This window comes from Perlucidibaca aquatica (assembly GCF_001676655.1).
GTDB classification, from domain to species: domain Bacteria; phylum Pseudomonadota; class Gammaproteobacteria; order Pseudomonadales; family Moraxellaceae; genus Perlucidibaca; species Perlucidibaca aquatica.
On the sequence record NZ_LZDB01000002.1, the window covers coordinates 516,391 to 571,975 of the forward strand.

General features: G+C 55.5%; 58 protein-coding genes and 1 tRNA gene (2 of these 59 running past the window's edge). 28 read left to right on the top strand and 31 right to left on the bottom strand.

From position 1 onward, the window contains the following. Together A8710_RS06020 and A8710_RS12210 are read right to left on the bottom strand one after the other, a co-directional pair. Positions 1-3,770: the beginning of a glycoside hydrolase family 94 protein gene (locus A8710_RS06020; protein ID WP_082968692.1), read on the bottom strand. The gene continues 4,933 nt to the left of window position 1, outside the view; the window shows 3,770 of its 8,703 coding nt (coding positions 1-3,770); the start codon lies at positions 3,768-3,770; the stop codon falls past the left edge of the window. Between the two features lie 7 nt (positions 3,771-3,777). Next, the gene (locus A8710_RS12210) at positions 3,778-3,927 is read right to left on the bottom strand and encodes a lmo0937 family membrane protein (RefSeq protein WP_157686317.1); all 150 of its coding nucleotides are present in this window, start codon (positions 3,925-3,927) and stop codon (positions 3,778-3,780) included. A gap of 229 nt (positions 3,928-4,156) precedes the next feature. On the opposite strand from A8710_RS12210, the gene A8710_RS06025 reads away from it, so the two are divergent. From A8710_RS06025 to A8710_RS06035, 3 genes are all read left to right on the top strand, one after another. Then, positions 4,157-4,864, top strand: a complete 708-nt coding sequence (locus tag A8710_RS06025) for a Crp/Fnr family transcriptional regulator (RefSeq protein WP_227512997.1) — start codon at positions 4,157-4,159, stop codon at positions 4,862-4,864. 206 nt (positions 4,865-5,070) lie between these two features. Then, complete coding sequence (locus A8710_RS06030; protein ID WP_068858668.1) at positions 5,071-5,805, top strand: Crp/Fnr family transcriptional regulator; 735 nt, start codon at positions 5,071-5,073, stop codon at positions 5,803-5,805. Between the two features lie 103 nt (positions 5,806-5,908). Next, positions 5,909-6,625, top strand: coding sequence for a Crp/Fnr family transcriptional regulator (locus tag A8710_RS06035; RefSeq protein ID WP_068860631.1), 717 nt, complete (start codon positions 5,909-5,911; stop codon positions 6,623-6,625). On the opposite strand, the gene A8710_RS12215 is transcribed toward A8710_RS06035, so the two are convergent. The 8 genes from A8710_RS12215 to A8710_RS06070 form a co-directional block, all read right to left on the bottom strand. After that, positions 6,605-6,769 (bottom strand): hypothetical protein, encoded by a 165-nt coding sequence (locus A8710_RS12215; RefSeq protein ID WP_157686318.1) that lies wholly within the window; start codon positions 6,767-6,769, stop codon positions 6,605-6,607. The genes A8710_RS06035 and A8710_RS12215 overlap by 21 nt on opposite strands. Before the next feature lie 25 nt (positions 6,770-6,794). Next, positions 6,795-7,340: a ferritin-like domain-containing protein gene (locus A8710_RS06040; protein ID WP_068860633.1), complete on the bottom strand. Its 546-nt coding sequence runs from the start codon at positions 7,338-7,340 to the stop codon at positions 6,795-6,797. A 315-nt stretch (positions 7,341-7,655) separates the two neighbouring features. After that, a complete protein-coding gene (locus tag A8710_RS06045; RefSeq protein WP_068858670.1) occupies positions 7,656-7,973 on the bottom strand; it encodes a BON domain-containing protein in 318 nt (105 codons plus the stop codon). A gap of 89 nt (positions 7,974-8,062) precedes the next feature. After that, on the bottom strand, positions 8,063-9,469 hold the full coding sequence (locus A8710_RS06050) for a phospholipase D-like domain-containing protein (RefSeq protein WP_082968693.1): 1,407 nt from the start codon (positions 9,467-9,469) through the stop codon (positions 8,063-8,065). 28 nt (positions 9,470-9,497) lie between these two features. Beyond that, the gene (locus tag A8710_RS06055; RefSeq protein ID WP_068858672.1) at positions 9,498-10,388 is read right to left on the bottom strand and encodes an OmpA family protein; all 891 of its coding nucleotides are present in this window, start codon (positions 10,386-10,388) and stop codon (positions 9,498-9,500) included. Further along, the gene (locus A8710_RS06060; protein WP_082968694.1) at positions 10,385-10,801 is read right to left on the bottom strand and encodes a DUF4398 domain-containing protein; all 417 of its coding nucleotides are present in this window, start codon (positions 10,799-10,801) and stop codon (positions 10,385-10,387) included. The genes A8710_RS06055 and A8710_RS06060 overlap by 4 nt, the downstream gene beginning before the upstream one ends. Positions 10,802-10,935: 134 nt before the next feature. Next, the gene (locus A8710_RS06065) at positions 10,936-11,769 is read right to left on the bottom strand and encodes a BON domain-containing protein (RefSeq protein ID WP_068858674.1); all 834 of its coding nucleotides are present in this window, start codon (positions 11,767-11,769) and stop codon (positions 10,936-10,938) included. A 134-nt stretch (positions 11,770-11,903) separates the two neighbouring features. Beyond that, positions 11,904-12,116 carry a CsbD family protein gene (locus A8710_RS06070; RefSeq protein WP_068858676.1) on the bottom strand — a complete coding sequence of 71 codons (213 nt, stop codon included), beginning with the start codon at positions 12,114-12,116 and terminating at the stop codon, positions 11,904-11,906. A gap of 394 nt (positions 12,117-12,510) precedes the next feature. On the opposite strand from A8710_RS06070, the gene A8710_RS06080 reads away from it, so the two are divergent. Beyond that, on the top strand, positions 12,511-12,762 hold the full coding sequence (locus A8710_RS06080; RefSeq protein WP_068858680.1) for a DUF2789 family protein: 252 nt from the start codon (positions 12,511-12,513) through the stop codon (positions 12,760-12,762). A 48-nt stretch (positions 12,763-12,810) separates the two neighbouring features. Further along, positions 12,811-13,899 carry a YheT family hydrolase gene (locus tag A8710_RS06085; protein ID WP_068858682.1) on the top strand — a complete coding sequence of 363 codons (1,089 nt, stop codon included), beginning with the start codon at positions 12,811-12,813 and terminating at the stop codon, positions 13,897-13,899. 63 nt (positions 13,900-13,962) lie between these two features. Here A8710_RS06085 and A8710_RS06090 read toward each other — a convergent pair whose 3' ends face one another. From A8710_RS06090 to A8710_RS06135, 10 genes are all read right to left on the bottom strand, one after another. Then, positions 13,963-15,267, bottom strand: a complete 1,305-nt coding sequence (locus A8710_RS06090) for a GDSL-type esterase/lipase family protein (protein WP_068858684.1) — start codon at positions 15,265-15,267, stop codon at positions 13,963-13,965. A 92-nt stretch (positions 15,268-15,359) separates the two neighbouring features. After that, entirely contained in the window at positions 15,360-16,646 is a 1,287-nt protein-coding gene (gene nhaD, locus A8710_RS06095; protein ID WP_068858686.1) for a sodium:proton antiporter NhaD, read from the bottom strand. Between the two features lie 119 nt (positions 16,647-16,765). Continuing rightward, complete coding sequence (locus tag A8710_RS06100) at positions 16,766-17,617, bottom strand: PPK2 family polyphosphate kinase (protein ID WP_068858688.1); 852 nt, start codon at positions 17,615-17,617, stop codon at positions 16,766-16,768. Further along, positions 17,614-18,465, bottom strand: coding sequence for a class I SAM-dependent methyltransferase (locus A8710_RS06105; protein ID WP_068858690.1), 852 nt, complete (start codon positions 18,463-18,465; stop codon positions 17,614-17,616). Before A8710_RS06105 ends, A8710_RS06100 begins: the two co-directional genes overlap by 4 nt. Before the next feature lie 35 nt (positions 18,466-18,500). Continuing rightward, positions 18,501-19,967: a glycosyltransferase family 2 protein gene (locus A8710_RS06110; RefSeq protein WP_068858691.1), complete on the bottom strand. Its 1,467-nt coding sequence runs from the start codon at positions 19,965-19,967 to the stop codon at positions 18,501-18,503. Next, positions 19,960-20,985: a HEAT repeat domain-containing protein gene (locus A8710_RS06115; protein ID WP_157686320.1), complete on the bottom strand. Its 1,026-nt coding sequence runs from the start codon at positions 20,983-20,985 to the stop codon at positions 19,960-19,962. Before A8710_RS06115 ends, A8710_RS06110 begins: the two co-directional genes overlap by 8 nt. A 79-nt stretch (positions 20,986-21,064) precedes the next feature. Beyond that, a complete protein-coding gene (locus A8710_RS06120; protein ID WP_068858693.1) occupies positions 21,065-21,799 on the bottom strand; it encodes a YaiO family outer membrane beta-barrel protein in 735 nt (244 codons plus the stop codon). Beyond that, positions 21,796-22,176 carry a response regulator transcription factor gene (locus A8710_RS06125; RefSeq protein ID WP_068858694.1) on the bottom strand — a complete coding sequence of 127 codons (381 nt, stop codon included), beginning with the start codon at positions 22,174-22,176 and terminating at the stop codon, positions 21,796-21,798. The genes A8710_RS06120 and A8710_RS06125 overlap by 4 nt, the downstream gene beginning before the upstream one ends. Positions 22,177-22,267: 91 nt before the next feature. Continuing rightward, on the bottom strand, positions 22,268-22,873 hold the full coding sequence (locus tag A8710_RS06130; RefSeq protein ID WP_068858695.1) for a trimeric intracellular cation channel family protein: 606 nt from the start codon (positions 22,871-22,873) through the stop codon (positions 22,268-22,270). 68 nt (positions 22,874-22,941) lie between these two features. After that, positions 22,942-23,586 carry a TetR/AcrR family transcriptional regulator gene (locus A8710_RS06135; RefSeq protein WP_068858696.1) on the bottom strand — a complete coding sequence of 215 codons (645 nt, stop codon included), beginning with the start codon at positions 23,584-23,586 and terminating at the stop codon, positions 22,942-22,944. Positions 23,587-23,686: 100 nt separating this feature from the next. On the opposite strand from A8710_RS06135, the gene A8710_RS06140 reads away from it, so the two are divergent. Further along, entirely contained in the window at positions 23,687-24,583 is an 897-nt protein-coding gene (locus A8710_RS06140) for a metal-dependent hydrolase (protein WP_068858698.1), read from the top strand. Here the strand turns inward: A8710_RS06140 and A8710_RS06145 are convergent. From A8710_RS06145 to A8710_RS06185, 10 genes are all read right to left on the bottom strand, one after another. Next, positions 24,569-25,654, bottom strand: coding sequence for a calcium/sodium antiporter (locus tag A8710_RS06145; RefSeq protein ID WP_068858700.1), 1,086 nt, complete (start codon positions 25,652-25,654; stop codon positions 24,569-24,571). The genes A8710_RS06140 and A8710_RS06145 overlap by 15 nt on opposite strands. Before the next feature lie 163 nt (positions 25,655-25,817). Beyond that, complete coding sequence (locus A8710_RS06150; RefSeq protein ID WP_082968695.1) at positions 25,818-27,017, bottom strand: alkane 1-monooxygenase; 1,200 nt, start codon at positions 27,015-27,017, stop codon at positions 25,818-25,820. Positions 27,018-27,268: 251 nt separating this feature from the next. Next, a complete protein-coding gene (locus A8710_RS06155; RefSeq protein WP_068858702.1) occupies positions 27,269-27,571 on the bottom strand; it encodes a type II toxin-antitoxin system RelE/ParE family toxin in 303 nt (100 codons plus the stop codon). Then, the gene (locus A8710_RS06160) at positions 27,559-27,816 is read right to left on the bottom strand and encodes a type II toxin-antitoxin system Phd/YefM family antitoxin (RefSeq protein WP_068858704.1); all 258 of its coding nucleotides are present in this window, start codon (positions 27,814-27,816) and stop codon (positions 27,559-27,561) included. The genes A8710_RS06155 and A8710_RS06160 overlap by 13 nt, the downstream gene beginning before the upstream one ends. A gap of 133 nt (positions 27,817-27,949) precedes the next feature. Further along, a complete protein-coding gene (locus A8710_RS06165; protein WP_068858706.1) occupies positions 27,950-28,168 on the bottom strand; it encodes a DUF4287 domain-containing protein in 219 nt (72 codons plus the stop codon). 480 nt (positions 28,169-28,648) lie between these two features. Further along, on the bottom strand, positions 28,649-29,338 hold the full coding sequence (locus tag A8710_RS12325; RefSeq protein WP_068861106.1) for a hypothetical protein: 690 nt from the start codon (positions 29,336-29,338) through the stop codon (positions 28,649-28,651). 136 nt (positions 29,339-29,474) lie between these two features. Next, positions 29,475-29,834, bottom strand: coding sequence for a hypothetical protein (locus tag A8710_RS06175; protein ID WP_068858708.1), 360 nt, complete (start codon positions 29,832-29,834; stop codon positions 29,475-29,477). Between the two features lie 102 nt (positions 29,835-29,936). Beyond that, entirely contained in the window at positions 29,937-30,353 is a 417-nt protein-coding gene (locus A8710_RS06180; protein ID WP_068858710.1) for a hypothetical protein, read from the bottom strand. 72 nt (positions 30,354-30,425) lie between these two features. Then, a complete protein-coding gene (locus A8710_RS12220) occupies positions 30,426-30,803 on the bottom strand; it encodes a hypothetical protein (protein ID WP_157686322.1) in 378 nt (125 codons plus the stop codon). Between the two features lie 213 nt (positions 30,804-31,016). Then, a complete protein-coding gene (locus A8710_RS06185) occupies positions 31,017-31,934 on the bottom strand; it encodes a LysR family transcriptional regulator (protein ID WP_068858712.1) in 918 nt (305 codons plus the stop codon). A 117-nt stretch (positions 31,935-32,051) separates the two neighbouring features. Between A8710_RS06185 and A8710_RS06190 the strand changes: the two genes are divergently transcribed. The 21 genes from A8710_RS06190 (at position 32,052) to A8710_RS06290 (ending at position 52,843) form a co-directional block, all read left to right on the top strand. After that, on the top strand, positions 32,052-33,026 hold the full coding sequence (locus A8710_RS06190; RefSeq protein ID WP_068858714.1) for an HPP family protein: 975 nt from the start codon (positions 32,052-32,054) through the stop codon (positions 33,024-33,026). Between the two features lie 126 nt (positions 33,027-33,152). After that, positions 33,153-34,571: a 3-isopropylmalate dehydratase large subunit gene (gene leuC, locus A8710_RS06195; protein WP_068858716.1), complete on the top strand. Its 1,419-nt coding sequence runs from the start codon at positions 33,153-33,155 to the stop codon at positions 34,569-34,571. A 29-nt stretch (positions 34,572-34,600) separates the two neighbouring features. Next, entirely contained in the window at positions 34,601-35,254 is a 654-nt protein-coding gene (leuD, locus tag A8710_RS06200) for a 3-isopropylmalate dehydratase small subunit (protein ID WP_068858719.1), read from the top strand. 27 nt (positions 35,255-35,281) lie between these two features. Next, entirely contained in the window at positions 35,282-36,355 is a 1,074-nt protein-coding gene (gene leuB / locus A8710_RS06205; RefSeq protein WP_068858721.1) for a 3-isopropylmalate dehydrogenase, read from the top strand. Between the two features lie 56 nt (positions 36,356-36,411). Next, on the top strand, positions 36,412-37,530 hold the full coding sequence (asd, locus tag A8710_RS06210) for an aspartate-semialdehyde dehydrogenase (RefSeq protein ID WP_068858723.1): 1,119 nt from the start codon (positions 36,412-36,414) through the stop codon (positions 37,528-37,530). Continuing rightward, on the top strand, positions 37,530-38,504 hold the full coding sequence (locus A8710_RS06215; RefSeq protein ID WP_068858725.1) for an Asd/ArgC dimerization domain-containing protein: 975 nt from the start codon (positions 37,530-37,532) through the stop codon (positions 38,502-38,504). Before asd ends, A8710_RS06215 begins: the two co-directional genes overlap by 1 nt. Positions 38,505-38,553: 49 nt before the next feature. After that, positions 38,554-40,161, top strand: a complete 1,608-nt coding sequence (locus tag A8710_RS06220) for a FimV/HubP family polar landmark protein (protein ID WP_068858727.1) — start codon at positions 38,554-38,556, stop codon at positions 40,159-40,161. 11 nt (positions 40,162-40,172) lie between these two features. Then, positions 40,173-40,988 (top strand): tRNA pseudouridine(38-40) synthase TruA, encoded by an 816-nt coding sequence (truA, locus tag A8710_RS06225; protein ID WP_068860639.1) that lies wholly within the window; start codon positions 40,173-40,175, stop codon positions 40,986-40,988. A gap of 111 nt (positions 40,989-41,099) precedes the next feature. Beyond that, positions 41,100-42,098: a FimV/HubP-related protein gene (locus A8710_RS06230; protein WP_157686323.1), complete on the top strand. Its 999-nt coding sequence runs from the start codon at positions 41,100-41,102 to the stop codon at positions 42,096-42,098. 133 nt (positions 42,099-42,231) lie between these two features. Next, entirely contained in the window at positions 42,232-42,867 is a 636-nt protein-coding gene (locus tag A8710_RS06235) for a phosphoribosylanthranilate isomerase (RefSeq protein ID WP_068858732.1), read from the top strand. Beyond that, entirely contained in the window at positions 42,864-44,087 is a 1,224-nt protein-coding gene (gene trpB, locus A8710_RS06240) for a tryptophan synthase subunit beta (protein ID WP_068858735.1), read from the top strand. Before A8710_RS06235 ends, trpB begins: the two co-directional genes overlap by 4 nt. Further along, positions 44,084-44,890, top strand: coding sequence for a tryptophan synthase subunit alpha (trpA, locus tag A8710_RS06245; RefSeq protein WP_068858737.1), 807 nt, complete (start codon positions 44,084-44,086; stop codon positions 44,888-44,890). Before trpB ends, trpA begins: the two co-directional genes overlap by 4 nt. Before the next feature lie 44 nt (positions 44,891-44,934). Then, positions 44,935-45,801: an acetyl-CoA carboxylase, carboxyltransferase subunit beta gene (gene accD, locus A8710_RS06250; RefSeq protein ID WP_068858739.1), complete on the top strand. Its 867-nt coding sequence runs from the start codon at positions 44,935-44,937 to the stop codon at positions 45,799-45,801. After that, the gene (gene folC, locus A8710_RS06255; protein ID WP_068858741.1) at positions 45,798-47,063 is read left to right on the top strand and encodes a bifunctional tetrahydrofolate synthase/dihydrofolate synthase; all 1,266 of its coding nucleotides are present in this window, start codon (positions 45,798-45,800) and stop codon (positions 47,061-47,063) included. Before accD ends, folC begins: the two co-directional genes overlap by 4 nt. A 3-nt stretch (positions 47,064-47,066) precedes the next feature. Further along, positions 47,067-47,951, top strand: coding sequence for an SPOR domain-containing protein (locus tag A8710_RS06260; RefSeq protein ID WP_068858743.1), 885 nt, complete (start codon positions 47,067-47,069; stop codon positions 47,949-47,951). Positions 47,952-48,019: 68 nt separating this feature from the next. Then, positions 48,020-48,538, top strand: coding sequence for a CvpA family protein (locus tag A8710_RS06265; protein WP_068858745.1), 519 nt, complete (start codon positions 48,020-48,022; stop codon positions 48,536-48,538). 9 nt (positions 48,539-48,547) lie between these two features. Beyond that, positions 48,548-50,053 (top strand): amidophosphoribosyltransferase, encoded by a 1,506-nt coding sequence (gene purF, locus A8710_RS06270; RefSeq protein ID WP_068858747.1) that lies wholly within the window; start codon positions 48,548-48,550, stop codon positions 50,051-50,053. 24 nt (positions 50,054-50,077) lie between these two features. Beyond that, complete coding sequence (locus tag A8710_RS06275) at positions 50,078-51,289, top strand: O-succinylhomoserine sulfhydrylase (RefSeq protein ID WP_068858749.1); 1,212 nt, start codon at positions 50,078-50,080, stop codon at positions 51,287-51,289. Continuing rightward, entirely contained in the window at positions 51,286-52,227 is a 942-nt protein-coding gene (locus A8710_RS06280; protein ID WP_068858751.1) for a lysophospholipid acyltransferase family protein, read from the top strand. Before A8710_RS06275 ends, A8710_RS06280 begins: the two co-directional genes overlap by 4 nt. A gap of 126 nt (positions 52,228-52,353) precedes the next feature. Beyond that, a tRNA-Val gene (locus A8710_RS06285) sits at positions 52,354-52,430 on the top strand. 53 nt (positions 52,431-52,483) lie between these two features. Continuing rightward, positions 52,484-52,843: a VanZ family protein gene (locus A8710_RS06290; protein WP_157686324.1), complete on the top strand. Its 360-nt coding sequence runs from the start codon at positions 52,484-52,486 to the stop codon at positions 52,841-52,843. A gap of 55 nt (positions 52,844-52,898) precedes the next feature. Here A8710_RS06290 and A8710_RS06295 read toward each other — a convergent pair whose 3' ends face one another. Then, a complete protein-coding gene (locus A8710_RS06295) occupies positions 52,899-53,399 on the bottom strand; it encodes a glycine zipper domain-containing protein (protein ID WP_068858753.1) in 501 nt (166 codons plus the stop codon). Between the two features lie 159 nt (positions 53,400-53,558). On the opposite strand from A8710_RS06295, the gene A8710_RS06300 reads away from it, so the two are divergent. After that, a protein-coding gene (locus tag A8710_RS06300) for a parallel beta-helix domain-containing protein (protein ID WP_068858755.1) crosses the window boundary here: on the top strand, positions 53,559-55,585 show its 5' portion. Its footprint extends 973 nt past the window's final position; only the first 2,027 of its 3,000 coding nucleotides appear in the window; the start codon lies at positions 53,559-53,561; its stop codon lies off the right edge, out of view.

Consider the following 55,585-nt stretch of genomic DNA (forward strand, 5'->3'; position numbering starts at 1 on the left):
CTAGGTATCTCGGCCACATCCGCGAAGCTGTCGAGCCCTGCAGGAGGGGCAGGCAGATGCAACCAGGGCGTCAGGTGGTGCAGTTCTGCCAGTGCTGCCTGGCACTGCTGTTGAAAGGCATTGGCCCAAATGTGCACCTGATCTGCTTGGCTATCGTCGAGCTCAGCGAGCAGCTGGGTGGCATCGCAAGTCAGTGCCTCTAGGCATTGCATCAGCGTGGGCAGCGTCGTGGGCGGAAGTCCGCCGCTGGCCTCCAATCGTGCTTGAATGTGCGTCGTCAGTGCCGCTTTCGTGTCGTTGGCGGCATCAACATGGATGCTCAGCGTATCGGTGAGTCCCTCGAAAAGACGAGTGCCCAGAAGACGTTCATCGGGCAGCGCGATCAGCCCGGCACGCAGGGTCAGCAAATGGCCGGCGAGGTTGCCGCTATCGACCGATGAAATATAGCGAGGCGGCAAGGGTTGCAGCGATTGCGTGTCATACCAGTTGTAGAAATGCCCTTGATGCCGTTCCAGTTTCGCCAGGGTACGAAAGCTGCTTGCGGTTCGTTCAACCAGCAGGCCGGCAGTAATGAAACCAAAATCGTAGGCGGCCAGATTGGCGAGTACCGCCAAGCCCATGTTGGTCGGAGAGGTGCGGTGCGCGGTTGTCGGGCCCGGGCTTTCCTGGAAATTGTCGGGCGGCAGCCAATTATCGTCGGCGTTGACAAAGTGCTCGAAGAATGACCAGGTTTTACGCGCGATCTTGCGCAAGAAAATGCGTTGCTCTGCGGCCAGCCTGGCCTCACGCCGCTGCTGAGGCTGGCTGAGCCACCAGACGATATTCGGTGCGGCAAGCCAGAGGCAAAGTATGGGACTGGCGGCCAGCAGCGCCTCAGGTCTTGACCAATTCAAGGCAACTGCCGCGACCACGGCAACAGGCGTGATCCACAACGTTCGGTATGAGGCTGCCAGACCGGTGCCGGATAAGCGGCTTGAGTCATCGGATACCTGCCACTCCAACAAGTGCCGATGGCTGATCAGCATGCGCCAGCTAGCACGCAAGATGGCACTGAGGCTGAGTAGGGCCTCATGAGGCAGACAGGCTATTCTCAGCCCAGACAAGGCGAGGTTGTGTATGACTGCGTGCAGCACATAATTGAGATGCTGACCCAGGGGCGCATCCTCTGCTTTGCGGAGCGTGTCTGCGCAGGCACTGAGCAAGGGGGTGACCAAGACGATCCCGAACACGGCTAAGGTCCAGAACCACGCGTAGGATGTTGCAGACCAGCCCAAGATCAGCAACAGCACAAGCGCGACGGGCACGGTGCTGCGACGCAAGTTATCGAAAATCTTCCAGCGTGAAAGTGCTGACAGCGGGTTGGCCAGACGGCCCTCTGGCCCCGGAACGCTTGGCAGCAACCATTGCGCGATTTGCCAGTCGCCGCGAATCCAGCGCTCTTGGCGACACATATCAGCGTCGTAGCGGCTCGGATACTCGTCATATAAGTACAGATCGCTGATCAGTCCGGAGCGCGCATAGCAGCCTTCGAGCAGGTCATGGCTGAGAATTCGGTTATCGGGAAATCGCTGTTGAAGCGTGTGCTCAAAGGCATCGACATCGTAGATGCCTTTGCCGATGAAGGAGCCCTCGCCAAACAAATCCTGATAGACATCAGAAACCGAGCGCGTATAGGGATCGATGCCGGGCTCGCTGCCACAGAGTTGCGCATAGCGGGATCGACTCACTCCGGACAGGCTCGCGGCCATACGTGGCTGCAAAATGCCGTAGCCACCAGAGACACGCTGTGTGTTTTCGTCATAGCGCGGATGATTCAGCGGATGTGCCATGGCCGCGATGAACTGTCTTGCGGAATCTCTGGGCAGCTGCGTGTCGGTATCTAGCGTGATGACATATTTAACGCTCGTCAGGGCAGCAATGTTGCCGACTAGCACTGAAAAGCGATTCTGCCCTCGGCCGCGCAGCAGCGCGTTTAAGTCTGCAATTTTCCCGCGTTTGCGTTCATGGCCCATCCAGACGCGCTGGGAGGCATCCCAGGTTCTTGGGCGATGAAACAGAAAAAAGCGATCGAGAGCCGAAACTCTGTATTTTTCGTTCAACTTTTCGATACCCTGGCGAGCGACCTGCAACAGAGCAGCATCCTCAGGCAGCGTTTCTTGATCAGCGTCAGGGAGGTCTGTCAGCAGGCCGAAGTGCAGATGCTCGTCTTGGTTACCCAGAAAGCGAACCTCCAGTGCCTCGATGAGATCATCGACCTGTCGGGCATTGCCGAGCAGCGTCGGTATGACCACCAGCGTTCGCAGTGCTGGCGGCAGGCCATCCTCAAAACTCATGCGAGGCAACAATTGCGGTGTGGCCCACTGGGTCGCCAGCCAATGCGTCAGCGAGGAGGCGAGTTGGCTAGCAGAAAGTACGCACAACAGCCCGAAAAATAACAGGCGCCAGCCCTGCATCCCATCTTCATAAGCCAAGGACACTGCACTGGCAGCGAAGACGGTGGTCATTGCCAGAATGGCACCAAGGTAGAGCGAAAGCGGGTGTTGACTCAGCCAGAATTGCAGTTGCTTTAGCTCGGATTTTTCGGCCGCGATGGCTCGTTCCAGCTCGAGTAAGCCCTGATCAATCAGGTAATAGCCCACATGGCGGGTCTGCGCGTTGCTGTTGTTGATCGTCTGCTGGCGAGCCAGCTCTATGGCATGGCGAGCCACTTGGATTTCGGATAGATGACTGTGTTTGGCCAGATTGGCAACAGCATGTCGATAGCGATCTCGGGTCGAGAAGTCCATGTCACCATAAACTCCATCAACGTCCTCACGCAGGGTGTGTTCCACAATGCTCATGCTTTCTACGAAGACGCGCCAGTCAATGGCACTTAGTGCGCGTAGGCTGCCAATCGTATTGCTGATGGAGACTTGGTCAGCTGCCTGTTGCTGATTTTCGGAAATCACCATCTGTTCGATGGTCATGCTCGATTCGGCCAGTCGTTGCTCAATCCATGTCAGGGGCAATGCTAGCGCAGGGCCATGGCCCTGTAGGCGTCGGGCTAGCTCGGCAATAAACGGACTGACCATCGGCGGGTTCGAACGCGCCATGTCAGCGATGATTAAAATCAGACTCTTGGGGTCACTTTCCGCGGTATCCATCATGAGAGTTGCCCAGTCTTGGGCCTGATTAACATGAATTCTGGCCGCCGTGATGCGTGCGCCAACGCGACGCAAGTTCTCGATAAGCGCCAGGCGTAGCATGATCGGTATAGCCCAGAGCTCGCCGAGCGTGAGTGGCGTTACGGTCTGATAAGCCAGAATAAAGCGTTCGAGTGTTTCCGGATCAACGCGTCCATCACCATGCGAAACGGCCTCCAGCGCAAGGTCATAGACACGAGGTAAATCGCAGGATGGCCCTTCTGCCAGTCGTGGTAGTTCGCGGCTGTAGCCTTTGGGCAGATGCTTTCGTGCCGTACGAATTTGATCATCGATTAAGTAGAAGTTGTCGAGTAACCACTCCCCGGCTGGCGTGATGCGCAGCTTCGTCTTTACGGCTGTTGTCAGCAGGCCGCAAGCACGAATCAGCACCTGTTCGTTTTCATCCAGTCGCGTTAGCAGTCGATCCTGCAGGGAGGCTGTACTTAAGCTATGTCTTCCTGCCAACGCTTTGCCATGTTGCTCCATTTGATCGGCGCTGAATAGTTCCGCACGAAGCGGAAGCTGCTCGTCGTTGTCATTCAATACGACCGGTTTGCAGCTTCTGTTGTTCATTGCGTGTCCTTTCATCGACGGCTCATATGACCCGCCTGCCTTGGATAACGCGAATCAGCAGCACGATGATCGCCACAACCAACAGGAGATGAATGAAGCCACCCATGGTGTAGGCCGAAACCAGACCCAACGCCCACAAGACAATAAGCACCAGCGCGATAGTCGAGAGCATGTTTGTATCTCCAGTCACTAGTTCAATGCGATATGCACATCTGCAGACTAGGCCGGGAGTCTTCATGGAATCGGTGCGCCAGCACACACAAGGCGGTCGCTGCATCGGTTCCTTGTGTGTCCTGGCGAACAGACCCTGAACAGAGCATCACTCAGGCTGCGCTACATCAAGAGGCAAGGCACTACTCCCGTGTCATTTACAGACGAGCGCTTTGCGAAAGGATGATCCTGTGACAAACACGAATGTGGCACGCGTAGTAAATCGATTGATCGAAGGCTTGCCGCGCAAGGAGCGGGGCAGAATGCTGGAGAGCTGTGACGTGGTGAATTTGGATTTCGGTTCAATTCTCTGTGAACCTGATCAGCCCTTCAAACATGTTTACTTTCCATTGACGGGCTTCATCTCCTTGGTCGTTGCGGTGAAGGGGCATCAGCCGCTGGAAATGGGCCTAATCGGTAATGAAGGCATGTTGGGTGTGACGCTGGCGCTCGCGGTGTACAACGTACCCCTGCGCGGCGTCGTGCAGGGTTCTGGCACAGCCTTGCGCATGTCAGCCGTGCAACTGCGCAGTGCCTTGCGCGACAGTCCTATCTTGGTTCGCCGCCTGCATCGCTATTTGTACGTATTGATGGCACAGCTATCGCAAGGGGCCGCCTGCATCCATTTCCATGAGGTCGATGCCAGGTTGGCGCGTTGGCTACTGATGACACACGATCGCGCACATGCCGATCACTTTCACCTGACACACCAATTTCTGGCTGACATGCTCGGCGTTCAGCGCAGTGCAATTACCATCGCGGCAGGCGCATTGCAGAGAAGTAAGCTAATTGAATACACCCGGGGTGAGATTCGAATTCTTGATCGCAGCGGTCTGGAGGCTGCCTCGTGTGAGTGCTACCGGGCGCTGGTGGCGGACTATGCTGAGCAACTTGATTAATACAGGCGCATGACTGGCTTGGTACGAACCTCCGTGTAAGCATGACAATCAGTCCTGCTGTTAGAGAGCGCACACAAAAATCGGCTATCTCAGGGCTATGTGCGGTACCGTACATACCTATCTGTTGTTTCCGGCTAATGTCGATACCATTGGGATGATATTTCCCCTTGTCTATTTTGTAGCATCTTTGTCTTACTGGTATTGATATGTCCCCAACCCCTGAGCCGGAAGAAAACCATCTTCTGGCTGCCTTGCCACCTGAAGTACAAGCGCGCATTTTCCCGCATCTATCCCTCGTGCCATTGCCGTTGGGCAAAGTGCTCTATGAATCGGGTGATGAGCTGCGTTATGTCTATTTCCCCACAGACGCCATCGTTTCCCTGCTTTATGTCATGGAGAGTGGCGCGTCTGCCGAGATCTCAGTGGTTGGCAATGAGGGTCTGATTGGTATTGCCTTATTCATGGGTGGCGAGAGCACACCGAGCCGAGCCATTGTGCAGAGTGCCGGCCATGCCTATCGACTCAAGGGGCAATTGCTCAAAGATGAGTTCGGTCTCCATGGTGATCTGTTGTTGCTGATGTTGCGCTACACCCAGTCATTGATCACCCAGATGGCGCAGACAGCAGTGTGCAATCGCCATCATTCGGTAGATCAGCAGCTGTGTCGCTGGTTGCTATTGTCGCTGGATCGTCTGCCAAGCAATCACTTGACCATGACCCAAGAGCTGATTGCTAACATGCTGGGTGCCCGTCGCGAGGGTGTTACGGATGCTGCCGGTAAGCTGCAGAAGCTGAATGTGATCGAGTACAGCCGAGGTCATATCACCGTGTTAGACCGCGCGCGTCTCGAAGAATTGAGCTGTGAGTGCTACGCCGTCGTCAAAAAAGAAACAGATCGCCTCCTACCATACGTTCCTCAGCGCTCGCTGTCTGTACTGTAGCGAACAGAGCAGAGATCAAAAGCTCGTCATACTGACGGGTGGGACTGAGTTCAGCACCTTTTCCGCGTCACGCTCGACTTTTGCTGTGCTGCAGGAAAAGCTCGTGCCACCAGAGAATGCTGGGCAAGTTACCAATGATTTGATCGATGCATTGCCAAACCGGGAGCGCCTCAGCCTATTGGCACTGAGTGAGCCGGTTGATTTGTTGTTCGGAGAGGTATTGTGCGAGGTCGATGAGGCCTTTCATCATGCCTACTTTCCGCTAAGTGGCTTCATTTCCTTGGTTGCGCAGACTATTGGCCACAGACCACTGGAAATGGGACTCATCGGCAGTGAAGGCATGTTGGGCGCTACCTTGGTGCTTGGCATAGCAGAAGCGCCATTGAGAGCAGTGGTGCAGGGCAGTGGTACTGCCTTTCGTATCGAAACGGGTCAGCTAACGCGTGCGCTGCAAAACAGTTCTGCCTTGCAGCGTGTATTGCTTCGCTATGTTTCCGTGACCATGGCCCAGCTCGCGCAAACAGCCGTCTGTAATTGCTTTCATGAAGTGGATGCGAGGCTCGCCCGCTGGCTGTTGATGACGCATGATCGAGCACATGCCGATCATTTTCAGCTTACCCAGCAATTTCTGGCAGGCATGTTGGGCGTGCAGCGAGGTGCGGTTAGCGTTGCCGCCGCCACGCTGCAACAGAAGGGTCTGATTCACTACACCCGGGGTGATATCACCTTACTTGATCGGATTGGTTTAGAAGCAGAGTCCTGCCTCTGTTATCGCATCATGTTAAACAATCATTTGCGCTTATTCAGCGGTAGTCCCTGAACGTGGGATGCCAATCAGCAGAATAAGCAGCAGCATGACCAGCACAATGAAAACAATGCCCAGCGGCTTTTGTCTAAAGTTTCGCTTGATCATCAAATTACCCAGCAGTTCATGATCAACCTGAGTTTGTGAGGTGACTTTCATCGCGGGTCTCCTTGGGTTGAAGCGGTTATCGTGCGGTCGGTAAATCTTCCAGCATGCTGGCCAACTCATCCGCGTGCTTTTCTTCCACAGCCAAAATAGCCTTAAGCATCTGGCTGGTTGTTGAGTCTTGCTCAGCCAGGTAATCAATCACTTCGCGATAGCTGTCGATGGCAATGCGTTCCGCAATCAGGTCTTCTTTGATCATGTCTGCCAAGGAGTGCCCGGTTACATATTCCGCATGACTGCGCTGGCTCAAGGTGTCTGGGCAGAAGTCAGGCTCGCCGCCCAATTGCACAATCCGTTCGGCAATTTGATCGGCATGACCCTGCTCTTCATTCGCGTGTATTAAAAACTCTTCGGCAATGCTTTTGGCATGCATCCCGCGCGCCATAAAATGATGGCGACGGTAACGCAATACGCAGACCGTCTCCGTCGCCAAGGCATCGTTCAGCAGCTTGATGATCATGACCCGATCAGCGGCATAGCCGTGTGTGATGGCGCCTTCCTGAATATGCTGCCGTGCTTGCTGGCGCAGCGTTTCAACGTTGCTCAATACCGTTTTTTCGGTCATGAGATCCCCCAGGCTGAGTACTACACCAGTCTCTGATGTCTGAATGAAAGCTTCGCGATTTCGCTTGATCAGATCGGGCGCACGCCATGACAGGCCTGGAGCACCAGTCGCAGGAATCCTCTTGTGCGCCAGCGTTGCTTTGACGCGACTTAGTACCAGAAGCCCAATGATGATGACAGCGGCTACTGCGTTCCATTCCTGATTTACATTCAGCACTTCAGCGCCATAAATGAGGCCGCTCATTAACAGAACGATCCCCACCAGATGCATCAGAGACATGGTGTGTACTCCGTTAGGCTCCCGAAGGAGCAAGAATCAAATAGCCTTATGAGTCAGGTCATTTTTCACTGAAGTAACGCCATGAACGGCGCGTGTAACTTGCATGGCCTTGTCAATTTGCCACTGTGAGTCAACAAAGCCCGAGAGCTGAACATTGCCCTTAAAGGTATTGACCTTGATGTCCATTGAGTTGATGTCTTTTTCGGCCAGCAATGCCGTCTTGACTTTGGTGGTGATGGCCGAATCAGACATGACGGCACCGGCGCTGCGCTCGTGGCCGTGGTGGCTACAGCCGGTGATGACCAGACCACTGGTGGCTAGCATGATGGAGGCAAATAGGGTCGTGATTTTCATGAGAGTGTCCTGGTGCAGAAAGTCATGCAGGCTTGCATATCACCGAGACTGACCTGGCAAGGCGGTGTCGTCTGTGCGGCACCGTACGTTCAAAGCCAGTAGCTGCCGAGTCGTGCCAGTTGCTCTTGCAGACGCAGCAGCCATGAGCGTCGCTGCCATTGTTTCAGCAGGATTTCATCGGATGCCGCGAGATCTTCGGCGAACATGACATTCATCTGTTGGGCGAAGTCGCGGCTCAGGATGACCGCATTGATTTCGTCGTTATGCAGAAAGCTGCGCCAATCGAGATTGGTGGAGCCGACCGTTGACCAGACATCATCAATACACGCTGTCTTGGCATGCATGATGGCACCACGACGCTCATAAAGCCTGACGCCAACCCGCAGCAAGGCCGTGTAGTGGGAGCGGCCGAGCTGGTGTATGGCCCAGGAGTCTGTATGACTGGGTAGGATCAGTTGAACCGTGACACCCCGTTTGGCCGCTGCGCCAAGGGCTTCAAGCAACTGCGAATCGGGTGCGAAGTAAGCGATGGTCAGGGATATGTTTTTCTCCGCATGGCGGATAGCTGACATTAAGGTCAAGTAGATGGGGTTAAGGGCATCATCCGGCGTGCTGCCGATGACTCGAACAATCTCATTGCCTCGTGGTTTGAGTTCGGGGAAGTAGTTTTTCGAACGCAGTGCCGGGCCACGTTGCCGTTCCCAGGAGGCCATAAACAATTTTTGAAATTCGGCCACCACGGGCCCTTCGATCCGGATATGCGTATCTCGCCAGCTGGTTGTATGGTTAGCGGTGCGTTGCTTAGCCTTCGGCATATGCCCAGAGGGTGCACTGGAATAGCTTTCGCTGATATTGACGCCCCCGGTAAAGGCGACAGCACCATCGATGATCAGTTGGCGACGATGGTCGCGATTGTTGAGCCGCCATTCACGCTGATTGCTGGTGAGCGGATTCAGTGGATTGAAGGCCAACACGTTGATGCCGCCCTCACGTAAACGATCAAAGAATGCGGCGGGTGTCATCACGGTGCCAAAGCTGTCATGGATGATATTGACTTGTACGCCTGCCGCTTGCCGTTCCAGCAGTAATGCCGAGAACTGACGACCGATGTCATCGTCATCGAAGATGTAGGTTTCGAGATTGATATGATGCTTCGCTGATCGTATGGCCTTGAACATGGCACGATAGGTGTTTGGGCCATTTTGTAGCAGGCTTAGTCGGTTGCCCAACACCAGCGGGTTATCGATATTGACAGCCTGTTCGTACGCCAAGTGGCGAGCCAGAATATCGGAGTCACTGTTTTTACCTTTTAGCTTGCGCAGTGCGGTCTTGGCGTCAGCCACGGACACCTGACCCTGAGCAGTGCTAAAAATGACCTCTGAGTTGGTGCGCCTGTTCTGTGCCGACTCCACATCCGGTAGCGAAGCACACCCTGTAATCACAAAGGTCGCTGTGGCTAAAAAGGTGGCTAGGCTGTTTGGTCCGAAGAAGGTCATGGTGGTCGGTCATGACCTAGTTCTGGGGTTACTGTGCTATGGTCATCGCGTTGTTCGAAATGATGACCTCGACGCGGCGATTCTGCTGCCGACCTGTGGCCGTATCATTACCTGCTACTGGCGAGCTTTCACCCAACCCGGTAGCCGTGAGGCGACCACCATCGATACCCTTGCGTGCCAAGTAGGCTTGCACAGCATTGGCACGGCGCTGCGACAGTCCCTGATTAGCGGCATCGCTGCCGACGCTATCCGTATGACCCTCGATGATGACGGTACGATCCTTGTACGTATTAAGAAAAATGGCGAGCTTGCTGAGATTAGTAGTACTGCCGCCCTTTAGACTTGATTTGCCCGTTTGAAAAAGAACGTCACCCAGCGTAACCACCAAGCCGCGTTCGGTTGCCTTGGCATTGAGTGCGTCAATTTCCTGCTGCAAGACCGCTGACTCTGAGCGCGCTGCAGCACTATCTCGACGGGAAAGCTCAGCGTGGGCTCGAGCGTTTTGTGCATCCAGACGAGCAGCGTTGCTGTCACTGCGTGCCACGTTGGCTTCTTGTGTGCGGGCGTCAAGACGCGCTGTCTCACCTTGTGACTTCAGTTGTCCGCGTTGGTCTTCAGCCAAGCGAGCCTGCGCCAAGGCGATGGCGGTGCTGACCTTGCGCTCAGCCAGTATGACTAAATGCTGTGAAAGCTCCTTGTCTTTGCGGGGTTGCTCGGCGGCGACCACGGCAGCTTCGGCTTCCTCAATCGCCACCGGTGCACGGCTGGCCAGTTGCGAATCGGACTGCAGGCGGCTCAAGTCAGCACGAACATTGGCGGCTCCTTCCGGTGCTGCCCTATTCATGGCACAGCCACTCATCAAGAGAATTGCCAGGGAAACAGCTAGGGGTTTTGCGACGGTATAAAGAGGCATGTTCATGGGGTGACTCCCGAGTTATTGCGCTGCATTTCCTGTTTCAGGATGGTGTTGCTTTTGCGCATATCGTCATTGACGACAATGGCTTTGGCCGCTGCTGCTTTGGCGGTGGCCAGTTCGGCATCGGCCTTGGCTTGCTCAGCCAGTCGCAGCGCTAGCACCATTTTTTCGTCCTTACTGGCGGCATTGGCGGCAGCCAAGTTTTGGCGTGCCGAGTTCAGCTCAGGCGACGCGTAGTCAGCCACGCGCGCATTTTCTGCATTGGTAATCGCTTGTTCGGCAGCTTGCAGGGCGCTGGTTGGAGGCGGAGCAGATGCGCAGGCTGCCAACAGAAGCATGCCGGCCGTAAGCGTGACAAAACGCCACGGTGAGCTTAGACGTTGTGACGATGCCGATGATGCTGAATTCTGGCTCATGATCTTTCTCTTGAGAGTCTGCCAGCATGCCTGATGGCATCTGGTCTGCTATGGAGTGTCACGACCTGTGTGAACGAGTTCGGTGCGCTGGCGCACACAGGCGCGATCTTGTGAAAACCAAAAGGCATTAGGTGTTACAGCGTGAGTCCTTTCGATTGAACACGTTTAACGCCACGGACGTTGCTGGCTAGCTCGACGGCCAGGGCATGCTCGACAGCGCTGCCGACCTTGCCACTCAACAGGACGACACCTTTACTGGTCGTTACCGAAATTCGGTTGCTATCAATATTGCTGGAGTAGAGCAGTGTTGATTTCACCTTGGTGGTGATCCAGCTATCCGCTACTTGAAGCGCTGCCTTGTCTGCTTTGCGCTTCGCGGTCTCAGCCGCTGTTGGCTTGTCAGGATTAATCGTCAAAGTGTTGTTGATGCTGGTAACACCGCGTGTATTGAGAGCTAGGCGGCCCGCCAGATCCTTAGCCACGCGGCTTTCAGCCGTACCGCTCAGCGTCACTTTGCCGCGCTGTGTATCTACATTTATCGCCACGCTGCTGGTGTGATTGCTCCACAGCAGCTTGGATTTGACCGCTGAAGTGATCGTGGCGTCCTCAATGACTTCACCGTAAGTGCGTGTGGAAGAAGGCACGGTGGGTGCGTAGTCCGCTTGCACTACGATCTGGTTGTCTACGGACTTGATGCCGCTAACGCCCTTAGCGATCTCGGTGGCAAGGTCTTTGTTCACATCCTCGGCAACTTTGCCGGTTAAAGTGGCTTTGCCATTTTCTACGGTGACGGCGAGGTCATTGGCCCGCAAAAAAGGGCTCAAGGCGTAGGTCGTCCAGATCTGAGATTCCTGACGTGCATTGATAACGTCCTGTGAAGGCTTGGCGGCTGCAAATGCACCCGATGATAAAGACGTAGCGATAGCAATACTGGAAGCCAGTAATAGTTTGCGAAAGGGTGTTGGCATGATAATTCTCCGGCATATGGAATGCGGTTATGACAGGGAAAACATAGGCCCGGCACATCCATGACCTTGTGCATGAAGGCAGTCTCTGGTGTGCCGGGTGGTTACGCGTGCTGGCTGAATGCTTGAGTCAACAATCAAGTCTTGTGTTTGTCGAAGAACGCTTTGACTTGCTTGTCTGCTTCTTCGTGAGCGATGGTGTAGCGCTCCTGAACAAGTCCAGCTAATTTCTGCGCGTGGCCTTCGATCTTGAGCAGCTCGTCATCCGTTAGCCTGCCCCAGACGACTTTTGCAGCACCCACTTGTTGCTTCCATTGGGCTTTGAGACTCTCCACACTGGGCGTATTCATGGGGTCACCTTCTGTTCGAATTCATCATCTTCGGGCGACGCTGGCTGCGTCGGCTTTTTACCCTTCACGGGAAGAATCAAAGGCTTTTGATTGGCGTTATCGTCGGCCTGAGATGTCTTTTTCTGTCGTCCCGATTGGGTCAATTTACTATTTGAACTCTGATCATTTGATACGTACATGGTGTACCTCGTGGGAATTCCACTCATCGACAAATGCCGGGGAGCTGGCAACAAACACTAGGGAGATCGGAATCGATGGTCTGTGCGGCAGCGTACCGAGAGGTCGTCCGCACTGGACTAGGGTGTTTTGAGAGCGCTCTTCGGCGCTTACAAACTCGGGAGGTCATCATGAAGCTATCCCATCATTGGGCTTCACGTGAAAGGAGGAGGTTGATATGAACCACGCACACCATCCCATGAGTGAACTCTTCAAACAGCTCGGGCTCCCCTTTAAGCATGGGCAGATTCAGACGTTTCTCGCCGAGCACAGTCCATTGCCCCCGGGAAGATTGTTGGCAGATGCCTGCTTCTGGAGCGCGTCGCAAGCCAGCTTTTTGCGCGAGGCAGTGGAGCAGGATTCAGATTGGGCTGTCATTGTGGATCAGTTGAGTCAAGCCTTAAGAGGGGCTGTGTCATCCGTTGATTGATGCCGCCGTGTGTCAGGTTACATCCCCCATTCGCAGAGCAGGACACCCATGAATACAGTTGTCGCTAAGTCTTCTTTTACCGCAGCGTTGAAACGCAAGCCTCGCGTTATGTATGTCGATAACGAGAGTAATCGCCGCATCGTGGCATCGTTGCAACAATTACATGAAAACTTCACGCCCACGCCGTGGCTATCCAACCCGCATACGCAATTGCTTTTTCATAGCCTGCGCAAGAACTTCGGTCGCCAGAGGCGGCAGAGTGACATGCTCTATGATCACCAAGATGTTTTAACCATGCGAGATAGCGGCCGCACGGCGTTGCTCTGGTCTGGCCATGCACTGCCGGTGATCACGCCAACTATTGTCGTGCTCCATACCATCACTGGAAGCCCGGCGAGCATGGCGGAGCTTGTGCAGGATCTCCGCGTTGCCACCGGATGGCGAGTGGTGCTTTGTCTGCGTCGGGGGCACGCCGATTTGCCCTTGCTCACGCCGCGTCTGAACATTCTGGGCTGCACCGACGATCTGCGCGAGCAGCTCGAGGTTATCCGCACGCGTTATCCCGAATCACCGTTGTATGGGGTAGGCTCGTCTGCAGGCTCGGGTCTGCTGGTACGTTATCTGGGCGAAGAGGGCACTGCATCGCCATTTCGCGCCGCATTCGCCTACTGCCCTGGTTACGATACCGATATCGGTTTTGATCAAGTGCGACCGTTCTACAGTCGTGTCATGGCAAAGCGGCTGGTCCGACAGTTCATCACGCCGAATTTGCCCAGCATCGGACACCTGCCCACGGCTGCCCGTCTGAGAGGTGCCAAGGATTTGGCCGCTTTTCATCGAGAGATCTACGAATTGGCCGGGCATAACAGCTATGCCGCTTACGATCAGGCCAGCAACCCGATGCATGTTTTCAGGAATGTGACCACGCCGTTAATGTTGCTCAATTCGGAAGACGATCCGGTATGCCGTATCAGCAATCTCGCCCCTTGGATTGAGGGCTTAGGTCAAATGCCGAATGTCATTTTGGTCACCACGGCTAAGGGCAGTCATTGTGCACATTACGAAGGTTGGTCGGCACGCTCTTGGTCAGCGCGACTCATGAGCGAATATTTTGGCGTCATGCAGAGACTGACCTAGCGATTGGGACTCAAATATGGGGAGCCGTTGAGAACTTAGGCAGTACTCAAGACCGAGCGAAATCTATAAATTGCACTTGCTGCGAAGCGCCTCAAGATCAATGGCGTCGGCCATTAACTTAAATCCAGCGGCGTTTGGGTGAAGTAAGTCCGGTGTGAAGAGCACTGGGTTGGGCACGCTAGGCAAGCCTGGCATGGCGAGCACGTTGGCAAAATCGATGACGCCATCGACCTTTGCTTCTTGTCGTATCCACTCATTGATTTTCACGCGCTCGGGCTCTTTGACGGTTGGGCCATCTGGAAACCAGCCAAAGGCAACATCCATTCGCGGTGCAATAGTGGCCATAAAGACACACAGGCCAGCATTTTTGGCACGGCGAGCCATGTCTTCAAGGCCAGCAATGACGGGCTCTGCCTTAATGCCGCCACCCAAGTCATTGGTGCCTTCGAAAATGATTACGCCGCGAACACCGGATCGTTGCAGTACATCACGCTCAAAGCGAAGCACGGCCGGACTGCCACGGTTAGGGTCATCCTTGGGCATTTCTGTCACCGTATTGCTGTTTAGGCCTTGATTAAGAATGCCGATGTGCTGACCTGAGTCATTCAGCCGCTTTGCGAGCCAATCTGGCCAACGCTGATTCAATACTTGATAAGCGCCGTCGGTGATGGAGTCGCCAATCGCAACAAGGGCTCCTGGAGATGCTGTGTTAACGACATCGAGACCCGTTAGGAAGAACCAGCCAATCGACAGATCAAGAAAGGAAAGTCCGGTTTTGTCTTGGGTCACATCGCCACTGCCAGGGGCACTGATGTATTGCGGGGCGAAGCTTACGGCATGCCATGTCATAGGCCCTGATTCGCCTGGAATGTAAAAGCTAACCGCCAGATCTTCTTGCGCATTCAGTGTGAACACAACGGGGTCGCTGATGACCTCTTCGCCGGGCTGGGCAACGACAAAGGGTTTTCCAGCAAAGCTCAGAGGTACGCTAGCGCCATTGAGGATCGGTGTCTGTGGCAGTACGCGGGCAAGACTGACGGACTCAAATCGAATAGGGCGGTCGCCTTTCAAATTTGAAAGGCGAATGCGAGCTTGTGTGCCACTAATAGTGGGGTTGATGATCATGCGAAAGCTTTGATCGCGTGCTTGATTATTCTCAAAGCGTGCCGTGGTGATGGAGCCCGGTGTTTCGCCCACAGGGGTATCACGTGCCAACGGTCCAAAAGGATATGGGCCGTAGGGTGCAGTAGACCAAGCGCCAACCAGATTATGGTGTGTCTTGGCGGCGGGTTGAGTCGGATCACTCTGTGAAGAACCACAACTGACTAAAAAGAGCGCAATTAAGAGGGCAAAAAATGGACGCAACATGGATCGTCTCAACAGTAGCGAATCATTATTATTTTTTTATCGCTTTAACGCTGGCGAGTGACACGAGTTCGCTAGCCAGCCGTCAATTAGTCTTAATGCAGCAAGTTAAACTGAAGTACGTAAACCAGAGCGCCCGCCATGTAGCCGGCCAATGCCAACAGGCTGATGTTTTTCATATACCAAACAAATTCGATTTTCTCTAAGCCCATCGCAGCTACCCCCGCGGCTGAACCAATAATCAAAATCGAACCGCCAGTGCCCGCGCAGTAAGCCAGAAACTCCCACAGGAAGCTGTCGGTGGGGAATTGTTCCAGGCTGTACATGCCCATGGCAGCAGCCACGAGGGGAACGTTATCGACAATCGCGCTGGCAATGCCAATCAAAAACACAATGATGTCTAAGCGGCCTACGGTGGTGTCTAGCCAGCCCGCTAAATCAGTGAGGACGTGCGAGTGCTCTAGGGTCGCTACCGCCAAAAGAATACCAATAAAGAACACGATGGATGCCATGTCGATACGGGTTAAGGCATGCACTAGCGTCAGGTGGTGCTTGTCCTCTTCGGCCTTGTTGCGATGCAGAAGGTCGGCGACTAACCAAAGAATACCTAAGCCGAAAAATACGCCCATAAAGGGGGGTAAATGCGTGACGGTTTTGAAGATGGGCACGGCGATGAGTGCGCCGAGCCCCAAGAAGAACACCAAATTACGCTCTAAGGCGGTCGTAGAGATTTCCTTGGCCGAATTAACCGGCTGTGCGGGCGGCACAACGGGCTTTCCGCGCAGCATGAAACTAATGATCACGAGCGGGACCGCGAGACTCACGATCGAGGGCAAAAACACGCCTTGAATAATATTGACTGGGGTGATCTGGCCGCCGATCCACAGCATGGTGGTGGTGACATCGCCGATGGGCGACCACGCACCACCCGAGTTCGCGGCAATCACGACCATTCCCGCAAAGAGCAGGCGATCACTGTGCTTATCAATGAGCTTCTTCAGCAGCGAAATCATGACAATGGTAGTGGTGAGGTTGTCGAGAATGGCGCTTAGAAAAAACGTCACGATACCCACCAAAATCATCAGGGAGGAGAGTTTGGTGGTTTTGATGTTGCGAGTAATCACTTCAAAGCCGTTATGCGCATCAATCACTTCAACAATGGTCATGGCGCCAATCAGGAAGAAGACAATCTGTGCGGTGCTGATGAGCGTTTCTGACAGCTCATGGCTGACAACTTCAGTGTTGTTAGTGGCGATGGCGTAAATCGTCCACAGCAAGCCTGCGCCTACCAGCGCTGAGGCGGATTTATTGACTTTAAGGGGATGCTCAAGCGCGATGGCTAGGTAGGCTAAAACAAAGATCAGAATCAGTGCAGTGATCATGGTGTTCCCGAATTGAGTGCTTTTAATCAGACTGAGAAGGCACATTCTAAGCTTGGCACTGGGCTAAAGCAGGCCAGAAGGCCTACCGTTCGTCTTGGCGATCACTAGCAGAGCCGCGTTCAGCTTTCGGTCTGTGTCGTTGCTGCAAGGCCCGCCTCAAGCAGGGCACGATAACGTGCGTCGAGCGCCGGGTCGCTGTCGGGATATTCCGGTGCGAGTTGGCTTAAGTGCTCCCGTAAAATGCCCGCAACGGCCGCTCGTGCCTGCGCTTTACTGTTTGCAGGAATTAGGTGCCAAGGTGCATCAGGCGAACTGGTCGCCTCCACCATATCGGCCATGGCGCTGAGGTAGGGCTCGCGCTGAGCAAAGGTGTCGAGATCGGAGGGGTCGAATTTCCAGCGTTTTCTCGGTTCATCTAAGCGTTTCAGCAGGCGTTGCTTTTGCTCGGCTTCCGACTGATGAAGCCAGACTTTAATGACTTGTGTGCCGTGGTCCAGCCAGTGTTTTTCGAGGGCATTGATGGTGCGGTAGCGCGCCTGCCAAAAGCGTTTGCTGGTTTCAGCACCCGGCAGCAAGCGTTCGGCCAGCACGGCTTCGTAATGACTACGGTTAAACGCCACCACCTGCCCAAACGCGGGTAGCTTAGGGATGACGCGCCACAGGAAGTCATGTTTCAGCTCTTCCGGGCTAGGGCGACCGAAGGCGTAGACGCGAAAGCCAGCCGGATCCAGCCCCTGTGCCAGGGTACGCAGAAGGCTGTCTTTGCCGCTGGCATCCAAACCTTGCAGAATCAGTAAAACGGCGTGCTGTCCATTCGCGTGTAATTTACGCTGGGCTTCAGATAAACCGTCTAGGCACTCAGACAGTTCGGGTAGCGCCGCTAAATCAGCTTTGGACATGGCCGTGGCGAGTTTGTCTGGGTTTGGCCGCCCCTCACTCCAGGCCCAGCGTGTTAGTAGCGAGCTAGTCATGTGCTAACCGTTCTGGCGCAAACCACGCGAACCACATCTACGCCTGATGTGCGGCAATCTGGAAGTTGCTCACGAAACTCGCTGGGCTTGAGCAATACGCCTTGGCAAAAACCGGCATGAGCCAGGGCAGCTTCTGCCGTGCCCGTATCTTTGAAGTGAAGGTGTACGCGGCCACCAACAAAGGTCGATAACAAACTCATGAAGGTGCGTGTGGCGGGCCCGCGATTATTGGCCTTGATGTGTAGATCTGATAAATACAGCCCGTGTTGAAAGCCACTGAGCACACCGGCAAAACGCGCCCACATGCGCTCTACGGTCGGCGTGTCGAAATAGTTCACCAAGCCTTCGGTAATAATGGCTAAGCCTTTGTTCGGATCGAGTTTGGCGGCAATTTCAGCCAAGCTGTCGGCGCCGGTATCCGCGAGTGCATTGATGATGCGGACATGATGCTGGTCTGAGTTCAAGCCACCTGCTTGCAGCAGGCTGTGCTTGTATTTAGCCATATCAACGAGATCGGCTTCGATATAGGTAATTCGGTTGCGATGGCGCGATGCAAAGCGCCAGCCCCGAGGGGATAAGCCGGCCGCAATTTCGATGACTTGAGAAATTTCACCCGACTCAATGGCGCGTTCAAGTTGCAAATCGATCAGGCGATGGCGAGCGAGTAAAAACGCTTCTAGCGTGGGGCCGCCCAACAGTTTAGCCGCGGCCATAGGGGCTTTAAGCGCGTAGTAAAATGCCTGCCCCTGAAGGGTCGCAAATGCGGGGTGTGATAAGCCATGTTGTAACCAGACCGTTCCTGTGTAGTGCGCGGTGGGGCTAATCAGTTCCGGGTTATCGCGGGGCATAGTGATACGGCTCTATGAGTGAATAAGCCCCGAGATTACTTGGAGGGTGTGCTCTCTGTCATCCACGATGTATTACGAACCATCACACCCCATTTCGATTCCGATTTTCGCAACCATTGCCAAGTGCCCTGCAAACGCCACCACGAATTCATTTGGCGATAACCAAAGTTCTCCAGTACGGCCCAGAGGAACAGCGTGGCGGTATCTCTATAGCTGGGGTAGACGTGAAAGCTACGCTCCTCCAGCACCAAGGCCAGTGAGGATAAGAGCAAGCCTAAACCGACCACGGCAGCTAAGAACAGTAAGCTGGCGCCGACATTTAAATAGCCGAAATATGCCAGCAAAATGGTGAAAATCATGCCCAGCACTTCGATGATAGGGCTCATGGCTTCCACAATGACCATGAACGGGAAGGCTAGCCAGCCCACTTTTCCAGAGCCTTTTTGAAAGCACAGTTTGCGATGGGCATACAAGGTTTCTAAAAGCCCGCGTTGCCAGCGTATGCGTTGCTTGCGTAGGGTCGGTCGATCTTCCGGTGCATCTGTCCAGCACACGGGGTCAGGAACGAAATTAATGGTATAGGGGCGCTTTTTATCGAGCGCGTAGCGGTGCAGACGCACCACCAACTCCATGTCTTCGCCTAGGCTAGTAGACAGGTAGCCGCCCACTTCAATGACATTTTCACGTTTAAAGACGCCAAACGCGCCGCTGATGATGAGCAAGGCTTGCAGCCGCGACCAGCCTAGCCGACCGAAGAGAAACGCCCGTAAGTATTCCAGTACCTGAATTCGCGATAACCACGAGTGCGGTAGCCCAGTTTTGATGAGACGGCCATCGTGAACCTGGCAGCCATTAACAATTCGCACACTGCCGCCAGCCGCGATGGTGTTGGGCTTTTCTAAGAAGGTTCGCACCACGCGCAGTAGGCTGTCGCGATCCAAAATGGAGTCGGCGTCCATGCCGCAATACAGCGGCATACGCGCTACGTTAATGCCGGCATTGTTGGCATCCGCTTTACCGCCGCCATTGGCCTTATCCACCATGATTAAGTTGGGGTGGTTGTGGGAGCGGTAGATCTGTTTAATGGGTTTGCACGACACCGCGTATTCAAACGCATAGGGGCAGGGGTACATATTAAATTCGCGTTGCATCACGCCGAGAGTGTCGTCACTGCCGCCATCATGAATCACAATCAATTCAAACAGCGGGTAGTCCAGTTGCAGCAGGGAGCGAACCGAGGTGGCAATGAGCTGCTCTTCGTTATAGGCGGTGAGCAATATGCTGACGCCGGGCAGGCTGCTTTCATAGACGCGCGGCAAATGCAGGTCCTTGCCCCCGCGAGTGCTTTTTTTCACCACATACAGTGCAACAATATTCAGCGAGATATAACTCGTGCCCACAATGATTTGATAAATCAAAAAGAACCAGAACAGTCCATTAATTAATTGCCCTTGCCAACCAAAGCCAATAGCGGCGGGAGCGACCCAATACCATTCAACCATGATAGGCCACCTGAGTTAGTGGGCTGGTCTCGCTACAAACCCACACCGATTCAGTAGCCGGCAAGAGCCACCCCTTCTGAAACAGTAACTCCGACCAATGAAGGCGTGCTGACTCGGTGGTTAACACGGGCATGATGGCTTGCGCGGCGGCTGCCTCATTAACAATGGTCATGAGACTGTTAGCGGCTGCTTGTTGATTGATCCAGATGTCGCCATTGAGTGCTTGAATCAATTGGGCCATGTCGTCTTGGTCCCCCATGCGCCCCAGCGCGGTGAGGCTTTCATGACGCAAGGGAGGATGGCTGTTTCTGCAACTGGCTCTGACTAAGGGCAAAAATTGTGGGTCTGTGGTGTGTTTAATAATGACCAGTAGCAGTGGCGCGCTGTCGGGGTGCCGTCTTAAGGCGAGCTTTGCCGCGTCACTCGCTTCTGAAGGCGCGAGGGCGTAGATCAGCTCAAAGAGCTTAGGCAGCTGTTCTTCGCTCAGTGTTTCTGCTGCCAAGGTGACGTAGTGTGTCTGCAAGGTACGCGGCGCGGCACTAATCAATTGGCGCACTCGACCAATGGGCCAGCCTGGTGTGTCTATTCGTTTTAAAAGCTCGGGCAAGCCTTGTTCCGGCTCAATTTCCATAAATGCTTTCATGGCCGCGAGCGAGATGAGTGGGTAAGGGTCATCGATGCGCTCACGGATAACTTCCAATGCTCGGCGTTCTTTCAGTAAGCCGAGTGCCATGATGGCGAGGAGCTTTTCATCAATGGTGTTTGATTTGAGCCAAGGCAGCAGTCGGTTCTCAAAGTCCAGCCATTGCCCGAGCCGAATAAGGCCTTTGGCGGCATCTGCGCCACGAATGCGGTCAAAGGTTTGCAACCACATTTCAACTAAGTCGTAGAGGTCACGCTGATCCATCGGGGGCAGCTTTTCAGGCTCTTGGACCATGAGCGCTTGAAAGCAAAACTCTCGCCATTGTTGCTCGACTTGAGCGGAGCGAATCTCCTTGCGCTGGCGTTTTATCCGCATAAAAAAACAAAATAACAGGCTGACTGCACTTGCGAAAAAGAAGCTGAGGGTGAAGTAAAGAACACTACTGAGCGTAGCGTCAGAACTGGTGGCGAATTCCAAGACGTGCTCCCTGCTGCCGGAAAATGTCGCCTTGATCGGTATGCTGCAGTTGCCAGAGCAGTTGCCAAGTTGGGCTCAAGCTGTGGGCACCTGCCACAAAATAGTTGCGCACGGGGGTTTGAATGACCTGTCCATTCGGTAATACCTCTTGGTCGTCACCAAACGCAAAGCCGGCACTCAACTTGTCTTGGTCACGATAAAACCAATCCGCTTGCAGGCGATGATTGAAGGCGGTGTCGCCAGCCAGTGATACTTGCCCTGCGCCATAAACAAAACGGTAGGCACCGACGTATTTTTCGAAAACCACGCTGGCCTTTTCAACTGAAACAGTCTCGTAGCTGGTCCATTGATAGCCGGGCTCAACAGTCCATCCGCCGGGCAAAGACTGATACCAGCCCAAGTAGGCTTGATGTTTGGGCTTAATCAGTGGATTGGCAGTCCATGTACCTTCTACGTGCAGGCTGCCGGTGGCTGTGACCGATTGATAGGCCCCAACCTGAATGGGAGCATCATGCGCCTCACCGCGCTGGTAGTCGCTAACCTCGCCATACAGGGTGCGCGTAGCTTGTTTCAAAGAGCCCGCCACGCTGAACGTCTGTGCAGAGCTCAGGCCTTTGCTGTAGTGCTGATAATCGCCACTGAGCTCGACCCAGCCCGTATCTGCCAGCGCGGTTAAAGGCAGGCAGCATATGCAGCAAATAAGGGTTTTCATGGCGCGACTCGCACGATGCGCTTAAGTCTGGCCGCCAGTTCGGCGGGCTGAAAGGGTTTGGCAATAAAGTCATTGGCGCCAGCATCGAGGGCTTTAACAATATCTTCTTCACGTGTCTTACCCGTCAGGACGAGCACAGGCACATGTGACCAACGGGGTGATTGGCGAATGGCCTCAAGCACCACCATGCCATCCACAAAGGGGAGTAACCAATCGAGAATGATCGCAGCCGGTGGTTCCTGGCTGCTCAGCATGTCCAGCGCTTTTTGACCATCAGCGACATGCGTAAACTCAAAGCCTTGGCGCTGCACAATGAAACGCACCAATTCAGCAGACATTTCATCATCTTCGACAAGAACAACCCGAGGGGAGGGCATGACGAGCTCCTTGACTGCAAATTTTGTATATTAAGTTACATTATGCAATAGAGCTGCTGACAGGCATGTAATTGCGCTGTCGCCCAAGTGTTTAATCTTTGTAGATAAACTTGGGTATTTCCCAGCCTTTGTAAATGGCAACCATACGCAAACTAAAGCCGCCCATCAAACAGGCAAAAATACTGAAATTGGGCGCTACAGCGCACTCCAACAGTAACCAATAAGCGCCAGCAGTCAGTAAAGAGACCACCGCATAGAGCTCCTTTTGAAACACTAACGGAATTTCATTACACAACACATCCCGCAATACACCACCAAACACGCCGGTCATCATGCCGCTAATCATGCAGATCAGTGGGGAGAGCTGCATGTCACGGGCAATGGCGCAACCAATGAGGCTGAAGGCAACTAGACCGAGCGCATCTAGTACTAAGAAGGCGCGCTTGAAATGATGCATGACCGGGGCAAGCAGCACGGTGACTAACGCGGCAATAACCGTAATTAAGAGGTACTTGGGGTTAGCCACCCAACCAACGGGATAGTGCCCCAGCACGACATCCCGTAAGGTGCCGCCGCCTAGGGCCGTAACGCAGGCAATAATGATGACGCCAAACAGATCCATGTGGCGACGACCGGCCGAAAGTGCGCCGGTCATGGCTTCGGCCGTAATGGCGACCAAATAAATTATCGACAACATGAGGATCTCGTTGGGAAATTTAGCCGAGTAATGCGTGGATTATCGTGTAACTCGTGCGAGCCACAATGCTACGGCCGAGAGAGTTTGATTTCGGCAGCCGGCGTTGCTGTGAGTTGCAGCTCCATGGCCACATAGTGGCTGAGCATTTCCGACAGCCCCTCGATCAGCTCTTCGGTGCTGATCAGGGAGGATGGTTCGGTGAGGTGGCGCAGGATCACGAAGATGCTGCCATTGACGAAGATATAGCTCATCGTGGCCATGCGCCGCATCCGCATCAGTTCCGGATGGTGCATCACATAGTGCACGATCATCTCCTGCAAGATACGTATCACCGGGTCCAGCCCGACCCTCACTTCCAGACTCATGGCACTTTGCGCGTAATGCAGATAGCGCGAATCGTTCTCACGGAGTAAGGCCTGCAAACGCCCGATGATGGTGGTGACAGCGCCTTGGATGTCCTGCTTCACGATCACGGCGGATAGCTGCTGCAGAATGGCCACCACGTCGGCCACAAAACGCTCGTGCATGGCCGCGTAAACCGCTTCTTTATTTTCAAAATACTCATAGAGCGAACCCACGCCAATGCCTGCAATGTCGGCGATATGCCGAGTCGTTGTTGCGGCTAGACCTTGGCGGGCGAGGCTGATGAAGCCAGCCTCAAGTATGGCATCGACGGTGGCGATGGCGCGTTGCTGGCGTGGTGCGCGAGGCATGAGCAGTATCCGAGTTGAATCCGAACAAGAGTTCGGAATAATTTCTCATGGTCGGTTGTGCCAGTCAACAATGTCAATATAAACCGATCGGAGAAACATCATGTCTGTCACTTTCCAAGCCACTACCCGTAGGCTCAGCGGTGCCCAAGTGGGTATTCCACCGCGTCACGTGAACTTCAGTTTCCCCGTTGAGGCCGATCGTTACTTTTTCTTTAATCAGAACCCACTCGCTAGCCTAATTTTTGTGGTGTTCTCTGGCGTATTTCCGCCTGGAGAGCGATTTTTTGTGGAGTCTGTTCGGCGTTTTCGGGATCAAGTCAGTGACCCGGTACTTCAGGCGCAGATTGCCGGCTTCATCGGCCAGGAAGCCTTGCACGGCCGTGAGCATGACCGTCTGAACGCCTTTTTTTCAGCGCGTAATCTAGATGTTAAAACGCCCGACCGTGGCGTGAAGTGGGGCTTGCGGCAGCTCGAGCGATTCTCGCCACGCTTGCAGCTGGCCTGCACCACCATGATGGAGCACTTCACCGCCCATCTCGCTGAGCAATGGCTTACGCATGAGGCGTTTCGAAACGGCTCCGATGGCGAAATGCTAAAACTGTGGTACTGGCATGCACTCGAGGAACTCGAGCACAAGTCGGTGGCCTACGATGTGTTCGAGCAGGTTGGAGGCACGGTGGCCGAGCGTCGGATCGCGCTTGGGCTTGTGCTGGCGCTCTTGGCGCCGCCGATCATAGCCAGTTGGGGCGTATTGCTGGTGAAGGAGGGGCAGGTATTGAATGTGCAGGAGAATGTGCGTGGTTTGCGCGCCCTGTTTGGCAAAAACGGGTTTATCTCCGGAATGCTTAAGTACATGCCTGCTTATGTGAAGCCCGGTTTCCACCCGTCACAGCAACAAACGCAGGCGCTAGAGAATGAATGGCGCGAGCGTTTGTTTGGCCGTTACGGCGAGCTGCTGGACGAGTATAAAAACCCTGAAGCCTTAGCTTCCGCTTGAAGTGCTGGCGTGCTTCCTCAGGCTTTGCGTGGCAATGATCAGCAACGTAATGGCCGTTAAGGGCAGCGCGAAGTACAGCAAGCCATCGCGCAGCAGGGAGAGCTGCGCATGTTGATTGGCGGCCATAATCAGATACAGCGTATAGGCCACGTAATAGCCCAGAAACAATGCGCCTTCACCGCGGCTAATGATGCCGCCGGTAAAGAAGATGGGTAAGCAAGCCACGGCCACGGCAATCATGATGGGAATGTCGAATGCGATAGCGGAGGCCGACACAGGCAACCCGGCGGGCGCCACCATGCTGGCTAAGCCCAAGACACCCATCAGGTTAAACAGGTTACTGCCCACCACATTGCCCACCGCAATGTCGCGCTCACCGCGAAGGGCTGCAATGACGGAGGTAACCACTTCTGGCAGCGAGGTGCCTGCAGCCACAATGGTCAGGCCAATCACCAGCTCGCTCACACCCATGTGCTGAGCAAAGGTCACGGCGCTTTCCACCAGCCAGCGCGAGCCCAGCACTAACATCGCTAAACCGCCCAGTACTAAGGCGAGGTTGCTCAGCCAGTTCACAGGCTCGTTTGGCGCTGCAAACGCTTCATCGTATTCCGCTTTAATGGCGGCCGTTTCTTTGCGGCTCTGGCGAATGAGCAGCGTGATATAGGCGCTGAGGCCAAAAAATAAGAGGGCGCCGTCTAGGAAGCTCAGCGTGCCATCTTGCGCGAGCACCCAAAGCAGTACGGATGCACCAATCATGATGGGCACATCGAGCTTAATCAGCTGTTGAGCCACAATGAGTGGCACAATGATGGCGGATAAACCCAGAATAAACAGCACGTTAAAGATGTTGCTGCCTACCACATTGCCAATGGCGATGTCGGCTTGGCCGGCAAAGGCCGACTTCACGCTCACGGCTAATTCCGGTGAACTGGTGCCGAACGCGACAACGGTTAAGCCCACAACTAACGGCGAAATGCCCAAGGCTGCGGCCATGCGGGAGGCCCCGCGCACTAAGGCTTCCGCGCCAAGAACGAGTAAGCCTAAGCCAACAATAAACAACACGATCGTCATGACACGTTCCCCGAAAATATCTTGGTTGATGAACTTGCCGAACTTTAGCCGATCAGTTGCGCTTTAGGGGAAGCCTGCCGCTGCAGAGGCATAAAAAAACCGGCATGAGTTGAAGCCCATGCCGGTCACTGTTCAGCGAGTAATCAAATCGTTGCCGGTGGAGTTAGCTCGCGTACTTCGCCAATATTTCTTCACGACGCTCAGGGTCCATGTTGATCTTGCTGAGATCGCCTTGGTAGTGATCCACCACGCGCTGATCCATCATGCCGAACCACCACGATGGGAAGTAGGCGGGTAGCAACATCGAGGCGTATCCGCCGGGCAGCTGCGGCGCATTTTCGAAATGGCGCAGGGCTTGGAAGCTGCGCGTGGGGTGAGCATGGTGATCGCTATGGCGCTGCAACTGGTACAAGAACAAGTTGCTCACCACTTCATTGCTGTTCCAGCTGTGCTCCGGCAGCGTGCGTTCGTACTTGCCGTTTTCATTCTGAGCGCGCTTCAGGCCGTAATGTTCGATGTAGTTAATCACTTCCAGCAGCGAAGCACCGTAGGCGGCCTGACCCACTAAGAAGGGGATGGCACGCGGGCCACCAACGAGGGTCGCCGCACCGAAGAAGCCGGCGCTCATGGCCCAGCCTTGCAGCAACTCGTTCTCTAAGCACCAGAAGCTCTTGCCCTTGCGCTCCAGACGGCGCTTTTCGATCTCATAAGCGGACTTGAAGCCACCGATGACAGTACGCGGCAGGAACTTCCAGAAGCTCTCGCCCATCCGGCTGCTGGCGGGATCTTCCGGTGTGGCTACGCGCTTGTGATGGCCGAACGGGTGCTCAACCGCGAAGTGCGTGTAGCCCGTGGGGGCCAAGGCCAGCATGGAGAAGAAGCGATCGAGCTTGTCATGCTTGTGCGACAACTCGTGACCGGTATTGATGGCAATACCATTGACAGCGCCCACGGTCAGGGTCAGGCCGAGATAGTCGGTGAGCGGCATGTCTTTACGACGACCCACCAGCCAAGTCGCTAAAAAGGTGGTGGCGTATTGCGCGGGAATAAACGCCTTCACAATGGCTTGGTAGTACTTGTCGTTTTCCAGCTTCTCAATCATGTCTTCCGGCGGATTGCTGGTATCGGTACCGATGAGGCGATCCAGTGCCGGAATGATGCCATGCACCAAGGCCGGACCCGCCCACGACAAACCGCGCAGCGTCTTCGGCGCAACGGCATAGGCGGAAACGGCCGCCAAGCCAATCACCGGCAGCGCCGGGCTGAGCAGCCAGAGATAACGCTTAGGGTCTTTCCAATCGGGCTTGGCAGATTCGTTCTGCGCCGTTTGCGCGTTCAGGTGTTCGGTTACGGTGGCGTTCATGGGCTTATCCAGCGGTCAGTTGACTGTGGGGTCATTATCAACAGATCGTGTGGAGGCAATAACTGCAAAAAGCCGCTTTTATCTCTTAAAACGCCGGTATGCCATGATGTTGTGTGACATCGAGCGATGTCACGATTGGCGATTGAGGCTGCGTGGTCTAGCCCTTGAGTTCTCTGCATTGATCTTCGTAGCGAAAGGGTGAAGTGCTGGCTGATGAATTGCCCAAGCAGGCCATGTCGGACCTCTGTTTTTTAAGAGCGATCCAGACTTTCAGATAGCAGCAGGCGACCGGCTCGCATCACATGAACGATATAGACGATCTCGCCGTGCAAGCGGTAGAAAATTCGGCACGGTGGCTCGACAATTTGACGATAACGCCAGACTTCTGGCTCCGGGGGCTTTGCGCCCATTTCCGGATGCGTTTCCAGGTTATCGATGTGCTGAAAAACGCGCCTCACCAGTGCCTGCGCTGCGCTCGGGTTGTCCAGCGCGATGTAATCTGCGATGGCATCCAGGTCGTGCAGTGCTGGCTCTGACCAGATTATTTGAGCCATCGTTTCATGCGTTCCTTCGCATCGGCGTGTGAAACGACGCGCCCGTCATCAATGGCGCGTTCCCCGCGAGCAATGCCCTCCAGCAGCTTCATGCGCTGCTGCAGTTGCTCGAATGTCTCCACATCCACGAGGTAAGCACTTGGCAGCCCATGCTGAGTGATGAGAATGGGCTCCTTGTCTCTTCCCAGATCAGACAGGAGTTCCGTGGCTTGGCGCTTGAGTGTGGTGACGAGTTCGGTTCGCATGAAGTGACACTAAAGTGTCACTTCATGCGGGGCAAGCGGTTTGTATTGTGCGGTTATGACTTGGGAGCGCCAACGCGAGGTGTAAGCCTGCAAGGCAAAGTTAGGTTGGTGTGAGATGCGTATGAGGTGCATGTCACAGCTTCTCTTTGGTAGTGAGCACATGCGCAACGATTGCGTTCGCGTGGCCATGACCCAATCCATGCTCGCTTTTCAGCCAAGCGACAGTTTCCATGTGCTTCATGTCCCTGAGCTTTCCAGCAAGCTCAAGCCAGTAGCCAATGGGGTGGCCGAACTTCTTCTCGATGGATGGGAAGTAAGAGGCTGGACCTTTCAGCTTTTCATCAGTGCTCATAACTGATTCTCGTTTGTGGGAGCCTTACGCCCGCATTTGCGGCTGGATTGGAGCGAAGCGGAAAACTAGTCCGACAACATGCGCTTGTTACATGCCTTACTCACGATTTTGCTGCTTTTATTAACTTTCCTATTTGTTCCATACCATCAAATGTTGATGGTAGGTTTCCATCATCCGTGACTATCCCGGAGAATATAATGCTTTCGAATCTATCTAAGGAGCTCGCATCATTCTTCTTTATATTTCTAGAATACTCCGAGTAATTCTGGATAAATCTACACAATGTTTTTCTAAGATCTATCTGTAAAATCTGTGACTTTACAGACTTATAGTTAAATAGAAGAACTCTAAAGTAGTAAACGGAAATTGCAACAAACGAAACTGTAGGGAAAATTGAAACCAAAATACCGTCTCTAACTGCGGCAATGTTATCTAGATGCAAATATACAACAATTAGTCCTGAAATTATAGGTAATACGATTAAAACCGACAAATCCGAAGCCAAAATAGTATTCCATCTCGCTCATTTTTCTTCTCTGTCGACAGTTCATCAAACCCTTGGTACAGGCCAACAAAGTTGAAAGCATTTTCATATTTAGATAAAGACTCTTTAAGTGAGTCGACTTTGGCTTCTCTTTTAGCCAGGTCTGTATTCCAGTCATCTTTTAGCTTTTCTGCTTTAGCAGATACTGCATTAAAGTTTTTTAAACTTTCTATAGCGTTACTATTAGCTATAGCCTTAAAGATGTTGATCGGCATTTCACGAATAGCATATTCGATTTGCACTTTAGCATTGTGTTCAAATGAATCAACGTTGTAAAAAACAAAACGTCTTGCAGCTTCAAAATCCATTGCCAAATCATTTTTCATAGAAAGATAAAGCTCGAACAGGAAGCGGAAGCACATGGAACAAATATTATCCAATTTTTCCTTTGTTAGTTCTTTCTCCTCATGAGCCAGTCGACTAATAAATTGGTCGCCAATCCATTGAATATTTATTTCACAAAGCTCATCCCATTGATCAGGCTTGTTTTCCATGGAGCCAACAACTAATCGGATAAGGTTATTCCGTTGCTTTTCGAAATCGTCAGCAGGAACCAAACCATCAATTTTGTGTTTAAACTTTGTGAGAACAGTTTTGCTCTGGTTCGTACTAAAAAATTCTGCCATGTGGCTACCTATTAATGATGCATGTAACGTTTGAATTGAGCGGCCCGCGAAGGCAGGACGGCTTTTGCCCAGAATGAAATGAGGAGCAAAACCGGCCTGCCGGAGTACGTCCGCTCGAACGAAGTGTTAGGCGTAATTAGTATAATGACGGACACTTGTATAACTCAATTCCAGACTTCTTTACATCTCCACCCATATTTTCTATTGTGTACAGATAAGGCATTTTATCATCGCCAATCGCAATCAAACCTTTGCATGAATACGAACAAGATATGTAGCGGGTTGGTTTGAAGCATATGTCCTGGCCGCGCTTTGTCTTGTATAAGTCCATAGGCCATTTGAGGCAGTCGTAATTACCACCTATCGGACAGGTAATTTGTTCATATTCGCCCGCATAGGCGACCACTTTTCCCTGAAGATCCGGCAATTCGTCGAAAATCCCCGCATAGGCGCTAGCGCTTGCATATGCGAGAAGAACGAAAACAAGGTTGCGCATTATTCCTCCAATTTGTTGGTTTTACGTACCCGGGGAGAGTATAACGCCTAACGCTAGGTTAGCGCGCGGCCGGATTTACCGGCCGTCGCGTTGAACCACTAGTTAGCCACCAGTTACTCCGCGAACCGCGATTGTTTTTACGAACTCGCTAGTAAAAATGAAGAACCCCATTGCAAGCGCCAGATAAACGACGCCAGGAATTGTGAGAAGTGCGCGTAAAGGTTGATGCACAGCAGAACGCCACGTGAGTGGTGGCTCCGAATTTGGAAGCTGCCCCTTCATTGCGTTTTCGAGCGGTAGAGCAATGTATTTGGCGACGTAAAACAGAAGTAGCGCCGATAGGATGATGAACACGAAAAAGCATAGAAGCCCAAAGAATACCGAGCCTGACTTCAGGGTGGAGAGGCTTACCTGGAAAACAGCCGCGGTAACCAGAACCCAGGCCCAACTCTTAAAAATTGACTCAAGTGTTTCTTGCTTTGTCAGATGCTCAAAGAACTGATCACGTTTGCGTTTCATTTGTCCTCCTAGTGGCTAACGATGCGAGTCACCGGCCACAGGTGCAAGTAAAATTAAAATTTACAACGATAGCTAGGCCCTGTGATCTGCGTGCAATCGATTGTTAGGCGTTTTTTCGATTTTTGCCCCACATTTTGGGCAATATTTTATTTTTGAGAATGGCTGAGTATGCTCATAGCCGCAAGAGCCGCAAAAGGAAGTTGATTTTGATGAGGCATATGTTATGAGCACTCCAATGCCAATAAAAATAATTAATGGGACTATTGGAAAGCCCATGATATATCCTGAAAAAAACATAAGGATACTTAAAAATAAACTGGAAATATTATTTATTTGTTTTTTCTTATTAATATTTTTTGCTCTCTTTTTTGCCACATAAAATATTGCTGCAGCAACGCCCAATACTATTGAATAAATTAGTAGTACTAGCCCATCTGTTTCTTCGCTCATTTTATTTATTAACCACTAACTTGGTTTATACAGCACCCACTGCTGCGTAATAATTCCAGATTGCCGCATAACGATTGCTGCATAACATCGAAGGGAGAGTACAGACTTCAGTCAATTCAATGGCTTAAAAAACCTGACGCAGCACTCCCTGCCGACAAATACTGCAATTCCATTCACATCAAGCATGCCAGCCGACTAATTCGCCGGCAAGCGCTATTTGCTACCGCTTATCGCCCCAGCCTCCTGCTCCAACAACCCCAGCATCGCCTGCGCCGCCCGCGACAGCGCTCGCCTCGGGTGATGCACCACGCCCAGGTCACGACTCAGCGCCACGCCTTGCACCGGCACGGCCACCACCTCGGCATCGCACATGCTGGCCGGCAGCACACCCCAGCCGAGGCCGATGGACACCATCATCTTGATTGTCTCCAGATAGTTGGTGACCAGGCTCACGTTCAGCGTCAGGCCTTCGCGCTGGAACATCTGTTCGGCAATTTGGCGGGTAAAGGTCGAGGATGACGGCAGGATGGCGGAGTAGGGCGCTAGATCAGCGGCGGCAATGCCAGCGCGTTGCTTCTGAGCGCGCAACGCCAGTGGGTGTCCGGCGGCGACCACGAAGGCCAGCGGATCGGGCCAGATCACTTTGGCCACCAGGCGATCGTCCGGTGCTGGCGGCAGCGTCACAATGCCCAGCTCCAGCTCGCCGGAGAGCACGGCGTCGTAAGCCTGTTCAGAGTCAATGAAGCGAATGTCTAGCCGTACTTGCGGATGTGCGGTGCTGAAGGCGCGCAGGGCGGGCGGCAGGCGATGCAGGCCGATGTGATGGCTGGTGCCAACGGTGAGCGTGCCGGTGAGCTGGCCGGTCGCCGCTTCGGAGTAATCGCTGACCAATCTGCGCATGTCGTCGAGCTCGTGCAGCCATTGCCGGGCGCGGGGCAGCAGGGCGCGACCGGCTTCGGTGAGCGTGACGCGGCGGCCGACCCGATCAAACAAGGGTGCATTCAGTTGCTCTTCCAGCACTTGGATGCGCTTGGTCACGGCGGGCTGAGTGAGGTGCAGCGTTTCCGCCGCTTTCGAGAATGACTCGTGACGAGCGACTTCAATAAAGGCCTTGAGGACGGCGGTATCCATGCGGGTGTGTCACTGCTGTATAGGTTGCGCTGAAGAATGAGCTGGCCTGTGTGTGCTGGCAAGTGGCTTGGCGTTATGCTTTGCGGCCAGCAGGTGGCGAGGCAGTGAGACTTAGGCATGATTAAAGGATGGTGGTGGGCCTGTCGGCATGTGCTGGGCATCGCGGAGCATGCCGTGTCATGGCGTGAGCGAGTTATTGCAACGGCGGTGGCCGGTGTAGGCGTGCTCATGGTGGCATTGCTGAGTCAGCAGTTTATGTCTGAACTGGCAGCGCCCAGTTTCTGGCTGGTCGCCTCCATGGGGGCGAGTGCGGTGCTGGTTTTTGCGGTGCCGCATGGGGCTTTATCTCAGCCATGGCCTGTGCTGGCGGGGCAAAGTTTTTCTGCATTAGCGGGTCTGCTTGTAGTGCATCTGCTGGGCCCGAGTTTGCTGGCGGGGGCCTTGGCGGTTGCGTTGGCCATTGCCGCGATGCACAGCCTGCGCTGCATTCATCCACCCGGCGGTGCCACGGCCTTGTCCGTGGTCATGCTTGCCGATAGCGGCCATATGCCCGATTGGTCTTATATGCTGAATCCGGTCTTACTGAATTCACTGCTGATGGTACTGCTGGCAGTCGTTTTGAATGCCCCATTTGCGTGGCGGCGCTATCCGGTGGCCTGGGCCTTCCGTAAGGCGGGTGTCATTAAGGGTGCCAGCTTGGCGCCTGAGTCTCCTTTTACCGCGAAGCAGCTGCGTCTTGCATTTGATGAGCTGGGCTCGATGATTGATATCAGTGATGACGAATTGCAGGCGCTGTTTCAGGCGCTGCGGCGTCAGCAAGTGGATGATGTGTTGAGTGAGCAGGACCTTCAGGTAGGGCGCTATTACAGCAATGGCGAGGTCGGTGAGCGTTGGTCAGTGCGCCGTATTATTGATGCCAGTGAGCCCGGTGCGCGCCGACCGCAATTGATTGTAAAAACCGTGGCGGGTCCCGGGCGTGGGGACATGCAGGTGGTGTCCAGGCAGGCTTTTTTGAGCTGGGGGAAGTATCCGGTTGTGCCGGATGGGGGTGTTTGGCGACGCTTTGAAGAAGGTGACCTAGACCTCAAATGATTCTTTATGGTTATTTATAATATAAAAACTATAAATTGGATTTATCTATAGCGGCGCATTAGTCTTGCCTGATCCGAAATCCCCCATTGCCTGTGCAGTGGGGCGTGACCTGCAAAGGAGGCTGTGATGGCCGGCAAGACCCTGTACGACAAGCTGTGGGATGACCACCTCGTGACCCAGCGCGATGATGGCTCCTGCCTCATCTATATCGACCGTCAGTTGCTGCACGAAGTGACCTCGCCGCAGGCGTTCGACGGCCTGCGTTTGGCTGGCCGCAAGCCTTGGCGCATCGACGCCAATGTCGCCACGCCGGACCACAACGTACCGACTGACCGCGAAGAGCGCGCCGGTGGCGTTGCCGCCATTGCCGACGAGACCTCGCGCATCCAGGTGCAAACGCTCGATGACAATTGCCGTGATTTTGGCGTGGTCGAGTTCACCATCAATGATGTGCGTCAGGGCATCGTGCACGTGGTCGGACCGGAGCAGGGTCTGACCTTGCCGGGCATGACGGTGGTCTGCGGCGATTCACACACGGCGACCCATGGCGCGTTTGCCTGCTTGGCGCATGGCATCGGCACTTCCGAAGTTGAGCATGTGCTCGCTACTCAGTGCCTGATCCAGAAGAAGTCGAAAAACATGCTGGTTCGCGTGGATGGCGTGCTTGGCGCCGGCGTGACGTCCAAAGATGTGGTGCTCGCCATCATCGGCAAGATCGGCACGGCAGGCGGCAATGGTCACGCCATCGAGTTCGGCGGCCAGGTCTTCCGCGACATGAGCATGGAAGGCCGCATGACGGTCTGCAACATGGCCATCGAAGCCGGTGCTCGCGTGGGTATGGTTGCCGCCGATGAAAAGACCATCGCGTATTTCGAGGGCAAGCCCTTCGCGCCGACCGGCGAGCAGTGGGATGCTGCGGTGGCCTACTGGCAAACCCTGCACTCCGATGCTGATGCCGTGTTCGACACCGTTGTGGTCATGGATGGCGCTGCCATCGAGCCGCAGGTGAGTTGGGGTACCAGCCCGGAGATGGTGGTGCCGGTTACCGCCACGGTGCCGACGCTGGACGACGCCGAAGATGCCGTCGAGCGCAGTTCCTTCGAGCGCGCTTATCAGTACATGGGCCTCAAGGCCGGGCAGAAAATCACCGACATCCAGCTCGATCGCGTGTTCATCGGCTCCTGCACCAACTCGCGCATCGAAGATTTGCGTGCGGCCGCTGCCGTGGCCAAGGGCCGCAAAGTCGCCAGCACCATCAAGCAGGCCATGGTGGTGCCGGGTTCGGGTCTGGTGAAGCAGCAGGCCGAAGCCGAAGGGCTGGACAAGATTTTCTTGGATGCCGGCTTCCAGTGGCGCGAGCCGGGTTGCTCGATGTGTTTGGCGATGAATGCCGACAAGCTCGGCTCAGGCGAACACTGCGCATCCACGTCCAATCGCAATTTCGAGGGTCGTCAGGGTAACGGCGGTCGTACTCACCTAGTCAGCCCAGCGATGGCAGCGGCGGCAGCGATTGCCGGCCACTTCGTTGACGTGCGTACGTTCTGAGGCAGGCCCCGGGCCAGAGGAGATAAATCATGCAAAAATTTACGGTGGTGAAGGGCTTGGCAGCTCCGTTAGATCGCGCCAATGTCGATACCGACCAGATCATCCCGAAGCAGTTCCTGAAGTCGATCAAGCGCATCGGCTTCGGTGTGAACCTGTTCGATGAATGGCGCTATCTGGACGAGGGTTATCCCGGTCAGGATTGCTCGACGCGTCCGCTGAATACCGAGTTCGTGCTTAATCAGCCGCGTTATCAGGGTGCCAGCGTGTTGTTGGCACGGCAGAATTTCGGTTGTGGGTCGTCGCGCGAGCACGCGCCGTGGGCGCTGGACGAGTACGGCTTCCGTGCTGTGATCGCGTCGAGCTATGCCGACATCTTCTTCAATAACTGCTTCAAGAACGGCATGTTGCCGGTGATTCTTGAGGAAGCGCAGGTCGATCAGCTCTTCCGCGAATGCTTCGCGAGCGAAGGCTACGAGATCACGGTCGACCTGGAAAAGCGCCAGGTCATCACGCCGAGCGGCGAGGCTTTCGGCTTCGAGGTCGATGACTTCCGCCGTCACTGCCTGCTCAACGGTCTCGATGACATTGGCCTGACTTTGCAGGATGGTGATGCCATCAAGGCCTTTGAAAGCAAGGCTCAGCTGGCTCGCCCGTGGGTCTTCAATAGCTTGCATCGCGCTTGAATAAACGAATTTAAGAGATTGATTTAAATGACTAAACATATTGTTATTCTGGCCGGTGACGGCATCGGCCCGGAAATCATGGCGGAAGCCGAGAAAGTGCTGGCCAAGGTCAACGACCAGTTCGGTCTGGGCTTAAGCTGGAGCCACGAACTGCTCGGCGGCTGCGCTATCGACACGCATGGCGTGCCTTTGCCTGATGTCACCCTGGATGCCGCCAGCAAGGCCGATGCCATTCTGCTGGGTGCCGTCGGTGGCCCGAAGTGGGACCAGATCGAGCGTTCTATCCGCCCGGAGCGCGGTCTGCTGAAAATCCGTTCCGAGCTGAACCTGTTCGCCAACCTGCGCCCGGCCATTCTGTATCCGCAGCTGGCGCATGCGTCGTCGCTGAAGACCGAGCTGGTTGCTGGCCTCGATATTCTCATCGTGCGTGAGCTGACCGGTGGCATCTATTTCGGCCAGCCGCGTGGTATTCGCATTCTCGAGAATGGCGAGCGTCAGGGCTACAACACCGATGTTTACAGCGAATCTGAGATCCGCCGCATCGCCCATGTCGCCTTCCAGCTCGCGCAGCAGCGCAACAAGAAGCTGCTCTCGGTAGACAAAGCCAACGTGCTGGAAGTCACTGAACTGTGGAAGCAGGTGGTGACCGAGATTGCGCCGGAATACCCGGATGTGGAGCTTTCGCACATGTATGTCGACAACGCCGCGATGCAGCTGGTGCGACGTCCGAAGCAGTTCGACGTGATCGTGACCGGCAACCTGTTCGGCGACATCCTCTCCGACGAGGCCGCGATGCTCACGGGCTCCATCGGCATGCTGCCGTCGGCGTCGCTGGATCAGCACAAGAAGGGCATGTACGAGCCTTGCCACGGTTCGGCACCGGACATCGCCGGGCAGGGCGTGGCGAATCCGCTGGCCACGATTCTGTCGGTGGCGATGATGCTGCGTTACACCTTCAAGGCCGACGCTGCTGCGCTGGCCATCGAGGCAGCCGTCGGCCGCGTGCTCGATCAGGGCTTGCGTACACCGGACATCTATAGCGAAGGCACGACCAAGGTCGGCACCCAAGCCATGGGTGAAGCTGTCGTTGCCGCGCTTTGATTAGCGCTGCGCCTTAAATGAGCGCCGCGCTTTAACGAATTCTCAGGAGAACGAACATGAAAGTAGGTCTGATCGGTTGGCGCGGCATGGTGGGTTCGGTGCTGATGCAGCGCATGGTGGAAGAAAACGATTTCGCCGTGATTGATCCGGTGTATTTCACCACCTCAAATCCGGGCGCTGCGGCACCCAGCTTCGGTGGCAAAGCCGGCGGTACCCTGCAGGACGCTCACAGCATCGACGCCCTGAAGGCGATGGACACCATCATCAGCTGCCAGGGTGGCGATTACACCACCGAGATCTTCCCGAAGCTGCGTGCGGCGGGCTGGAACGGCTACTGGATCGACGCGGCCTCGACGCTGCGTATGGAAGATGACGCCGTCATCATCCTCGATCCGGTCAACGGCGGCCTGATCGAGTCGGCGCTGGCCAAGGGCGTGAAGAACTTCATCGGCGGCAACTGCACCAACTCCATTCTGCTCATGGGTGTGGGCGGTCTGTTCCGCGAAGGGCTGGTCGAGTGGGTCAGCTCCATGACCTACCAGGCGGCATCGGGCGGTGGTGCTAACCACATGCGCGAACTGCTCAAGGGCATGGGCGTGATCAACGCTGCGGTCGCAGACGAGCTGGCGACGCCGGCTTCAGCGATTCTGGAGATCGACCGCAAGGTGGCGCAGACCATCCGTCAGGATGTGCCGCGTGAGTTCTTCGGCGCGCCGCTGGCGGGCGGTCTGATCCCGTGGATCGACAAGCAGCTCGACAACGGCCAGTCCAAGGAAGAGTGGAAAGGTCAAGCCGAGGTCAACAAGATCCTTGGTACTGAGGCCGTGATTCCGGTCGATGGCCTCTGCGTGCGCATCGGTGCCATGCGCTGCCACAGCCTGGCGCTGACCCTGAAGCTGAACCAGGATCTGCCGCTGAGCGAGATCGAACGCATCATCCAGTCCGGTAACGACTGGGTGAAGTGGGTGCCGAATGATCGTGACATCACCGTCAACGAGCTGACCCCGGCGAGCATCACCGGTGGTCTCAAGATCGGTGTTGGCCGTGTGCGCAAACTCAACATGGGCCCGCAATACATCTCTGCCTTCGTGATCGGTGACCAGTTACTCTGGGGCGCGGCTGAGCCGCTGCGTCGCATGCTGCGCATTCTGCTGGCGCGCGGAACGGCAGCCTGATGGGCGCCATCACGCAGTCCATCGGTCTGTTTGGTGTGACCGGCGAGCTTGGTCGCGCCTTCTTTGATGCGCTGGAAGAGCAGGGGGCCTTTGTTGGCCGCCTGCGTCTTTTTGCCAGTGCGCGCTCGGCGGAAGAGAGTCGCGTTTTCCGCGACAAGCCGCTGGCGGTGGAAGAGGCCGATACGGCCGATTTCGATGACCTTAATGAAGCCATCCTCGCGGTGCCGGCGGATGTCGCCGACGAACTCGCTGGTCGCTTGCTGGCACGCGGTGTGCGTGTTTGGGATGCCAGTGGCAGCCTGCGCTCGCATCCGCAGGCGGTGAGTCTGGCCGATGCCGGTCCGGACAGCCTGCTCATCGTGCTCGATGAGCCACTGGTCAATATCCTGTCGCCGCTGGTGCAGAAGCTGAATGCGGCATCGCCGCTGCAGCGTCTGGAAGTGACCGTGCTGGCGCCGGTCTCGGCGCGTGGCCAGAAAGGCGTGCGCGAGCTGGCGCGCCAGACCGGCGAGCTGCTCAACGGTCGTGGCATTACGGTAGAGACTTGGCCGCAGCAGATCGCCTTCAATGTGCTGTCTGCCGATGGCAGTTTCGAGCCGGCGACGGGTACGCTGCGCGAGCGCCGCTTGCTGGCCTCGCTGCAAAAGCAGCTGCCGAGCACGGTTGTACGCGTACGTCAGTTCATCGTGCCGGTGTTTTACGGTGCCGTGCTGGACTTGCGCTGGACGCATGCCGATGAGCTGAGTCGTGCAGATGTGCTGACGATTTGCGAGTCGGTGGATCATCTGCAGGTGCATGAAGATCGCGATGGCGAGACACTGCCCACGCCGGTCAACCAAGGGGTGGCGAACATCACCGGCACCTTGTCGCGCCTGCAAGTCGAGGCGCAAGACGCCATGGCCTGCGTGCTCGCCGACCCGCTACGCGTCGGGATTGTGCAGCCGCTCTTGGCAACGCTCATGGTTCAGGGTTAACTCAGCGCAGCAATAGTCGGTTGGCGCGGATAGCGTCATGGGAGCGGGGATGAACAATCGCATCGTGTCATGGGCAGCAGTAGCTTGCTTAAGTGCCTACAGCTGCTCCACTTATGCGGTGGCACTGGGTGAAATGCGCGTGCTGTCTGCCCTGGGCGAACCACTGAAAATTCAGCTGGTACTCAGTGACTTGGGCGCAGTGGCAGCGAGCGATACGCGTGTCATCCTTGCACCCGCAGAGGACTACAGCCGCCTTGGCCTGATCCCACCGGTGGGTTCCGATCAGTGGCAAGTGATCATGCAAAACACGGGTTCGGTGACGGCGGTGATCTCTGGTGTGGAGCCACAGCAAGAGGCCAACCTGAATTTTTTGGTGCAATTGATCTGGCCTGGCAATATTCGCGTTCAGCAGGTGACCGCAGTTTTACTGCCGGAAATGACCCCGGCAGCGCCCGCCCTCGCTGAAACTCCTCAGTTACCAGAGACCCCAGCCACCACTGACATCACTGCACCCGGCACCGCGACATTAACGGTCGATAGCGTAGCGCCGACCTTGCCGCCACCCGTAGAGCCCGCACCAGGCGCAAAAGCCTTTGTTGATCCAATAGAGCAAATTGCGGCGGAGCCGGTGACAGGCCGGGTGAAGGCGGGAGATACCTTAACGGGCTTGGCGAAAGCGTGGCCGTTACCGCAGGCATCGCTGGAGCAAAAGCAGCAATTGCTGGCGGAAAGTAATCCCCGAATTTTCGTTGATGGCAACATTAACCAGCTCAAACGCGGTGCCTTGCTGCGCTATCCCTTATCCACCGGCTTAACGCTGCCCGAGTCTGAACAAGCGCGCGAATGGCTGGCGGCAAGACAGGCAGCGGCAAATAATCAAACCCATGCGCCCTTAGATCAGCCCGCGCTTTCAGCTGCGCCTGCAACCTCAGCCACAGAAGGCAGCGAGGAAGTGACGCTGACGCTCATCAGTCCAAAAGCGGCAGATTCGACGGAAGCTGCGCAAGCGGAAGCACTGATTGCCGATGAGCTGGCCCAATTAGCGACACAGAAAAATACGCTACTCGCCGAGCGAGCAGCGCTGCAAGCGGAATTGGCGGGTCTGGAAAACGCAGGTCAGGATAAAGATGCGCGCTTAAAGGTCTTGGATGCCAAGCTGGCCCAGCTTAATGCCGTCAAGCCCAGTGCTGAGCCCATGACCACTGCACCGAAAGAGCCTGCGGCTGAAAGTAGTATTCGCCCGAGTTGGGTGGCAGCGGCGGTCGGTTTTTTTATCGCCTTGCTGATTATTCTGCGTCGTCGTGCAGCGGCGGCTAGCAATGCCGCACTCGTTGCTCGGGCAGCACCTATCGTACCGGTTGCCAATGATTATGTGGCGTTCGAGCCCCTTGAGTCGCTGCCAACACCACCGTGGACGGCGGCACATTCCGCACCGGAACCAGAGGTGTTGCCAGAGCCGGAAGTTGAGGCTGAGGCAGAGTACGACTTCATGAGTGATGCTGAGTCAGCGGCCTTGCAAACCCGTTTAGATTTAGCCCAAGCCTATATCGACATGCAGGAAACTGATCTGGCGAAAGAGTTGCTGCAAACCGTCATCACCCGAGGCAGTGCCGAGCAACAAACACTGGCCAAGCAAATACTCGATAGTTTGAGCTAATCGTGTCTGAAATGATTACGCCGCCCAGCACGCGCTGGGCGATAGGCGTTGAGTTTGATGGTCGTGCTTTTCGCGGTTGGCAAACACAGCAAGCAGGTGTTGTCAGCGTCCAAGAAACCTTGGAAACAGCCATATCCCGCGTCGCCAATCATCCCATTACCTTGCATGGCGCTGGTCGTACGGATGCCGGGGTGCATTGCTCGGGCATGGTCGCGCATTTTGATAGCAGCGCAATTCGCAACGAGCGCAACTGGCTCATGGGCATTAACACGCTGTTACCCGAAACCGTTGCAGTACGCTGGATTCAGCCCATATCCGGCGATTTTCATGCGCGTTTCAAGGCCATCGCACGACGCTATCACTACTTTGTCTATAACCACCCGCGACGCTCTGCGCTGCTGGCGGGGCGAGCGACGTGGCATCACGCGGCTCTGGATGTCTCGCGTATGCAAGCGGCAGCGAATGCCTTGGTCGGGGTGCATGACTTTAGTGCCTACCGCGCCGTTGCGTGTCAGTCCAAGCGCCCGGTGCGGGATGTTCACTTCCTGAACTTAAGTCGGCGGGGTGAATTGATCCGCCTGGATATTCAGGCGGATGGCTTCTTGCATCACATGGTGCGCAACATCATGGGCGTGCTGCTGGCTGTGGGTGATGGCCGTGCTGATGTGGAGTGGGCAGCGCAAGTGCTGGCTTCACGCGACAGAACTCAGGCGGGCATCACAGCGCCGCCAGATGGTCTCTATTTTGTCGATGCACATTATCCGCCGGAGTTTCAGTTGCCGCGTGGCCCTATTGGGCCGATTTGGGCTGCCGCTTGGTCGGAATAACGCCATTCTTAACCAGATATGTTGGTTTTAAGTAAAAATGCATCTTGGCAGCTGCGAGTGAAAACGCTTTACTCAGCAGCACTGCAAGACACTGATAATGAGGATAAAGTCATGCCCCGCACTCGCTTCACTCGCGCACCCCACGCCCTTGCTCTGGCCTTGATGATGGCTACCGTTTCTACGCCCGCACTGGCGGTTTCTGTCAATGACATGGTGGTGTGGTCAGCAACGAATCAGCCCCTGCGTATGGACATCGAGTTGGTCGATCTTCAGGGTGCAAATTTGCGTGATCTGAGCGTATCCGTAGCGTCCAGTGCAGAACATACCCGAGTGGGTTTGTCGCGCCCAGACTGGGCCGATAACGTGCGCTTCAAAATCATTGCCTTGCCCTCTGGCAAAGTTATTGCGCGTGCCACCTCGAGTACCGCTGTGGAGGGCGACTTTGTCAGCTTCATGGTGTCGATCCGAGCGGCCGGCATTGGTCAGCTTCAGCAAGTGGCCTCGAAAGTATCCAGCGATGGCGCTGAGCCTTTGGCTCCCGCACAGGCAGCTGCCGTGGCCCCTCGCAGCGAGCCAAGTCAGGTTGCAGCGGCTGCATTTACCGATAAACCCGCCGCAAAACCGGCCGTAAAGCCCGTTGCGAAACCTGCGGCAGCACCAGTAGCTGCACCCAAGGCGGCTCCTAAGCCTGTCGCCGCACCGGCTCCCGTTGTCGCTGCTCCGGTTGCGGTCCAGCCCAGCCCAGAGCCAGCTGAGCTGGTGGCTGCTGCCGAAGCCGATAACGCCGAAGTTTTAGCGGATGTGGGTGCTGAACCCACGCTGGAGTCTTTGCAGTCTGAGCGCACTCAGATGCTGCAGCAGATTACCGATTTGCAGACGCGAGTCACTGAGCTCGATCAGCAGATCTCCGCCCTTAATCCTGAAGCTATGCCTGAAAGTGAGACACCCACAGCACTCGCCGAAACAGGGACCTCGCCCGCAGAACTGGACGAGGCGGCAAAGACGAAGCTGCTGGGATACAGCTATTTCTCGAATGTGCTGCTGGTATTTTTAGGCTTGTTTTTGACGGGTATGTTTATCACTGAGCGTATCAGCGCCCGCAAGCGTTAATTTCGCTGGGTAAAGTCGGGCTAAGGCACGACAAACCTCGCACAAAAGGCAGTGTCTGGTGCAACTTCACCTGACGCTGCCTTTTGCCTTTGCTACACTCGATTTCTGTTAAAACTTTCTCACTGAGCGCACCTTGTCCACTCAAGCTTGTTCCCGTGTTCGCGTCAAAATCTGTGGCATCACACGAATTGACGATGCACTTTCGGCAGTGGCGTCGGGCGCAGACGCTCTCGGCTTTGTGTTTCATTCCACCAGTCCGCGTGCGGTGACGCCAGCGCAAGCGGCTGCCATCATCGCCGTCTTGCCGCCTTTTGTGACCACGGTGGGATTGTTTGTAGATGCCAGTGAGCAACGTATTCGCGACACCCTCGCGGAAGTCCCTTTGGATTGTTTGCAGTTCCATGGTGATGAGCCAGAGTCAGCCTGCGTGATATACGGCCGCCCGTGGATCAAGGCCTTGCGCGTGCAGCCTGGCCAGGATGTGAGCGCGCTCATGGCGCAGTGGCCGCTGGCCTCGGGCATTTTGCTCGACGCCTATCACCCCACGCAGCATGGCGGCACGGGCTTGCAGTTCGATTGGGCCTTAGTGCCCAAACAAACCTCGCGCGCCATTATTCTGGCCGGTGGTTTAACCCCGGAAAATGTCGCGCAAGCCATTATGCAAACACGGCCCTATGCGGTGGATGTGAGTGGCGGTGTTGAAGCGGCAAAAGGCGTAAAAGACGCCGTCAAAATTGAAGCTTTTCTGGCAGGAGTTCGCTCAGCATGAGTCAACCGGTAGATTTCTCGCAGTTCCCCGATGCCCGTGGCCGTTTTGGTAAGCACGGTGGCCGTTTTGTCTCGGAAACGCTGATGGGGGCGTTGGATGATCTCGACAAGCTCTATGCCCGTCTTAAGAACGATCCAGCCTTCATGGCAGAGTTCGATCACGATCTGGCGCATTACGTGGGTCGTCCATCACCGCTGTATCACGCCGAGCGTTTGAGTCGTGAGCTCGGTGGCGCACAGATTTACCTCAAGCGCGAAGATCTGAATCACACCGGCGCGCACAAGATCAACAACACCATCGGGCAGGCCTTGCTTGCCAAGCTGTCCGGCAAAACCCGCATCATTGCAGAAACCGGGGCAGGGCAGCATGGCGTAGCAACAGCCACTATTGCGGCACGACTGGGCATGGAATGTGTAGTCTATATGGGCGCCGAAGACGTCAAGCGCCAGTCGCCGAATGTCTATCGCATGAAGTTGCTGGGCGCCACTGTGGTGCCGGTGACCTCGGGTTCGAAAACACTGAAAGATGCCCTCAACGAGGCCATGCGTGATTGGGTCACCAACGTTGATGACACGTTCTACATCATCGGCACCGTCGCTGGCCCTGCGCCTTACCCCATGATGGTGCGTGACTTCCAATCGGTGATTGGTCGTGAAGCGCGCCGCCAATGCCTTGCGCAAACGGGAAAACTGCCCAATGCCTTGGTCGCCTGTGTCGGTGGCGGCTCTAACGCCATTGGCTTGTTCCACCCGTTCCTGGCCGATGAATCGGTGAAAATCTATGGCGTGGAAGCCGCAGGCCATGGCATTGCGGCTGGCGATGGCCAGCATTCGGCTCCACTGAACGCGGGTCGTATGGGCGTCTTGCACGGTAACCGTACCTACCTCATGGCCGACGACAATGGCCAGATTATTGAAACGCATTCCTGCTCGGCCGGCTTGGATTATCCCGGTGTGGGCCCGGAGCACAGCTGGTTGAAAGATATTGGCCGCGTGCAGTATGTCGCGATTAATGACACGGAAGCGCTGAATGGCTTCCACACGCTGACACGCAAAGAAGGCATTATTCCTGCGCTGGAATCCAGCCATGCAGTGGCCTACACCGTGAAACTGGCGCCGACCATGGCGAAAGACGAGATCATTATTGTGAATTTATCGGGTCGTGGAGACAAAGACTTGATGACGGTAGCCGCGTTGGACGGCCTGGAGATGAAGCTGTGAGTCGTTTAGCCCATCGTTTCGCGGCTCTGAAAGCGGCCGGACGCAAAGCCTTAATTCCGTACATTACGGCCGGTGATCCGGAGCCGGGTGTCACCGTGGCCGCCCTGCATGCGCTGGTGAAGGCGGGTGCTGACGTACTGGAATTGGGCGTGCCCTTTTCCGACCCCATGGCCGATGGCCCGACCATCACCTTTGGCCACGAGCGCGCCCTCAAGCATGGCGTGAGTCTGCGCCAAGTGCTGGCTATGGTCAGCGAGTTTCGTCAGCAAGACGACCACACGCCGGTGGTCTTAATGGGCTACCTCAATCCCGTTGAAATTATGGGTGTGGCGGCCTTCGCCGATGCGGCTAAAGCGGCGGGCGTGGATGGTGTGTTGACCGTTGATTTGCCGCCGGAAGAGGCCGAAGACCTCGACCTTGAGCTCAAACGAGTCGGTTTGGACCCCATTTATTTGTTGGCACCCACCACGTCGTTGGCACGGGCTAAACTCATTACCGATGCGGCCAGTGGCTATGTCTACTATGTGTCGCTGAAGGGTGTGACGGGTGCCGCCACGCTCGATACTGACGCCGTTGCGGCGCGAATTGCTGAATTACGCAGCATCACGCAATTGCCCATTGGCGTTGGTTTTGGTATCAAGGACGCCACAACGGCAGCGGCCGTCGCGCGCCATGCCGATGGCGTGGTGGTAGGCTCGGTGCTAGTGCAGCGTTTGGGCGAACTGGCCCACGATACTGCAGCGATTCCCGCTGCTTTGACCGCGATCTTGGCGCCCATGCGCGCCGCGATTGATCAGGCCTGAGGGCCATCTGAGCCGCCGCGATCCGGTGGCTCTTGGGAGTCAACATGAGTGCAAACTGGCTGGAACGTATCCTGCCGAATGTGGGGCAACAAGGCCCGACAGATCGCCGAGCTTCAGTGCCGGAAGGCCTGTGGCGTAAGTGTCCTAAGTGCGAGTCCGTGCTCTATGAGGCTGAGGTGGAGCGCAATCAGCACGTCTGCCCGCGCTGCCAACATCATTTACGTATCGGCGCTCGTGCGCGCATTGCGCTGACCCTAGATGCTGAAGGCCAAGAAGAACTCGCGGCCGATCTTGAACCGATTGATATCCTGCGTTTTAAAGACTCCAAGCGCTACGCCGACCGTATTGCTGAAGCGCAAGCCAGTACCGGCGAGAAAGATGCTTTGGTGGTGATTAAAGGCACGCTGAATAATTTACCCGTGGTGGTGGCGGCGTTTGAATTCGATTTCATGGGCGGCTCCATGGGCTCGGTGGTTGGTGGTCGTTTTGTGGCCGCCGCTGAGTACTGCTTGATCCACCGTGTGCCACTGATCTGCTTTGCCGCCTCGGGTGGCGCGCGCATGCAAGAAGCCTTGTTCTCGCTGATGCAAATGGCGAAAACCTCCGCCGCGTTAGAGCGTATGAAGCAGGCTGGTGTGCCCTATATTTCTGTGCTCACCGACCCGGTCTATGGCGGTGTGTCGGCCAGTTTGGCCATGTTGGGCGATGTGAATGCGGCGGAACCTCATGCGCTGATTGGTTTCGCTGGCCCTCGTGTCATTGAACAAACCGTGCGTCAGAAGCTGCCGGAAGGCTTCCAGCGATCGGAGTTTTTGCTAGAGCATGGCACGGTAGACATCATCATTCACCGCCATGAAATGCGCGATACGTTGTTCCGTTTGTTGGCCAAGTTTACGCATTTCCCGGTGTGAGCTCGCAGTCTAAGGCCGACTGGCTACACACCTTAGAGCGCCGTCACCCCAGTGCCATTGATATGGGGCTGGAGCGTGTCGGTCTTGTGGCGAATCGTCTCCATGTGCGTCAGTTTCAAGCGCCCGTGATTACCGTGGCCGGCACGAACGGCAAAGGCTCAACGGTGGCCACGTTAATGGCCCTGGGTCGTGCTGCGGGTTGGCGCGTCGCACACTACACCTCACCCCATTTAGTCGATTTCAATGAGCGCATCGGCATCAACGGCACGCTCATTAGTGATGCCGAACTCGTCTCCGCATTAGATGCCGTTGAAGCCGTGCGGGGCGATATTTCGCTGACCTATTTTGAACACACCACCTTGGCGGCCTTCTACTGGTTTCAGCAGCAGGCGCCGGACTTAGTCGTGCTGGAAGTGGGCTTGGGCGGTCGCTTGGATGCCGTGAACTTAGTCGATGCCACCGTGGCCGTGATCACCAGTGTCGATCTCGATCATCAGGACTGGCTGGGCGATACCATTGCAGCCATTGCCAAAGAAAAGGCCGGTGTTATGCGTGCAGGATGCCCGGTGGTCCTGGGTGAGCGTGAGCCGCACTCGGTGTTGTTGATGCAGGCACAGTCACTATCGGCACCGATGTGGCAAAAAGGGCAGCATTACGATTTCGCAGACCTCGACGAGGCCGGCGCATGGTCTTGGCAAGCTGGCGATACGCTTTACACCGACTTGCCTGCACCTAGTGTGGTCTGTGATAACGCGGCCACCGCCATAGCCGCTTTGCACGCACTGGCAGCAGTAAGCGACCTACGCATCAGCGAGGCGGCGATTCGGCAGGGCTTGCCTCACGCCTATGTCACCGGGCGCTTGCAGCGCTTAACCGGGCTGCCTGAAGTCTGGGTCGATGTCGGGCATAATCCGCACGGCGCACGCTTTCTTTGGCAGCATTTGCCGAAACCCCTGCCGGGCCAGCGTACCCATGCTGTCTTCGCTATGTTGCAGGATAAGGATGTGGCGGGCGTGATCGCGGCATCGGCAGAGTCGGTGGATTGTTGGTGGTTGGCGGACTTGTCGGGCCCGCGAGGCCAAACGGCAGCGCGATTAGCCGACCAGCTCCAGCAAGCGCTCAGCAACCCCTGTATTGGCGGGCAATTTACAACGGTGGAGTCGGCGCTCAGCGCAGCTCGCCAAGCACTTCAAGGAGGCGATAGAATCGTTGTTTTCGGATCATTTCTAACGGTCGCGGCCGTTTTGTCAGCAGGTGCGTGAGTCATGGATATCGCAGTGAAGCAACGAATTTTAGGTGGCGTGGTGCTGCTGGCTGCCGCGATTCTGTTTCTGCCGGTTTTGCTTGAAGGCGCCGGGGTTCAAGCGCTGCGTCCACCCACACCGCCTTCGGCGCCATCAACGCCAACCACGCAGGACTTAGCCCCAGCGCTGCAGCAGCAAGCGCAAGACATGGCGAAAGAGATCAGCGCCAGTCACGGCGAGCCCACGTTTTATCCCGTAGAGCCCGCGATCACGGAAGAGCCAGCGCCCACACCGGCCACGCCAGAGCAATTCCGTTTGCAAGAACCCGCCACTCGTCCTGCGCCCGGCACGGATGCATTAGCCGAGCAACAGCTCGCGGCAAATCTTGCTGCCGAGAAGGCCGCAACGTTAAAAGCTGAGGCTGCTGCAGCGGCGGCTGCACAAGCTAAGTTAGATGATCAGTCCGTGGTAAAAACGGCAGCAGAAAAGAAAGCTCTAGCTGACAAAGCCCTAGCCGAGAAAAAAGCCTTAGCCGAGAAGAAGGCTGCTGCAGAAAAGACCGCTGCAGATAAGGCCAAGGCCGAAAAACTTGCGGCCGAAAAAGCGGTAGCCGATAAAAAGGCAGCTGTCGCACAAGCCACCAAAACACCGACAGATCCGGATCCGGCCTTGCCTCAGGCCTGGGTGGTGCAGGTGGCCCGTCTTAATGCGCCCGAGAAAGCCAATGCCTTGGTGGAGAAGCTGCGCGCCAAAGGTTATCGCGCCAGTTCGGCAGGTACGGGCGATAGCTGGCGCGTCATTATTGGCCCAGAGCTCGATAAGTCAGTGGCCGAATCTATTAAGCGGCGTTTAGCGGAAGATCCCCAGCTAAAATTGAGTGGCTGGATTCAAGCCTATCGCCCGTGAGTTTGGTATGATGCGCGCCCAGATTGCTACCCCTTACTGTCCCTAATACGGGCAGGTTAGCGAGCCTTATGCATCCTGCAGATTTAGTCATCTTATCGGTTCTGGCGCTTTCGCTGATTTTTGGCTTTATGCGCGGTTTCGTGCGCGAAGCCTTTGCCTTAGCGGGCTGGGTGCTGGCCATCATCATTGCGCGCAGCTTTAACGAGCCCTTAGCCGCTTGGTTAGCGGGTTTTGTTAGCACTCCCTCAATACGCCTCGTGTTGTCTTATGGCGGTCTATTTTTTGGCACTTTGTTGACCTTTAGCCTACTTGGCACCGTGCTGCGTCAAGTGGTGCATGGTGGTGGCTTGAGCTTGATCGATCGCTTTATGGGCGGCATTTTTGGGGCGCTACGGGGCGGATTGCTGGTGCTTATCGCACTCATGCTCATGGCGCCTTTCGTGAAGCATGACAGCTGGTATCGCAACGCCTTGCTGCCAAAAACCTTTTTGCAATATGAATCTCTGGCGCGCTCGCTACAGCAGCAAGCGTTAACGCTGGTTCGTCCTATCCCTTCGGCGTCTCCGACGTCGAAATCGTCACCCTGAGAGGTTGCCATGTGCGGAATTGTTGCCATTGCCGGAAAGACGCCGGTCAATCAGGCGTTGTATGACGCCCTGACGGTATTGCAACACCGAGGCCAGGATGCTGCCGGTATTGTTACCAGTGAACATGGTCGCCTATTTTTACGCAAAGAAAACGGCATGGTGCGCGACGTGTTCCATACCCGTCACATGCTGCGCTTGGCTGGCAACTTTGGTATTGGCCATGTTCGTTACCCCACTGCGGGCTCGTCCAGCTCGGCTGAAGCTCAGCCGTTCTATGTGAACTCGCCATACGGCATTACGCTGGCGCATAACGGTAATTTGACCAATGCCCAAGAGTTGGCCAAGGCCATCTTTCTCACCGATTTGCGCCACGTTAATACCGACTCCGACTCCGAAGTACTGCTCAATATTTTTGCCCATGAGCTGCAAGCCAACGGCAAAATCGCCCCCAGTGTGGATGACATTTTTGCTGCCGTGAGTGGCGTGCATAAGCGCTGTCGTGGTGCTTACGCGGTGGTGGCCATGATTACTGGCTATGGCATTGTGGGTTTCCGCGACCCCTTCGGCATTCGCCCCATTATTTTTGGTGAGCGCGATACGCCAGACGGCAAAGAGTACATCGTGGCCTCGGAATCGGTGGCTGTAACCTCGCTGGGCTTTCGCGTGGTACGCGATTTGTTGCCGGGCGAAGCGGTCTTTATTAACGAAGCGGGTGAGTTGTTCACGCGCCAGTGCGCGGAAAATCCCGTGTACTCGCCGTGCATTTTCGAGCACGTGTATTTCGCACGCCCCGACTCCATCATTGACAATATTTCAGTGTACAAAGCGCGACTGCGCATGGGTGAGAAGCTAGCCAATACCATTACCCGCGACTATCCCGATCTGAACATTGATGTGGTCATGCCTATTCCAGACACCAGCCGCACGGCGGCTCTGGAGCTGGCAAACCAACTCAATGTCAAGTATCGCGAAGGTTTCATGAAGAACCGCTACATCGGCCGTACCTTCATCATGCCGGGGCAGGGCCAGCGCAAAAAGTCGGTGCGTCAAAAGCTCAACCCGATTGAGCTGGAGTTTGCTGGTAAGAATGTACTACTGGTGGATGACTCCATTGTGCGCGGCACCACCTGTCGCGAAATCATTCAAATGGCGCGCGATGCGGGCGCGAATAAGGTCTATTTCGCCTCGGCAGCGCCTGCGGTCAAGTTTCCGAATGTCTACGGTATTGATATGCCAGCCAAGGACGAGCTCATCGCGCACGGTCGTACCGATCAAGAGGTCTGTGATTTGATTGGTGCGGACGCGCTGATTTATCAAAAGCTCGAAGATTTGATCTCAGCCGCGCGCGAAGGCAATCCGGACATTCAACAATTTGATTGCTCCGTGTTTAACGGCGAATATGTGACAGGCGATATTGATGATGCCTATCTCGATAAGCTACAGGCGTCACGCAGCGATTCGGCCAAAAAGCAAAGCCGTCACGGCTCCACCATGGTAGACCTCGCCAACGGCTAAGCCCGTTGGGCTTGGGAGAAAACGATGTCTGATGTGCCCGAGAACACCACGCCTGCGCCGTTTGATATTGCAGGGTTTGATACCTTGGCGGTGCGTGCCGGTAATTTTCGTTCGGCTGAAGGTGAGCACTCCGAGTCAATTTACCTGACCTCGTCGTTTGTCTTTGCTAGTGCCGCCGAAGCGGCGGCGCGATTCGGCGGTACCGAAGCCGGCAATATTTACTCGCGTTTTACCAACCCCACGGTGCGCGGCTTTGAAGAAAAACTGGCAGCCTTGGAGGGTGGAGCCCGCGCCGTGGCCACCAGCTCGGGCATGGCCGCCATCCTTGCCACCGTGCTCGGGTTGCTGAAAGCCGGCGATGAGATCGTCGCGTCGCAAAGCCTGTTCGGCACCACCAATGTCTTGTTCGACAAATACGCTCGCAAGTTCGGCATCACCACGCGCTTTGTGCCGTTGGCGGATCTGGACAGCTGGCGCGCCGCCATTACGCCGGCGACCAAGCTGTTCTTTGTGGAAACGCCCAGCAACCCCTTGGGCGAGCTCGTGGATATTTCGGCCTTAAGCCAGATCGCGCATGAGCACGGCATCTTGCTCGCGGTCGATAATTGCTTTTGTACGCCGGCGCTGCAAAAGCCGCTGGCCTTGGGCGCTGACTTAGTTATTCACTCCGCCACCAAATACCTTGATGGCCAAGGTCGTTGTTTGGGTGGCGCGGTGGTGGGGCCGCACAAGCTCATGGAAGACATTTACGGCGTGGTGCGCACCTGCGGCCCGTCACTCAGCCCGTTCAATGCGTGGGTGTTTCTGAAGGGCCTGGAGACCTTGCGTTTGCGTATGGAGGCTCACTCAGCGCAGGCGTTGAAACTAGCGCAATGGCTGCAAGCGCAGCCGGGCATTGCCGCCGTGCATTACCCCGGTTTAGCGTCACATCCTCAGCATGAATTGGCTAAGCGCCAGCAGCGTGGCTTTGGTGGCGTGCTGTCGTTTGAATTGGCGGGTGGGCGTGAGGCCGCATGGCGATTTATCGATGCCACCCAGGTCATGTCCATTACCGCTAACTTGGGCGATACCCGCACCACCATTACGCATCCCGGCTCCACCACGCATGGCCGTTTAAGCCCGGAAGCGAAAGCGGCGGCTCGCATCAGTGAAGGCCTAATTCGTATTGCTGTGGGCTTAGAAGATATCGACGACCTGATCGCGGACTGTCAGCGCGGCTTACTGGCGCAATCATGAAGCCGCTAGCGTTCAAAGATCGCCTCTCGCTGGCGCTACTCCGCTTCTTTGCGCGTTTGCCGTTGCCGCTATTGCAGCGCATTGGCGCCTTTTTGGGCGGCATCGTGGCTTGCTTTCCCCGTTCCGGTATTTATCAAACCGTGCTGCGTAACTTGCAGCTGTGCTATCCGCAGCAATCGGATGCCTGGCATCAAACCATGGTTAAGGCCTCATTGCGGAGTACCGCTATGACCGCCTTTGAGTTTGCCAAGACTTGGGGCATGCCGCCAAGCTATAGCGTATCGCAAATCCGCGATACCCACGGCGAAGAAATCTTCCACGAGGCATTAGCGGCGGGGCAGGGAGTAATCGCTATTGTTCCGCATTGGGGCACGTGGGAGTTCATGAACGCGTGGATCAATCAGTACACCGCCCCCATCATTATGTATAAGCCGGGCAAGCAGCCCGGCGTGGATGCCTTAGTGGCGGAGTCGCGTGGTCGTTTGCACGCCACCGTGGTGCCTACTGATGACAGCGGCGTACGCGCTGTGTTTAAAGGCTTGCGCAAAGGCGGTTTCACGGCCATTTTGCCCGACCACATTCCAGGCCAGAATGGTGGCATATTTGCGCCGTTCTTTGGGCTCTCCACGTGGACGGGCGTGATGGTGCCCAAGCTCGCGGCGAAAACACAATGTCGTGTCATCGTTATGGGTTGTATGCGTCGCGCCGATGGCCAGGGTTTCGATTTGTATTTCCACGCAGGCGACCCCGATATCAATCACGAAGACGCCCTGCGAGCGACCACGGCCATGAATCGCGCCATGGAGCGCTTTATCAATATTGCACCCGAGCAATACCAGTGGAGCTACAAACGTTTCAAGCGCAGCGAGCACATGCCAGATCCCTATCGCGGCGTTGGCCTGACCTATCAGGCGGATTACCTCACCTCTGGCGATTAAAAGCAGGCGATTGATCTCAGACCAATAGCCTTGTTGGCTTTTTAAGCAATCAGGCGGGCGAGTGGTTGTCAGTCACGTACAGCTTGAGTATCATGCGCGCCTCTTCAGGATGTACTGAAGCGACTTAGGCGCTTAGCTCAGTTGGTTAGAGCACCACCTTGACATGGTGGGGGTCAGCAGTTCGAGTCTGCTAGTGCCTACCAAATTACGGAACCCGCATCGCTTCGGCGCTGCGGGTTTTTTTTGGATTGTTCAAATGGCGAGTTCAAAAGTGAATGGCAAAAAGAGCATGTGGCTTAAAGTCCTCTGGCTTTCCCATGTGCTGGCCATTTGGCTGCTCCTGTTGGTGCCGGTGGCGGTGCCTGAGCCGCTGGCGTTTAGCTACTCCGACAAACTGATTCATGCCGCCCTATTTTTCTGGCTCACAGTCTCGGCGTTTTGGCTTTGGCGGCAGGGCCGGGTGGTGTGGATACTGCTCGTGGTGGCGCTACTGACAGAACTCACACAGGCCATGACCCCTTGGCGAAGTGCCGAGGGGTTGGATGTGTTGGCAGATGCCGTGGGCATTGGCTTGGGGTGGGTTCTTTTGCGCTGGCGAGCTCGAATACCGCGCTGAAAATGGTTTCGCTAAAACCCGCCTCGGCAGGTTTTAGCGTTTTAGGGTTAATGGTTTAGTCCCAGCGACTCTCATCACGGCGTCCTTCACGATACCCGTGCTGATACCCAGGCTTATAGTCTCGGCGAGACTCCCGCCACTCACGGCGCTCTTGGCGCCAGTGGCGCGGGCGGTAATCATTTTCGCGATACACCACCTGCACTGGTTGAGTGTAGGCCGGGTGCACATAAATGGGTTGTGCATACACAGGCTGGTTATGGACTGGCCGATAGCGCACGGGCGGATAAGTGGGCTGGGCATAGACAGGCTGTGCGTAAACAGGCTGTGTATAGCCGTGCGACTGATGCGTTGGCTGGCGGTTGTTTGCCAACGCAGTACCGGCCACGGCACCGATGGCGCTGCCGACGAGTGCGCCTTGGCGACCGTCCAGGCTGTGACCAATGACAGCTCCAAATCCGGCACCAATGACGGCTCCGACGACGGCGTCCGATGAGCCCGCGTAAACGGGTTGAGTCAGTGCAACGACCATCAGTGCACTAGCAACGGGTTTCCACATGGTGAAGCTCCTTCGTTTGGGTCCACCGTATTAATGTCTGAGTCTCTGCTTCGGTTGACGTTTTTACAAAATTGCGTTTCCCGATAAATGGTGTTTGTAGTACTTTCGTAACACCGCACGGTTGTCATCAACCGTGAAAATAAAAAAGAGAAGTTGCTTATGAGCATCCCTGTATTTCGCGTGGCAGCCCTTGCTGTCACCTTGGCTACGACTTTGGCTCTTACCGCGTGCTCACGCCCTAGCACCAGCGATGGCAATGGCGCAACGCCTCGCGTGAATGACGGCGCATGCATCAAGCCTGACGCCAATGCCCGTAACAACATTCTCTCGGCCATTTTTGAGGCCAGTGCCGGCGATACCGTGCTGCTCTGTGAAGGCAAGTTTGATATGCCGACCGGCTTGCTCATTAACAGCAAGCAGGGCCTGACCCTGAAGGGCGCGGGCATGAAGAAAACTTTCCTAAACTTTGCCAAGAGTGATAGTGCCGAGGGCATTAACGCGTCCTATTCCGACGGCCTGACTCTGCAAGACTTCACGGTAGAGGACACGCCGGGCAACGGGATTCGTATTTTCCGCTCGAACTTCATCACCATGCGGGGTGTGCGTGCGCGCTGGCACGATCTGGCAGGCCGCGATGAAACAGACCCCGGCTATACCCCGCGTTCGGATGTGGGCGCGTATGCGCTGTATCCTGTGGAGACGCGCCATATTCTGATGGAGAACTGTGAAGCTCACGGTGCGTCCGATGCGGGTGTGTATGTGGGCCAGTCCAACGACATCATCGTGCGTAATTGCTTGGCCACCTACAATGTGGCGGGCTATGAGTTTGAGAACACCTACCGGGCGATTTTCGAAAACAACGTGGCCACGAAAAACACGGGTGGCTTTCTGATTTTTGATTTGCCCGACCTGCGTCAGTACGGCGAAAAGAACATCGTGCGAAATAACAAAAGTTACGGCAATAACACCGAAAATTTTGCGCCGATTGGCAACATTGTGGGCCTGACACCGCGCGGTACCGGCATGCTCATTTTGGCCTCAGACCAGCTCGAAATTTACGGCAACGAAATTTACGACAACGACACTATTGGCATCGCCGTGGTCAATTTTGGTTTGGTGGACAACAAGTATCCGGATCTGCGCTACGATTTCTACCCCGAAGGCGTGGAAATTCGCAACAACACCTTCCGTAATAACGGGAGTAACCCGCAATTGCCTAGCGCGGATCGTGGCGTGGCTTCAGCGCTGCCGCTCTTGCTGCGGGTGAAAAATTTCGGGCGCGGTGCGGACATTGTTTGGGATGGTGGTGAAGACACGCCCAACGGCTGTACCGAGTACCCGAAAGATAAAGACGGCATTCCATTGAATCAGCCAAACCCCAATGAAAAGGGTCGCAACGAGGCGCGTGTGGATGAGCGTGGCCGTCCGAACTGGGATCGCTCCGATAAAGAACCTACTTGCAAATACAATGCGTGGAAGTTCAATGCCCAAGGCAAGCTGAAAAAGCCAGAAAATGGTCTGTGCATCTCGAATAACAAGCATGACGGTAACCCGCTGAACACGCCGTTCCTGAATGCCAAACTCAACCGCACGGACTTGGGGCCGGAATTGGCGCAGCAGCTCATTACCCCTGGCTCGACCGATTTAGCGCCGCATAATTGCGATTTGCCAACGCGTGCGGTGCCGGTGCTGGAGTTGCCTTACAAAGCGGCCAAAGAAGCCGCGCGTCCGTCCGATGCCGAAGTGCAGAAGGCCTGTGCTGCCGTGAAACCGGGTGAAGTGAACTGGGCGGCGCTGGCCACCTACAACTGCCCTGAGTTGAGCCAGTATGGTTTGTTCTCGGACCCTAAAAATCCGCTCTCGGCGGGTAATGGCAAAGACGGAGTGATGCCTTATGAGCTGAACACCACGCTGTTTACCGATTACGCCAGCAAGTACCGCGTGATTTTCTTGCCGCCGACGGCAGCGGGGAGTGCTACGGCGCAGCAAGCCAAATACCAGGACAGTCGCCAAGGCGTTACCGAGACCTTGTTCTTCCCCGTAGGCACGGTGATTTCCAAGACCTTCACATTCCGTAAGGAAGATTCTGCTGGCAAGTTGCTCAGTGAGAATGTGGTGGAAACGCGTTTGCTGATTAAGCGTAAAACCACGGCGGGCGATAACTGGGTGGGCTTGCCGTATATCTG

What these genes read in the sequence shown, in the direction of transcription:
- A8710_RS06120 (WP_068858693.1), bottom strand. Translation starts at nt 21,799, where the DNA reads ATGAAAACCCTTATTTGCTGCATATGCTGCCTGCCTTTAACCGCGCTG.
- A8710_RS06135 (WP_068858696.1), bottom strand. Translation starts at nt 23,586, where the DNA reads ATGCCTCGCGCACCACGCCAGCAACGCGCCATCGCCACCGTCGATGCC.
- A8710_RS06070 (WP_068858676.1), bottom strand. Translation starts at nt 12,116, where the DNA reads ATGAATACGCCCAGTGTGGAGAGTCTCAAAGCCCAATGGAAGCAACAA.
- A8710_RS06115 (WP_157686320.1), bottom strand. Translation starts at nt 20,985, where the DNA reads ATGCGGATAAAACGCCAGCGCAAGGAGATTCGCTCCGCTCAAGTCGAG.
- A8710_RS06040 (WP_068860633.1), bottom strand. Translation starts at nt 7,340, where the DNA reads ATGACCGAAAAAACGGTATTGAGCAACGTTGAAACGCTGCGCCAGCAA.
- leuD (WP_068858719.1), top strand. Translation starts at nt 34,601, where the DNA reads ATGCAAAAATTTACGGTGGTGAAGGGCTTGGCAGCTCCGTTAGATCGC.
- A8710_RS06050 (WP_082968693.1), bottom strand. Translation starts at nt 9,469, where the DNA reads ATGACCTTCTTCGGACCAAACAGCCTAGCCACCTTTTTAGCCACAGCG.
- purF (WP_068858747.1), top strand. Translation starts at nt 48,548, where the DNA reads ATGTGCGGAATTGTTGCCATTGCCGGAAAGACGCCGGTCAATCAGGCG.
- A8710_RS12215 (WP_157686318.1), bottom strand. Translation starts at nt 6,769, where the DNA reads ATGAAAGTCACCTCACAAACTCAGGTTGATCATGAACTGCTGGGTAAT.
- A8710_RS06060 (WP_082968694.1), bottom strand. Translation starts at nt 10,801, where the DNA reads ATGAGCCAGAATTCAGCATCATCGGCATCGTCACAACGTCTAAGCTCA.
- A8710_RS06280 (WP_068858751.1), top strand. Translation starts at nt 51,286, where the DNA reads ATGAAGCCGCTAGCGTTCAAAGATCGCCTCTCGCTGGCGCTACTCCGC.
- A8710_RS06090 (WP_068858684.1), bottom strand. Translation starts at nt 15,267, where the DNA reads ATGTTGCGTCCATTTTTTGCCCTCTTAATTGCGCTCTTTTTAGTCAGT.
- A8710_RS06260 (WP_068858743.1), top strand. Translation starts at nt 47,067, where the DNA reads ATGGATATCGCAGTGAAGCAACGAATTTTAGGTGGCGTGGTGCTGCTG.
- A8710_RS06165 (WP_068858706.1), bottom strand. Translation starts at nt 28,168, where the DNA reads ATGAGCACTGATGAAAAGCTGAAAGGTCCAGCCTCTTACTTCCCATCC.
- truA (WP_068860639.1), top strand. Translation starts at nt 40,173, where the DNA reads ATGATTACGCCGCCCAGCACGCGCTGGGCGATAGGCGTTGAGTTTGAT.
- A8710_RS06265 (WP_068858745.1), top strand. Translation starts at nt 48,020, where the DNA reads ATGCATCCTGCAGATTTAGTCATCTTATCGGTTCTGGCGCTTTCGCTG.
- A8710_RS12210 (WP_157686317.1), bottom strand. Translation starts at nt 3,927, where the DNA reads ATGCTCTCGACTATCGCGCTGGTGCTTATTGTCTTGTGGGCGTTGGGT.
- A8710_RS06105 (WP_068858690.1), bottom strand. Translation starts at nt 18,465, where the DNA reads ATGCCCCGCGATAACCCGGAACTGATTAGCCCCACCGCGCACTACACA.
- A8710_RS06185 (WP_068858712.1), bottom strand. Translation starts at nt 31,934, where the DNA reads ATGGATACCGCCGTCCTCAAGGCCTTTATTGAAGTCGCTCGTCACGAG.
- A8710_RS06180 (WP_068858710.1), bottom strand. Translation starts at nt 30,353, where the DNA reads ATGAAACGCAAACGTGATCAGTTCTTTGAGCATCTGACAAAGCAAGAA.
- A8710_RS06230 (WP_157686323.1), top strand. Translation starts at nt 41,100, where the DNA reads ATGCCCCGCACTCGCTTCACTCGCGCACCCCACGCCCTTGCTCTGGCC.
- A8710_RS06110 (WP_068858691.1), bottom strand. Translation starts at nt 19,967, where the DNA reads ATGGTTGAATGGTATTGGGTCGCTCCCGCCGCTATTGGCTTTGGTTGG.
- A8710_RS06290 (WP_157686324.1), top strand. Translation starts at nt 52,484, where the DNA reads ATGGCGAGTTCAAAAGTGAATGGCAAAAAGAGCATGTGGCTTAAAGTC.
- A8710_RS06190 (WP_068858714.1), top strand. Translation starts at nt 32,052, where the DNA reads ATGATTAAAGGATGGTGGTGGGCCTGTCGGCATGTGCTGGGCATCGCG.
- A8710_RS06220 (WP_068858727.1), top strand. Translation starts at nt 38,554, where the DNA reads ATGAACAATCGCATCGTGTCATGGGCAGCAGTAGCTTGCTTAAGTGCC.
- A8710_RS12325 (WP_068861106.1), bottom strand. Translation starts at nt 29,338, where the DNA reads ATGGCAGAATTTTTTAGTACGAACCAGAGCAAAACTGTTCTCACAAAG.
- leuC (WP_068858716.1), top strand. Translation starts at nt 33,153, where the DNA reads ATGGCCGGCAAGACCCTGTACGACAAGCTGTGGGATGACCACCTCGTG.
- A8710_RS06045 (WP_068858670.1), bottom strand. Translation starts at nt 7,973, where the DNA reads ATGAAAATCACGACCCTATTTGCCTCCATCATGCTAGCCACCAGTGGT.
- A8710_RS06130 (WP_068858695.1), bottom strand. Translation starts at nt 22,873, where the DNA reads ATGTTGTCGATAATTTATTTGGTCGCCATTACGGCCGAAGCCATGACC.
- A8710_RS06155 (WP_068858702.1), bottom strand. Translation starts at nt 27,571, where the DNA reads ATGGCTCAAATAATCTGGTCAGAGCCAGCACTGCACGACCTGGATGCC.
- A8710_RS06160 (WP_068858704.1), bottom strand. Translation starts at nt 27,816, where the DNA reads ATGCGAACCGAACTCGTCACCACACTCAAGCGCCAAGCCACGGAACTC.
- A8710_RS06140 (WP_068858698.1), top strand. Translation starts at nt 23,687, where the DNA reads ATGTCTGTCACTTTCCAAGCCACTACCCGTAGGCTCAGCGGTGCCCAA.
- A8710_RS06065 (WP_068858674.1), bottom strand. Translation starts at nt 11,769, where the DNA reads ATGCCAACACCCTTTCGCAAACTATTACTGGCTTCCAGTATTGCTATC.
- leuB (WP_068858721.1), top strand. Translation starts at nt 35,282, where the DNA reads ATGACTAAACATATTGTTATTCTGGCCGGTGACGGCATCGGCCCGGAA.
- A8710_RS06055 (WP_068858672.1), bottom strand. Translation starts at nt 10,388, where the DNA reads ATGAACATGCCTCTTTATACCGTCGCAAAACCCCTAGCTGTTTCCCTG.
- A8710_RS06080 (WP_068858680.1), top strand. Translation starts at nt 12,511, where the DNA reads ATGAACCACGCACACCATCCCATGAGTGAACTCTTCAAACAGCTCGGG.
- A8710_RS06125 (WP_068858694.1), bottom strand. Translation starts at nt 22,176, where the DNA reads ATGCCCTCCCCTCGGGTTGTTCTTGTCGAAGATGATGAAATGTCTGCT.
- nhaD (WP_068858686.1), bottom strand. Translation starts at nt 16,646, where the DNA reads ATGATCACTGCACTGATTCTGATCTTTGTTTTAGCCTACCTAGCCATC.
- A8710_RS06295 (WP_068858753.1), bottom strand. Translation starts at nt 53,399, where the DNA reads ATGTGGAAACCCGTTGCTAGTGCACTGATGGTCGTTGCACTGACTCAA.
- trpB (WP_068858735.1), top strand. Translation starts at nt 42,864, where the DNA reads ATGAGTCAACCGGTAGATTTCTCGCAGTTCCCCGATGCCCGTGGCCGT.
- A8710_RS06145 (WP_068858700.1), bottom strand. Translation starts at nt 25,654, where the DNA reads ATGACGATCGTGTTGTTTATTGTTGGCTTAGGCTTACTCGTTCTTGGC.
- A8710_RS06150 (WP_082968695.1), bottom strand. Translation starts at nt 27,017, where the DNA reads ATGAACGCCACCGTAACCGAACACCTGAACGCGCAAACGGCGCAGAAC.
- A8710_RS06215 (WP_068858725.1), top strand. Translation starts at nt 37,530, where the DNA reads ATGGGCGCCATCACGCAGTCCATCGGTCTGTTTGGTGTGACCGGCGAG.
- A8710_RS06175 (WP_068858708.1), bottom strand. Translation starts at nt 29,834, where the DNA reads ATGCGCAACCTTGTTTTCGTTCTTCTCGCATATGCAAGCGCTAGCGCC.
- A8710_RS06085 (WP_068858682.1), top strand. Translation starts at nt 12,811, where the DNA reads ATGAATACAGTTGTCGCTAAGTCTTCTTTTACCGCAGCGTTGAAACGC.
- A8710_RS06100 (WP_068858688.1), bottom strand. Translation starts at nt 17,617, where the DNA reads ATGACTAGCTCGCTACTAACACGCTGGGCCTGGAGTGAGGGGCGGCCA.
- accD (WP_068858739.1), top strand. Translation starts at nt 44,935, where the DNA reads ATGAGTGCAAACTGGCTGGAACGTATCCTGCCGAATGTGGGGCAACAA.
- A8710_RS06275 (WP_068858749.1), top strand. Translation starts at nt 50,078, where the DNA reads ATGTCTGATGTGCCCGAGAACACCACGCCTGCGCCGTTTGATATTGCA.
- A8710_RS12220 (WP_157686322.1), bottom strand. Translation starts at nt 30,803, where the DNA reads ATGAGCGAAGAAACAGATGGGCTAGTACTACTAATTTATTCAATAGTA.
- asd (WP_068858723.1), top strand. Translation starts at nt 36,412, where the DNA reads ATGAAAGTAGGTCTGATCGGTTGGCGCGGCATGGTGGGTTCGGTGCTG.
- A8710_RS06030 (WP_068858668.1), top strand. Translation starts at nt 5,071, where the DNA reads ATGTCCCCAACCCCTGAGCCGGAAGAAAACCATCTTCTGGCTGCCTTG.